Below are 54,024 nucleotides of genomic sequence, written 5' to 3'. Positions count from 1 at the left end.
TGCCGTCCTGCACCGACGTCGACGCGGCTCCGCCCGCCGACCTCCTGGAGGCCGTGCGGGCGGCGCACGCGCGGGGCGCGCGGATCGTGTCGCTGTGCACGGGGGCGTTCGTCCTGGCGGCCGCGGGCGTCCTGGACGGCCGCCGCGCCACCACCCACTGGGCGCACACCGACGACCTGGCGGCCCGTCACCCCCGGATCGAGGTCGACCCGGACATCCTCTACGTGGAGGACGGCAACGTCCTGACCTCGGCGGGCAAGGCCGCCGGGATGGACCTGTGCCTGCACCTGGTCGGCGCCGACCACGGCGCCGCCGTCGCCGCCGAACTGGCCCGGCGGCTCCTGGTCCCGGCCCGCCGCGCGGGCGGCCAGGCGCAGTACGTCGCCGCGCCGACGTCCGCCGACGCCGCCGACGCCTTCGCGGACCTCCTCGCCTGGGCGGGCGCCCGGCTCGACGCACCCCTGACGGTCCCCGACCTCGCCCGCCGGATGAACATGAGCACCCGGAACCTGACCCGCCGCTTCACCGCCACCACCGGCACCACCCCGCTGCGCTGGCTGCACACCCAGCGCATCCACCGGGCCCAGGTACTCCTGGAGACCACGGACGACAGCGTCGAACTGATCGCCACCCGCACGGGCATGGGCACGGCGACGACCCTGCGCCGCCACTTCCACAACGCGCTGGGGGTACCGCCGGACACGTACCGGCGCACGTTCCGGAGCCGCGCGTAGGGGCGCCGGCCTCCGGGCGGACGGGACCGCGCGGCGCCCTCCCGCCGTGCGCCCCGGGTCCCTAGGATCGCCGTATGACCTCTCGCCCGGCCTCCCGCTCGGGGGACTCGTCCCTCTCCCTCTGGTCCCGGAACTCGTTCCTCTCGATCGGGTCCGTGGACTCGATGCTCTCCATCGGCTCGGTGGGGTCGTTCCTCTCCATCGGCTCGGTCGGCTCCGCCCACTCGGTCGGCGCGATCGGGTCCTGGGCGAGCGTCGGCTCGGTCGGCTCGGCCCTGTCGGTCGGCTCGGTCGGCTCCTGGCTGAGCGTCGGCTCGGTCTTCTCGGCCCGGTCGAAGGGGGCCGTCCTGTCCTGGCGCTCGCGCGGCGGCGTACTGGCGGTGGGAGCGGCCGTGGGACTGGCGGCGGGCACGATCGCCCTGGCCTCGGGGGTGCGACGGGGGCGCTGACCGGACGGCGACGCCGGCTGCTGCCCGGGGCCTGACCGCGCCCGTCACGCGACGGCGGTGATCACGTCTCCCGGGGCGTCGGTCCGCTGCTGTCGGCGGTAGGCGGAGCCGTCCTTCGTACGGGAGAGGAAGCCGCCGGTCACGAGGTGGCGGCGGAGGGCCGGGAAGTCCTCGTGCACGCCCTTCAGGGCCTCGTTGACCTCGGGCTCGCCGTAGGCACGGCCGTCCTCGAAGAGGGTCGCGGCGAGGTGCGCGAGCAGCGCCTCGCGGCGGGCGGCGCGGCGCGGGACCGCCTTGAGGCGTCCGTCGGCGGAGAACAGGTCGGCGACGGTGGAGGAAGAAGGGTGACTGGTCATGGACGAGGAGCCTGGCGCCCGCGTCCCGCCCGCCGCAAAGGATTTTCGACGGGGCCGGAGCGGTGGGAGACTTTCCCGTAGGGGGCTCGGGAAGACACCGTGGGAGACCACGGCGAGGAGCGCGCCATGGCACCGGAACCGGAAGGCCTCGGGGGCGCCGCGCCCCCTCCCGCCGACCCGCGCCGGGGGCGCGACGAATCGGCCGAGGAGCGCGCGGACCGGATGTGGGCCGACCTGCTCCAAGAGCTGCGGGTGGCCCAGACCGGCGTGCAGATCCTCTTCGGCGTCCTGTTCATCGCCGTCTTCCAGCCCGCCTTCACCGACCTCGGCGACACCGACCGCGCCCTCTACGTCACCGCGGTCGTGCTGGGCGCGGCCAGTGCGGGGTCCCTCATCGGCCCGGTGTCCCTGCACCGGATGGTCGCGGGCCGCCGCATCAAGCCGCAGACGGTGGTGCTCGCCGCCCGGATGGCCAGGACGGGGCTGCTGCTGCTCGCGGTGACCACCGTCCTGACCCTGCTCATGCTGCTGCGGGTCGCCCTCGACGACACGCTCGCCGCCTGGCTGGCGGGGATCGTCGGCGTCTGGCTGTTCACCCTGTGGTTCGCGCTCCCGCTCTGGGCGAGACGGCACTACACCAGCCGCGAGTAGCCCGGGCGCGGCACTCGCGCGGTCGCTCGTCGTACCCCTTGGGGGGGGCAAACCGCAACGAGCCGGACCCGGGCGCCGCACAGCCTGCTCATGTCGTCGACGTCCGAGGTCAGCATGACCACGGGTCGCTGCTGGCGGAGAGCGGCCTCCGCAACCGCCGCGTCGATGGCGTACTTGTGACCGTGAAGGCCCGCCTCCATCAGCAAGGCCGAAGCCGCCCTGGCCTCCTCGTCGCCCACGGGGACCACCCTCAGACCGGACAGCACCCCGTTCAGCCTGGCCCTGTTCGTCCGGGCGTGGACGGCCTCGATGACGGTGAGGGCGCTGATCACGACCTCCATGCCACGGGTACGCGCCTCCATGACCAGCGCCACCACGGTCTCGTCGTCGTCGAGCAGCTTGGAGAGACCCTCACTGTCGAGGACGAGCGTTCCTTCGTGCGTCAGCTTGCGGCGGGCCACTGGTCCTCGTCCGCGAACACCTCGTCGAAGACCTGGCGCGCCCCTTGCCTCGCCTGATCGGAGACCGGTCCTTTGCAGCTCTCGTAGTCCGCCAGGTACTCGTCCAGCACCTGCCCCCGCAGCTCCCGCTCGACAGCCGCCGCGATGAACGCGGAGAACTCGCGTTTACCGACTCGGGACCGGATCGCCTTCGCCGTCCCCTCCGGCAGGGAAAGGCTGACGCGCGTCGCCGGACCTTCACCGATGTTGTAAGTCGTCTCGGACATGCATCCAGTGTGTCAAACGAGTGGGAAAAGCGAAACGGACGCTCCTCCGCACGAAGGGCCCCGCCGCGTGGCAAGGCCCTGGGGTGCCGGGAGTGGTCAGACCGCGTGCGTCCGCGCGAACGCGGTGAACGCGGACCAGGCGGCCGGGGTGGCGGTCAGTTCGCCCCGGGTGTGGTCCTTGGTGTCCCGGACGCGGACGAGGGGGAGGTTGTCGGCGACCTCGACGCAGGCGTCGTTGGTGTTGCCGCTGTACGTGCTCTTGTGCCAGTTGGGAGATGTCTCAGTCATCGTGTTCCTTCGCAATGGCACGCATCAGTTCAAGGGATGCCCGGACGCTCAGGGCATCCTGTTGCAGGAGATCATAGACCCGCTGGAATTGCAGGACTTCGGTACGGTCCTCCGTGTAACTACCCGTGCTGAAGCCCTCCGTGTACGCTCCGCGCTCCCCCTTCGGAAGGGTGAGCAGGGCGAAGGAGCCGGCCACCGGCACGCCGCTCATGGGAAACACCTGGACGTTCACGTTGGGGCGTTCGCACATGGCAAGCAGGTGCTCGATCTGCTCCCGCATCGCCTGTTTGCCCCCGGTCTCACGCCGTAGGCAGGCCTCGTCCAGGACGGTCACCATCCAGGGCGGGTCGGAGCGTTCGAGTACCGCCTGTCGTTCCAGGCGTCCTTGGACGTAGTCGCCGATCAGACTCGGCGCGCCCGCGAGGCCCGCTTCCATCGCCCCGCGCGCGTAACCGGCGGTCTGGAGCAGTCCCGGCACGACGATGGAGAACTCGTGGATGGCGGTGGCTTCGAGCTGACGGCGCAAGTAGGTCTTCGCGTAGTCGCGAACGCTCTGCTGGCTCACGATCTTCACGAGGTTCACCAGGGAGTCGGGCGGGAGCTGGAGCACCACCTCCAGTTTCTTCGCCAGGTCCCGGTCCGGGGGATCCTCGCCCCGCTCGATCTCGGAGATCCGGGTCGTACTGCTGAAGACCTTGGTCGCCAGATACGTCTGCGTCCACTCGCGTCCGAGCACCAGCCGGGCCTCGCGGACCATGTTCCCGAGGTACTGCTCGACGCTGTCGCCGGGGTCTAGATCTTGGGGTCCTGGCATATGCCCCGTTCCTCACCTGCGCAGTGGAACTCAACTCCTGGAAAGCGTAGGGCGGCACGCGCGATCGTGGAGGCGTCCCGGAGAAGATCCACCAGAAAGGGAACCCCCCATGAGCGCAATCCCACCCCCCTCCCGCCCCGTCGGCGAAGCCGAAGCCGCCCGGGTGTACCGGGAGCTCAAGGACGCCATGGACACCGCCGGCCTTCCCACGAGCGGGCTCTACCGGGACGTCACGCACGGACCCGGCGGGGACACGCACCGGTACGGGCTCGGGACCGTCGGCATCGGCGGGGCCAAGCGGCTGACCGTGCTCCTGCGCACCGCGCGGGCGGTCCGCGCGTGAGGTACCGGATCGGCGACGTCGTGACCGACGCGCAGCGGGCGCTCACCGGGCAAGTCCGTTCCGCGCACGGGAACATGCTGGTCCTGGCCCGCCCCAGCGGCTATCTGTGGGAGGCGGCGGCCGACCAGTGCTGGACGGCGAGTCCGGAGGAGCGCGCGAGCCTGACCCCGAGCGGAGCCGTACGGGTCATCAGCACCTCGGCCCGGGAGCCGTCTCCGCTATCCGAATGATGATGTGACTGCCCGTCACTCGAACGGGCGGTCTTCACTCTTCGTGTCCGTCCGGGCATATGCCGCTGCGGTACGTTCACGCAAAACGGCCCCCGCCGATGACCTGAGAACCATCGTCGAGGGCCTGAACCCCAGTGGAAGGCAACACTCCCACCGTGATCTACCGGCACCTTAACGCGCCCTCGCGCGGCTTCTCGCCGTTCTCGCACAACATCATCCGGCACCCCCGGCTGAACTCCCACGCCGTGCGGCTGCTGACCTGGCAGCTCTCCCTTCCCGAGGACGCCCGCGAAAACCTGTCCCGTACCGCTGAACGGGCCAGGATCGGGGGCGACTCGTTCACCAAGGCCAAGCGCGAGCTCATGGCGGAGGGGTTCGTCCACGAGCGTCGGACGCAGGTGGCCGGAGGGCTGTGGGTGACGCAACAGCTCATCTCCGCCGACCCGTTGACCCGTGAGCAGGCGGCCAAGATCTTCGCCCGGGAGCCGCGCCTCCTCCACCGGGAGCCCGCGTCCCCGCAGGTCGTACCGGGTGACGGGAATCCGGTCGCCGGTGTTCCGGTGCACCCGTCCACCGGCGGTCATCCAGAAGAAGACCTCCAGGAGAAGACCTCCCACCTTCCGGACGGGGGCGGGGGCGGGGACGGGGAGCCCGCACCCGAGGGCCCCCGGCCCCTCGGAGAGCCCCGGCCCCTCGAAGACGCCCGCGCCCTCGTCGGGGCCCTCCCCCTGCTCTCCCCCGCCCTGCGCCGCATCCCGCCCGGCATGCGCGACGAACTCGCCCGGCTCGCCGCCCGGTGGCTGGAGGCCGGACACACCTCCGCCGACGTGCACGAGCACGTCCTGTGCGGCCTCCCCGGTGCCGGGACGCCCGTACACCGGCCCGGTGGGCTCGTCCGGTACCTGCTGCGGGAGGTGCCGCCCCGCGAAGTGCCGCCCCCGGTGTCCGAGGGGCCTCGGCTGTCCGCGCGGCTGGCCGGGGCGCGGGAGTGCGCCGGGGAGCACGTGCAGCCGATGCTGTTCCGGCCCGTCGCGGACGAGGCGTACTGCCGGGGGTGCGCGGCCGGGGGCGGAACCGGAACGGGGACCGAACCGCCCGTCCGGTGGCGGTCGACCGACGGTCCCGACGGGCACAATGCCCCCATGACCGCAGACCAGGACCCCGCGCTCCTCCGGCGCTGGAACGCCACCCTGCTCGCCGCCCGCGCCGGACGCGAGGGCCCCGACCCCGCCCCGTACGGGCGGAACCTGCTCGCCCGCTGGGCCGAGCCGCAGCGCCGGTACCACACGGTCGACCACCTGCGGGCGGTCCTCGACCGCATCGACGAGCTGGCCGACCAGGGCGGCGAGGGCGGTGAGCTGGAACTCGTACGGCTCGCCGCCTGGTTCCACGACGCCGTCTACCGCCCCGACCGCTCGGAGAACGAGGAGCGCTCGGCGCTCCTGGCCGAGAAGGCCCTCGCCGAGGCGGGCCTCACCCCGCACGAGGTGACCGAGGTCGCCCGTCTGGTGCGCCTGACCGTCACCCACGACCCGGACGGCGGCGACCTCAACGGCGAGACGCTCTGCGACGCGGACCTCGCGGTCCTGGCGAGCGACCCCGCCGCGTACGCGGCGTACGCGGCGGCGGTCCGCGAGGAGTACGGCTTCGTCCCCGACGACGCCTTCCGCGAGGGCCGCGCCGCCGTCCTGCGCCACCTCCTCGACCTCCCCCGGCTCTTCCGCACCCCCTACGGGGCGGCGGTGTGGGAGGAGCGGGCGCGCGAGAACGTGGAGCGGGAGCTGAAGGAACTGACCGGACGGGCGGGCTGAGGCGCCCGCGACAAAACCACTACTCGCTCGTCAGCGGCCCTTGTTAGCCTCCGGCACGCGGTCCGTGATCACGGACCGCGACCGCTTTCAGGGGAGGGACGCTTGTCCAGTCGGAAGCCCGGTCGCGCGAGACGCGCCGGAAGAGGGTCGTACGCGGGGTGGGGCGCGGCGGCGACCGTGGCCGCGGTCGTCGCGTCGGTCGTGACGGCCGTGCCCGGCACCGCGCACGCGGCGGACAACCTGCCGCCGGAGCAGCCGCTCGTCCAGGACCTCCGGACGAACTCCGAGCCCTGCGCCACCGGCGACGCGCCCGCGTACGTCGCGACGGAGCCCTTCGTCACGGCCGTGCTGCGCGACCCGGTGGAGGACAACCAGCCCTCCGAGGCCAATATGGTCTCCGGCGAGTTCGAGGCCTGGTGGACGGACGCCTCCGGAGCCGAGCAGCGCCGCACCTACGCCTCCTCGTACCCGCTGCCCTCCGGGACCGCCCAGCGCTGGCAGCTCCCGCCGGACGTACCGGCCGACACCGTCGTCTCGTGGCACGTCCGCGCGAACGACGGCACCGCGGTCTCCGCGTGGAGCTCCGAAGGGGCGGGCGCGGCCTGCCGGTTCGTGATCGACCGCGTGAGCCCGAACGCCCCGGTCGTCACCTCCGAGGAGTACCCGGCGGACCAGTACCGGGACGGCGTCGGCGTGTACGGCTCCTTCACCGTGGACTCCCCGTCGCCCGACGTCGTCGCGTACGAGTACGGCTTCGTCGGCGGCCCCTACGGGACCGCCCGTCCCGCCGAGCCCGGCGGCGGCGCGACCGTCCGCTTCCTGCCGCAGAGGAACGGCCCGGACTACCTGACCGTCCGGGCGATCGACCGGGCGGGCCGGAGCAGCACGAGCGTCTACCACCACTTCTTCGTGAACGCCGGCCGCGTGCCGGTCGCCCACTGGAAGCTGGCCGACGCCGCCGGGTCCACGAGCGCCGCCGCCGAGAAGGGCACGGCCGCCCGGGCCGGCACCGGCGTGACCTTCGGCGGCGCGGCGCCCACCGGCACCTCCCTCACCTCCACGGCCGCGCTCGACGGCAGCCGCCAGGCCTTCCTCACCGCGCCCGCCCCGGCCGTCGACACCCGCGGGACCTTCGCCGTCAGCGCCTGGGTCCGCCCCGCGCGGACCGACCGCGCCATGACGGTCGCGAGCCAGGACGCGGCCGGCGGGTCCGCCTACGTCCTCGGTCTGCGCACGGAGGCCTCCGGCCCCGTCTGGTCCTTCGCCCTCGGCGACGCACGGGTGTCGGGCGGTGCTCCGGAGACCGGCGAGTGGGCGCACCTCCTGGGCCTCCGCGACGCCGAGACCGGTGACGTCCGGCTGTACGTCGACGGCCGCCCGGTGGGCACCGCCGTGCGGGCCGTCCCCGCCGCGGCGACCGGCGCGTTCCAGCTCGGCCGGGCCCGTCAGGGGACCGGCTACGACCGGCACTGGAAGGGCGACCTCGGGGACGTCCGGGTCCACGACCGCGTCGTCGTCGCCGACGAGGTGACCCGGCTCGCCCACCGGCAGCCGAAGCGGCTCGGCCACTGGGCCCTGGAGACCGCGACGGACGGCGCCAGCCCGGGGGCGGCCGGTGACGGACCGCTGCGGCTCCGCACCGGGGCGACGATCCACCGGGGCCCCGACGGGTCCTGCGTCCCGGACCTCGACCCCGACTGCCCGGACGTGCCGTACGCCCTGGTCGGCGACGGCCACCTGACCCTGGACGGCAAGGCCGGTCACGCCGTCGCCGACGGGCCGGTCGTGGACACCTCGGAGAGCTTCAGCGTCGGCGTGACCGTGCGGCTCGCGGACCCCGAACCGGCCCGCCCGATGACCGTGCTGTCCGTGCCCGGCACGTACGCGGACGCCTTCAAGGTGCGCTACAGCCCGTCGGCCCGCGCCTGGCAGCTCGTCGTGCCGAAGCGGGACAAGGCCGGCGCGCCCGAGCTGGTCCTCTCGCAGATCGTCCCGGCGGACGGCGGCCAGGGCCAGGGCCACCACCTGGCCGTCGTCCACGACGACGCGACCAACACGGTCAAGCTGTACCTCGACGGGTACACCAACGCGAGTGCGACCGCCGCCCTTCCGACGTCCTGGCGCGGCACCGGTCCGCTCCAGATCGGCCGCGGCCTCACCGCCCGCGGTCCCGGCGAGTACCTGCGCGGGGACGTGGACGAGGTCCAGGCGTACTCCGGCGCGCTGCGGGACAGGGACGTCATCGGGCTCGGCGGCGGCGGCGAGCCCTGCCTCTGCTGAGCGGCGCCCCCCGGTGAGGGGCCGCCCGGCCCCGGCCGGGAACGGGCGGCCCCTCCGTGCCCCCGGGGCGCGTGTCCCTGGGGCGCACGCCCCCGGGGCACGCGCCCCAGGGACGTATCCACATGCCAAGACGGTCCGGCAGGACGGAATGACAGGCATGAATCCACGGTTGACCCATGTCATGCCGCCTTCCTCAGCCGAGCCCGCCCCCACCGGGACCACCGCCCCCACGAGCACCCGCATGCCGACGGCCGTCTACATCCTCGGCCTCTCCGTCTTCGCGCTCGGGACGAGCGAGTTCATGCTCTCCGGGCTGCTCCCGGCCATCGCGGAGGACATGGACGTCTCCATCCCGCGCGCCGGGCTGCTCATCTCGGCCTTCGCGATCGGCATGGTGGTGGGCGCCCCGCTGCTCGCCGTGGCGACCCTGAGGCTCCCCCGCAAGACGACCCTGATCTCCCTGATCACCGTCTTCGGCCTGGGGCAGGTCGCGGGCGCCCTCGCGCCGAACTACGGGGTGCTCTTCGCCTCCCGGGTCGTGAGCGCGCTCGCCTGCGCCGGGTTCTGGGCGGTCGGCGCGGCCGTCGCCATCGCGATGGTGCCGGTGAACACGCGGGCCCGGGCCATGGCCGTCATGATCGGCGGGCTCTCCATAGCCAACGTCCTCGGCGTCCCCGCCGGCGCCTTCCTCGGCGACCACCTCGGCTGGCGCTCCGCCTTCTGGGCGGTCGGCCTCGCCTCCGCGATCGCCCTCGTCGGCGTCCTCACCCGCATCCCGCGCATCCCGGTCCCCGAGACCCGGCCCCGGCTCCGGCGGGAGCTGACGATCTACCGCGACCGCCAGGTCCTCCTCTCGGTCGTCGTCACCGCGCTCGCGGCAGGCGGCGTCTTCTGCGCCTTCTCGTACCTCGCCCCGCTCCTCACCGACGTCTCCGGCCTCGACAAGGGCTGGGTCTCGGTCGTCCTCGGGCTCTTCGGCATCGGCGCCCTGGTGGGCACGACGATCGGCGGCCGGGTCGCGGACGCGCACCTCTTCGGGGTGATGCTCAGCGGCATCGCCGCCTCGACCGTCTTCCTGGTCGCCCTGGCGCTCTTCGCGTCCAGCCCGGTCGTCACGGTCCTGCTGGCCTTCCTCCTCGGCGTCTCCGCCTTCTACACCGCCCCGGCCCTCAACGCCCGCATGTTCAACGTGGCCGGTGCCGCCCCCACCCTCGCCGGCGCCACCACCACCGCCGCCTTCAACCTCGGCAACACCGGCGGCCCCTGGCTCGGCGGCACGGTCATCGACGCGGGCCTCGGCTTCGCCTCCACGGCCTGGGCGGGCGCGGCGATGACGGCGGTGGGGCTGGGAACGGCCGCGGTGGCCCTGAGGCTCTCCCGGCGGACGCCGGGCGGCGGCCACGTCGTGACCGGGAGCGGGGCGGCCGCCCCCGCGAAGGACGGCCGGGAGCCGTCGTCCCTGTCGGGCTGAGGCAGGGATCCTCCGCGTACGCCCTCCGGTCCTGCGGAATCGCGTACGCCCTCCGGCCCGGCGGGGCCGCGTACGTCCTCCGGTCCTGCGGGGCCGCGTACGTCCTCCGGTCCTGCGGGGCGGGTCAGCCCGCCGACCGTCCCTTCGGCCGTCGCAGGCCCGCCGCGGTGAGGCGGCGGAGGAGTTCCTTCGAGCCGACCTCGACCGCGCCGCCGGTCACCGCGGCCGCGTAGTAGTGGGACGGGATGTCGTAGTGGTCCCGCTCGAAGGCGCGGCGCGGGGCGCCGATCGTGGCCGCGAAGGCGTGCAGCTCCTCGAAGGAGACGTCGCTGACCAGGTGCGACCACATGCGGCCGTGCCCCGGCCAGGTCGGCGGGTCGATGTAGAGCGTCATGCGCGGACCCCTCCCGCCGCCCCGGTCCCGCCGCTCACGTCAGGCCGCCCACCGGCGCCACCACCACGCCCTGCTCGCCGCAGACCCAGTGCGGGTCCGGGCCGAGTTCCGGCTCCACGTCGAGGGCGTGCGGGTCGCCCGAGGCGCAGACGGGGCAGATCGGCCAGCGCCCGTACCGTTCGAGCAGGGCGTCCTGCACGTCCTGGGCGACGAGCCCCGCCACGTACGACACCCCCTCCGGCCACTGCTCGACCCACCAGCGCCGGTGGGTCACCGCGTCCTCCACCATCGACACCATCTCGGCGGCGGCGACCTGCCGGGCCGCGAGATCGGCCAGTACCAGCGCGCGGGCGGTGTGCAGCGCCTGCTCCACCGCGTCGATCTCGTCCATGCCCTCATTGTCACCCGGCCCGGAAGCCGCCGGAAAGGGCGAAGGTCCCTTCCGGTTCCGGACACCGGAAGGGGCTTGTCGCACCACCTTTCCGAAAGTATCTTTCAGGCGTGACCAATGACGTGAAGGAAAGTTTCACCAGCGACGCGCCCCCCGCCCCCGCCGCCCTCGCGGCCAAGGTGCGGACCCTGGCGCCCTCCATGACCCGCTCCATGCAGCGCGTCGCCGAGGCCGTCGCCGGAGACCCGGCCGGCTGCGCCGCCCTCACGGTCACCGGCCTCGCCGAGCTCACCGGCACCAGCGAGGCGACCGTCGTCCGCACCGCCCGCCTCCTCGGCTACCCCGGCTACCGCGACCTGCGCCTCGCCCTCGCCGGACTCGCCGCCCAGCAGCAGTCCGGCCGCGCGCCCGCCGTCACCGCCGACATCGCCGTGGACGACCCCATCGCCGACGTCGTCGCCAAGCTGGCCTACGACGAGCAGCAGACCCTCGCCGACACCGCCGCCGGGCTCGACACCGTCCAGCTCGGCGCCGCCGTCGCCGCCCTCGCCACCGCCCGCCGCGTCGACATCTACGGCGTCGGCGCCTCCGGGCTCGTCGCGCAGGACCTCGGCCAGAAGCTGCTCCGGATCGGCCTGGTCGCCCACGCCCACAGCGACCCGCACCTCGCCGTCACCAACGCCGTGCAGCTCCGCTCCGGCGACGTCGCCCTCGCCATCACCCACTCCGGTTCGACCGGCGACGTCATAGAACCGCTCCGGGTCGCCTTCGACCACGGCGCCACCACCGTCGCGATCACCGGCCGCCCGGACGGCCCCGTCACCCAGTACGCCGACCACGTCCTCACCACCTCCACCGCCCGCGAGAGCGAACTGCGCCCCGCGGCCATGTCGTCCCGCACCAGCCAACTCCTGGTCGTGGACTGCCTGTTCACCTGCGTCACCCAGCGGACGTACGAGACGGCCGCCCCGGCCCTCGCCGCCTCCTACGAGGCCCTGGCCCACCGGCACTCGCCCCGCACCCGCTGAACCGCGACCCGCACCACCCGCACCCGTAGAGCCCCGGCGCCGACGACGCCGCCGTACCGAAAGAGCCGCACGTGTCCGCTTCCGCTTCCACGTACTCCGAACTCCGCGCCCAGCTCGCCACCCTCACCACCGAGGCCTTCCGCCCCGAGCTCGCGGAGATCGACCAGCTCCCGACCCTGGAGATCGCCCGCACCATGAACGGCGAGGACCAGACCGTCCCCGCCGCCGTGGCCCGGCAGCTCCCCGCCATCGCCGCCGCCATCGACGCCGCCGCCGCGCGGATGGCCCGCGGCGGCCGCCTGATCTACATGGGCGCGGGGACCGCCGGACGCCTCGGCGTCCTCGACGCCAGCGAGTGCCCGCCCACCTTCAACACCGACCCCGCCGAGGTCGTCGGGCTCATCGCGGGCGGCCCCTCCGCCATGGTCAAGGCCGTCGAGGGCGCCGAGGACTCCGGGGAGCTCGCCGTCGAGGACCTCACCGCGCTCGGCCTCACCCCGGACGACACCGTCGTCGGCATCTCCGCCTCCGGCCGCACCCCGTACGCCGTCGGCGCCGTCGAGCACGCCCGCGCCCTCGGCGCGCTCACCCTCGGCCTGTCCTGCAACGCCGACAGCGCGCTCGCCGCCGCCGCCGAGCACGGCATCGAGGTCGTCACCGGCCCCGAGCTGCTCACCGGCTCCACCCGGCTCAAGGCCGGCACCGCCCAGAAGCTCGTCCTCAACATGATCTCGACGATCACGATGATCCGGCTCGGCAAGACGTACGGGAACCTGATGGTCGACGTCCGCGCCTCCAACGAGAAGCTCCAGGCCCGCTCGCGGCGGATCGTCGCGCTGGCCACCGGCGCGCCCGACGAGCGGATCGAGTCCGCGCTCGCCGCCGCCGACGGCGAGGTGAAGAACGCGATCCTCATGATCCTCGCGGACGTCGACGCCCCGGCCGCCGCCGAGCTCCTCACGGACTCCCGGGGCCACCTGCGCGCCGCGCTGCACGCCCGGTAGACCCCGCACGGCCCCCTCCCCCACACAGCAAGGCACCACCGCACCATGAGCACAGACGACAAGAACCGCGCCGTCGCCGCCGCGATCCTCCCCCTCGTCGGCGGCGCCGGGAACATCACCTCCGTCGCCCACTGCATGACCCGCCTCCGCCTCGGCCTGCGGGACCGCTCGCTCGTCCGGGACGAGGAGCTCAAGGCCCTGCCGGCCGTGATGGGCGTCGTGGAGGACGACACGTACCAGATCGTCCTCGGGCCGGGCACGGTCGCCCGCGTGACCCCGGAGTTCGAGGCCCTGACGGCCGAGGCGCCGGCGGACGGCGCCCCGGCGGACCCGACGTCCTCCGCCGACGGCCTCGCGGCGCAGGGCGCGGCGATCAGGGCGGCCCGGAAGGCGCGGAACCAGACCCCGTTCAAGCTGTTCCTCCGCCGGATCGCGAACGTCTTCGTGCCGCTGATCCCCGCCCTCATCGGCTGCGGCATCATCGCCGGCCTCAACGGCCTCCTGGTCAACCTCGGGTGGCTCCCCGCCGTCACCCCCGCCCTCGCCGCCATGGCCAGCGGCTTCATGGCCCTCATCGCGGTCTTCGTCGGCTTCAACACGGCGAAGGAGTTCGGCGGCACCCCGATCCTCGGCGGCGCGGTCGCGGCGATCATCGTCTTCCCCGGCGTCGCCAAGGTCGACGCCTTCGGCCAGACGCTCTCCCCCGGCCAGGGCGGTGTGCTCGGCGCGCTGGGCGCGGCGGTCCTCGCGGTGTACGTGGAGAAGTGGTGCCGCCGGTGGGTGCCGGAGTCCCTGGACGTCCTGGTCACCCCGACGCTCACGGTCCTGGTCTCCGGCCTGGTCACGATCTTCGGCCTGATGTTCGTCGCGGGCGAGGTCTCCACCGCGATCGGCGACTTCGCCGACTGGCTCCTCGCGCACGCCGGAGCGGGCGCGGGCCTCGTCCTGGGCGGGCTCTTCCTGCCGCTGGTGATGCTGGGCCTGCACCAGGCGCTCATTCCGATCCACACCACGCTCATCGAACAGCAGGGCTACACCGTCCTGCTGCCCATCCTCGCGATGGCGGGCGCGGGCCAGGTCGGCGCGGCGATGGCGGTCTACCTCAAGCTCCCGCGCAACGGCTCCCTCCGCCGCACCATCAAGTCCGCCCTCCCGGCCGGCTTCCTGGGCGTCGGCGAGCCCCTGATCTACGGCGTCTCGCTCCCCCTGGGCCGCCCCTTCGTCACCGCCTGCGTGGGCGGCGCGTTCGGCGGCGGCTTCGTCGGCCTCTTCAGCATGCTGGGCGACAAGGTCGGTTCGACCGCGATCGGCCCGTCGGGCTGGGCCCTCTTCCCGCTCCTCGACGGCAACCACGGCCTGGGCCGGACGATCGCGATCTACGCGGGCGGCCTCCTCGTCGGCTACCTGGCCGGCTTCGCAGCGACGTACTTCTGGGGCTTCAGCGCCCGGCTCCTGGAGGAGTTCGACGTGGAGACGGAGGCGGGAACGGTCGAGGTGACCGCCTCGACGGGCGCGACGGGCCCGTCGGACCCCGAAGCGGAGCCGACCCCGGAACCGGCCAAGCTCTGACACCCCCGTACGGAAGGACCGGGCCGCTCCCTAGACTCCGCGCCCATGACCACCACGCAGCGCATCGCCGCCGACCTCGCCCCCACCGGAGTCCTCCGCGCCTCCGTCAACCTCGGGAACCCGGTGCTCGCCCGGGGCACCCCCGAGAACCCCTCCGGGATCACCGTCGACCTGGCCCGGGAGATCGGGGCGCGGCTCGGGGTCGGGGTCGAGCCGCTCTGCTTCGACGCGGCGCGGAAGTCGTTCGAGGCGATGGCGGACGGGCGGGCCGACCTCTGCTTCCTCGCCGTGGACCCGGCGCGCGAGGCGGAGGTCGCGTTCACCGCCCCGTACGTCGTCATCGAGGGCGTGTACGCCGTGCCGCGCGACTCCGCGCTCAGCACCGTGGAGGAGGTCGACGCCCCCGGCGTCCGGATCGGGGTCAAGAAGGGGTCCGCCTACGACCTGTTCCTGTCCCGCACCCTCGCCCACGCGACCGTCGTGCGCGGGGAGGAGGGCGTCGACGTCTTCCGCGCCGAGGGCCTGGAGGCGGGCGCGGGCATCCGGCAGCCCCTGACCGCGTACGTACGGGAGAACCCCGGCGTCCGGCTGATCGAGGGCCGCTTCATGGAGATCCGGCAGGCGGTCGGCACGACGCTCTCCCGCGCCCCGGAGACCCTCGCCTTCCTGCGCGACACGGTCGAGGAGCTGAAGGCGAACGGCTTCGTCACGGACGCGCTGCGCCGCGCGGGGCAGGACACGGGCCTGCTGGCCCCCTGACCTCCGTCGGGGACCGGTCGCGGGCCCGAACGACCTGCGGTGCCCCAACGCCCGAGGGCGGCACCCCCCGTGGGGGTGCCGCCCTCGTTCGCGTCCAGCGACGAACCGCCGATCCCGGGATCCGGAGATCCCCGAGGATCAGAAGTCCATGTCACCGCCCGGCATGCCGCCGCCGGCCGGCGCGGCGGCCTTCTCCGGCTTGTCGGCGATGACGGCCTCGGTGGTGAGGAACAGCGCGGCGATCGACGCGGCGTTCTGCAGCGCGGAGCGCGTCACCTTCGCCGGGTCGATGATGCCCTCGGCGATGAGGTCGACGTACTCGTTGGTCGCGGCGTTCAGGCCGTGGCCGACGGGCAGGTTGCGGACCTTCTCCGCCACGACGCCGCCCTCGAGGCCGGCGTTGACGGCGATCTGCTTCAGCGGGGCCTCCAGGGCCAGCTTCACGATCGCGGCACCGGTGGCCTCGTCGCCGGAGAGGTCGGCCTCCAGCTTCTCGAAGACGGTGGACGCCTGGAGCAGGGCCACGCCACCGCCGGCGACGATGCCCTCCTCGACGGCCGCCTTCGCGTTGCGAACGGCGTCCTCGATGCGGTGCTTGCGCTCCTTGAGCTCGACCTCGGTCGCGGCGCCGGCCTTGATGACGGCCACGCCGCCGGCCAGCTTCGCGAGGCGCTCCTGGAGCTTCTCGCGGTCGTAGTCCGAGTCGCTGTTCTCGATCTCGGCGCGGATCTGGTTCACGCGACCGGCGACCTGCTCGCTGTCACCGGCACCGTCGACGATGGTGGTCTCGTCCTTGGTGATGACGACCTTGCGGGCGCGGCCCAGCAGGTCGAGGCCCGCGTTCTCCAGCTTGAGGCCGACCTCCTCGGAGATGACCGTGCCGCCGGTGAGGATGGCGATGTCGTTCAGCATGGCCTTGCGGCGGTCGCCGAAGCCCGGGGCCTTGACCGCGACGGACTTGAAGGTGCCGCGGATCTTGTTGACGACCAGGGTCGACAGGGCCTCGCCCTCGACGTCCTCGGCGATGATCAGCAGCGGCTTGCCCGACTGCATGACCTTCTCCAGGAGCGGGAGGAGGTCCTTCACGGAGGAGATCTTGGAGTTGACGATCAGGAGGTAGGGGTCGTCGAGCGACGCCTCCATGCGCTCCATGTCAGTGGCGAAGTACGCCGAGATGTAGCCCTTGTCGAAGCGCATGCCCTCGGTGAGCTCCAGCTCCAGACCGAAGGTCTGGGACTCCTCGACGGTGATGACGCCTTCCTTGCCGACCTTGTCCATCGCCTCGGCGATGAGCTCGCCGATCTGGGTGTCGGCGGCGGAGATGGAGGCCGTGGAGGCGATCTGCTCCTTGGTCTCGACGTCCTTCGCCTGCTCGAGCAGGGCGCCGGAGACGGCCTCGACGGCCTTCTCGATGCCGCGCTTGAGGGCCATCGGGTTGGCACCGGCGGCGACGTTGCGGAGGCCCTCGCGGACGAGCGCCTGGGCGAGGACGGTGGCGGTGGTCGTGCCGTCGCCGGCGACGTCGTCCGTCTTCTTGGCGACTTCCTTGACCAGCTCGGCGCCGATCTTCTCGTACGGGTCCTCGAGCTCGATCTCCTTGGCGATGGAGACACCATCGTTGGTGATCGTGGGGGCGCCCCACTTCTTCTCGAGGACGACGTTGCGGCCCTTGGGGCCGAGGGTGACCTTGACGGCGTCAGCGAGCTGGTTCATGCCGCGCTCGAGACCGCGCCGGGCCTCCTCGTCGAACGCGATGATCTTGGCCATGTGAAGTGGTCCTCCCGGACATGGGGTGGATAACGCTCCAGGACCGCGCCGACGCCCGCGACGGACGGCCTCCGCAGCTCCGCGTGGTTCCTTGCCCCACCCGGCCGGCGACCTCGTCTGCCCGATCCTCGTAGCACTCTCACCTTCCGAGTGCTAACGCCAATGATTAGCACTCGCCCCATGAGAGTGCAAGCCGTTCCGGAGGAACGTCGATGGGGGGTGGCGGTCGGGCGACGGGAGGGCGCAAGCGACTCTCGGGTTTCGGGAAGGGAGCGGGAAGGGGCGGCCAGGGTCGGAGGGGGGTCCGGGAACGCGTGAGGGGCCCGCGTCCCCTGGGGGATGCGGGCCCCTCGACGGCGTTGCGTCGGTGGCCGATCGCGCCGCGCTCAGACGGCGAGCTTGACCATGTCCGCCTGCGGACCCTTCTGGCCCTGCGAGATCTCGAACTCGACTCGCTGTCCCTCTTCGAGGCTGCGGTAGCCATCCATCTGGATCGCGCTGTAGTGGACGAAAACATCCGCACCACCGTCGACCGCGATGAAGCCGTAGCCCTTCTCCGCGTTGAACCACTTGACGGTGCCCTGAGCCATGCCTAACTCCCCTATTACTGGCCCTTGCGCGGGGCCGCACTTCACGAACCCCGGGTCAGACCCTGCGCCGGAACGCGTCGACCGCCGCTGAATGTATCTGTCCAACTGCCCTCTGCAACAGGCCATTCGGGCGAGAATTCTGGGCAGCACGGAGAGGAGAATTGGGGAGGTTCCCCTGAATCGCGGGGCAAGTCGGGCCCGGCAAAGCGCGCAGAAGGTGCACAACGCGCACACAGTTTGACTGCTTCTTGTCAGGTCGAGGCGCGTTTTCATATGCACCCGGCATGAGCAGTGGAGGGGGCTTCCCCAACTCTACCGCGCTCAACCATGCAGAATTGCCCCTTCCGCTTATGGACGCGGAAGGGGCAATTCAAGAAAGACGGGACAACGGGTACCGCTCGGGAAACGCGGCTCAGCAGCCGCCGGCGACCGCCGGGATGATCGAGACGCCGGAGCCGGCCGGGGTGGCCGTCTCCAGGCCCTGCTCGAAGCGCACGTCGTCGTCGTTCACGTAGACGTTGACGAAGCGGCGCAGCTTGCCCTGGTCGTCCAGGACGCGGGCGGCGATGCCCGTGTGGTTCTTCTCCAGGTCCGCGATGACCTCGGCGAGGGTCGCGCCCTCGGCCCGGACCTCGGACTGCCCGCCGGTGTAGGTGCGGAGGATGGTGGGGATGCGGACGTTCACTGCCATGGCTTCTTGACCTTTCGGGGGACCGGAGGAGTTCAGTGGGCCAGGCCGGCGTCGCGGAACGCGTCCAGGCTCGGGCGGATGGTGACGGTCTCCCGAGAGGTGTCGGCCACCGCGTCCAGGGTCTTGAGCCCGTCGCCGGTGTTGATGACGACGGTGGTGAGCTCCGGGTCGATCAGGCCGTTCTCCACGAGCTTGCGCGCGACGCCGACGGTCACGCCGCCCGCGGTCTCGGCGAAGATGCCCTCGGTCCGCGCGAGCAGCTTGATCGCGTCGACGACCTGCTCGTCGTTCACGTCCTCCACGGCGCCGCCGGTGCGGCGGGCGATGTCGAGGACGTACGGGCCGTCGGCCGGGTTGCCGATCGCGAGCGACTTGGCGATCGTGTTCGGCTTCTGGGGCCGCACGACGTCGTGGCCCTCCTTGAAGGCCACCGACACCGGGGAGCAGCCCTCGGCCTGGGCGCCGAAGATCTTGTACGGCTTGTCCTCGACGAGGCCCAGCTTGATGAGCTCCTGGATGCCCTTGTCGATCTTGGTGAGCTGGGAGCCGGACGCGATCGGGATGACGATCTGGTCGGGGACGACCCAGCCGAGCTGCTCGCAGATCTCGTACGCGAGCGTCTTGGAGCCCTCGCCGTAGTACGGGCGCAGGTTGACGTTCACGAAGCCCCAGCCCTCGCCGAGCGGGTCGCCGATGAGCTCCGAGCAGAAGCGGTTGACGTCGTCGTAGTTGCCCTCGATGGCGACGAGGTCACCGCCGTAGACGCCGGCCATGACGACCTTGCCCTCCTCCAGGTCGTGCGGGATGAACACGCAGGAGCGGAAGCCGGCGCGGGCGGCGGCGGCGCCGACGGCGCCGGCCAGGTTGCCGGTGGAGGAGCAGGAGAGGGTGGTGAAGCCGAAGGCGCGGGCGGCCTCGATGGCCTGGGCGACGACCCGGTCCTTGAAGGAGTGGGTCGGGTTCCCGGAGTCGTCCTTGACGAAGAGCCTGCCGGGGGCGACGCCGATCTCGCGGGCCAGGTTGTCGGCCTTGACGAGCGGGGTCCAGCCGGGGTTCAGGTTCGGCTTCTCGGCGACGTCGGCTGGGACGGGCAGGAGGGGGGCGTAGCGCCAGATGCTGGCGGGGCCGGCCTCGATGCGCTTCCGCAGCTCCTCGGGGTCGCCGACCGGCAGGTCGTACGCGACTTCGAGCGGTCCGAAACAGAGCTCGCAGGCGAAGATCGGGCCGAGGGCGAAGACTTCACCGCATTCGCGACAGGAGAGCCCGGACGCGGAACCGAGGTCGACGGTGGTGGCGGGTGCGACGGTCTGTACAGCCATGGAGGGGAGGCCCTTTCTCCTCATCTTTCTCAATGGCGAATTTTTCGCCATGAGACGGATTTGGCACCTTCCCTAGCCGGGGGCCTCGGTGGATCACGAGACGAACCGACTGGAGGGTTGCCGGGGCTTCAACGGGCCGTTTCCCTCTGCCCCTCTGGATGAGCGGTATTCGATTGTGGAAGCACCGGGACTTTCGTTCCCGTGCTCCGACGCGGTCGCCACCCCGACGTGCGCGGGGTCGCTGCGTTGTTCAAGACTGTAACCGAAGGCCCGGGCGCTTGGACGGCCCGTCCGAACCGCGAGATGGAGATCACGTGCTGGAAGAGGTGGAGCGCTGGCTGTCCCGGCGGTCCTGGTCCGTGGCGGACCGGCCGCTGGAGCGGATCCTCGCCGCCAAGCGCTCGACGACGGTCAGCGTGGTGCTGCCGGCGCTGAACGAGGAGGCGACCGTCGGGGACATCGTGGGCGTGATCCGCCGCGAGCTGATGTCGGAGGCGGTGCCGCTCGTCGACGAGCTGGTGGTGCTCGACTCGGGCTCCACGGACCGCACGGCGGAGGTCGCGGCGGCGGCCGGGGCGCGGGTGGTGGCGCGCGACGGCATACTCCCCCGGATACCGGCCGTGCCCGGCAAGGGCGAGGTCCTGTGGCGGTCACTGATGGTGACGGGCGGGGACGTGGTCTGCTTCGTGGACGCGGACCTGCGGGACTTCTCGGCGGACTTCGTGACGGGGATCGTGGGCCCGCTCCTGACCGACCCCGAGGTGCACCTCGTGAAGGCGATGTACGACCGCCCGCTGGGCGACGCGCCCGGCCAGGGCGGCCGGGTGACGGAGCTGATGGCGCGCCCGGTGCTCAACCTGCACTGGCCGCAACTGGCCGGCTTCGTGCAGCCGCTCGGCGGCGAGTACGCGGCCCGCCGCTCGCTCCTGGAGCGGCTGCCCTTCCCGGTCGGTTACGGAGTGGAGCTGGGACTCCTCGTGGACGCGCTGCACACGGTGGGCCTGGACGGGCTCGCGCAGGTGGACGTGGGGGTCCGCAAGCACCGGCACCAGGACGGGCACGCGCTCGGCCGGATGGCGGCGACGATCTACCGGACGGCGCAGCTCCGGCTGTCGCGGGGGCACCTGGTGCGGCCGTGGCTGACCCAGTTCGAGCGGGGGGAGGCGGGCTTCGAGCCGCGGACGTACCCGGTGGACACGGAGGAGCGGCCGCCGATGACGGAGATCGCGGAGTACGCGCGCCGCCGCGTGGCGTAACGCGTTCTCATGACCCGTTTTACATACATTCATCTGCCATGGGTTCCATGGGCTTCGGGCGAGGTGCGGGCAGGGTACTGACGACGGCGGGCGTGGCGGCGGCCGCACTCCTGGCGACGGCGACGGGCGCGGCTCCCGCGCCCGCGCCGGAGTCCGTCTCCGCGCCCCCGGCATCCGTGCCCCCGGCCTCCGTCTCCGCGCTCCCGGCCTCCGTCCCGGCCTCCCCGGCGCCGGGCGCGCACGGCGGCCGGTCCGTCACCCCGGCGCGGGCGCGGGGCGGCGAGGAACGGCTCTGGCTGTTCGGCGGCCTGGTGACGGCGCTGGCGGCGACGGGCCTGGTGGCGAGGGCGGCCCTGCGCGACCGCACCGACCTCTGAGGTCCCGCGAAGCCCCTCCCGGGCTCCCGCTGACGCTCCGTGGCCGAGATCCCCCCGTCTTGTATACGTACGTTTGAGCGTTTACGGGACGGGCTAGGTTCGCCACATGGCTACTGTGCTCGTCGCATCCAACCGCGGTCCCGTCTCGTACGTGCTCGGCGAGGACGGCTCGCTCGACACCCGCAGGGGCGGCGGCGGTCTGGTCTCCGGCCTGAGCGCCGTCTCCTCGCAGGACAGCGTGTGGGTGTGCGCGGCGCTCGGCGAGGGCGACCGGGAGGCGGTCCGGCGCGGGGTCGGGGAGCCCGGCGTGCGGATGCTGGACATCGACCCGGACGTGTACGCGGACGCGTACAACGGCATCGCGAACTCGGTGCTGTGGTTCCTCCACCACCACCTGTACGACGTCCCGCGCGAGCCCGTGTACGACGCGGAGTTCCGGCGCCGGTGGGAGTCCTACCGCGCCTACAACCGCGCCTTCGCGGAGGCGCTGGCCGGGGCGGCGGACGAGGGGGCGGCGGTCCTGGTGCAGGACTACCACCTGGCCCTGGTCCCCGGGCAGCTCCGCGAGCTGCGCCCGGACCTGCGGATCGCGCACTTCACCCACACCCCGTGGGCGTCCCCGGAGTACCTGCGGATGCTGCCGGACGACATCCGCGAGGAGCTGCTGTGGGGCATGCTCGGCGCGGACGAGCTGGGCTTCCACACGACGGCCTGGGCCGAGGCCTTCGCGGCGGGCGCGGACGTGACGGGCACCGGGACGCGCGTCGCGGTGCACCCGCTCGGCGTCGACGCGGAGGAGCTGCGGGCGCTGGCGTACCGGCCGGCGGTGGACGAGCGGCTCGCGGAGCTGCGGGCGGAGGTCGGCGACCGGAAGACCATCGTCCGCGTGGACCGCACCGAGCTGTCGAAGAACATCCTGCGCGGCCTGCTGGCATACCGCGAGCTCCTGACCGCCCACCCGGAGTGGCGCGGCCGGGTGGTGCACCTGGCGTCGGCCTACCCCTCGCGCCAGGACCTGGAGGTCTACCGCTCGTACACGACCGCCGTGGCGGCCCTGGCGGAGGAGATCAACGCCGAGTTCGGCACGGAGGACTGGACGCCGGTCCTGGTCTCGGTGAAGGACGACTTCACCCGCTCCCTGGCGGCCTACCGCCTGGCGGACGTGGCCCTGGTGAACCCGGTCCGCGACGGCATGAACCTCGTGGCCAAGGAGATACCGGTGGTCTCGGAGGAGGGCTGCGCCCTCGTCCTGTCCCGGGAGGCGGGCGCGTACGAGGAACTGGGCGAGGACGCCCTCACGGTGAACCCCTTCGACGTCTCGGCGACCGCCGAGGCCCTCCACGCGGCCCTCACGATGCCCCCCTCCGAGCGCGCCGACCGCACCAAGCGCCTGGCGACGGCGTCCACGGCCCTGCCGCCGCAGCGCTGGTTCCTGAACCAACTGGAGGCGCTGAGGAACCCCGCGTAGGGCGTCCTCGCCCGGTTCCTCCGCGAGGCGCCTCCTGCGCGGGGCGGCCCGGTCAGGCCCGGAGGGCGTAGAACAGCAGGCTCCGCATCTCCTCCCAGCGCTGGAGGATGTCGCTCCGGCGGCTGAGCGCGTCCGAGATGTGCTGCATGCCGAAGAAGGCCGAGAGCAGCACCCGCGCGGCGGCCTCCGGCTCCACGCCCGGGCGCAGCTCCCCGTCCTCGCGGGCCTGCTCCATCAGATCGGTGAGCAGGCCCGCCCAGCTCACGTACGGCTGCGGCAAGTCGGCCTCGATCAGCGGCCGTTCCAACTGCAGCCGGGCGCCGGCCTGCATGACCGGGTCCGTGTGGAAGGCCTGTGCCGCCCGGTCGAGGACCTCCCGGAGGGTGTCCATCGGCCCCAGGCCCGTGGCCCGCACCTCCTCGATCACCGCCGGCCAGCGGCCGTAGTGGTTCTCGACCACGGCCAGCGCCAGCGCCTCCTTGCTGCGGAAGTGGAAGTACACCGCCCCCTTGGTCATGCCGACGCGGTCGGCCACGTTCAGCATCGAGGTGGTGCGGTAGCCCTTCTCCGCGAAGAGCTCCGCTGCGGCGCTCAGGATCTGAGCACGCGTCAGGAAGGCTCTCTCCTGCTTGAGTTCGGGACCGTCGGGGACGGACTCGGTGGCCGGGTCTCTCGGTGTCGACGTCACGCGTCCAACCTCTCATCGAGCGGTCCGGTGGAGCTCGGCACCACCCTTAAAGTCATTGCAATATACCTTCCGGCAGGTATATTTTCGATCCGGTCAAGGGCTCGTCGAGCCCTTCCGAGCGCCTCACGCTCCTTTCCCGTTCAGCTCGCACGCGCGTTTTCCCTGGGGGGATTCTTCATGCCTGTGCTCGAAACGACGGCGATACCGCAGCAGCTTCCGAGCCCCGTCCCGACCGTCGGCCGCGGCCCGTCCCACGCCCTGCCGACGGCACGCGAACTGGTCCACAAGACCCAGCCCTCCGAGGTGCTGGTCACCGACGCGGCCCGCCTGGGCGAGGACCGGTTCGCGGTGGCCGCCCTCTGGCCGCACGACCACCTCCTCTACCAGCCCGTCGCCGGCGGGGCCGCCGACCCCACCCTGCTGGTGGAGACCGCCCGCCAGGCGGCCGCCCACATCAGCCACCGCTTCTACGACGTGCCGCTGCGGGGCATGCCCTTCGTCCTGACCACGTTCGAGGCCGACATCGACGCGCCCGGCCTGCCCCACGCCCACGCGGGCGCCCTCCCCGTCCTGCTGGACGCGGTCTGCACCCGCACGACCGTCTCGCCCGGACGCCTCGGGCTGGCGATGGAGGTCACCTTCCACATCGGGGGCCTCCGCCGGGGCCGCGCCCGCTTACGGTGGGAGGTCATGGGCGAGCGCCGCTACGCGATCCTGCGCGGCCGCAGGTGCCCCACCCCTCCGCCCACTCCGCTCCCGCCCTCCGCGCCGGCCCTGCCGCTGCCGCCCCACGTCGTGGGCCGCCGCCGTGCCGCCGACGTCCTGCTGGCCCCGCCTCCCGGCGCGGAACCCGACGCCTGGCGTCTGGTCCTGGACCGCGGCCACCCGGTCTACTTCGACCACGAGAGCGACCACATTCCCGGCATGGTCCTCCTGGAGGCCATGCGCCAGGCGGCGCACGCCGCCACCTTCGCCGCCTCGGGCCCGGCCGGGAGCTGGTCACCGCTGTCGCTGGCGGTGTCCTTCGAGCTGTTCGGCGCGCTCGACGCGCCCGTGACCGTCCACGCCCACCGGTCGCCGGACCCGGAGGCCTCCGGCCACGCCGACTTCCACCTCACCGCCACCCAGTTCGACCGCACCCTGGTCCGGGCGCGGCTTCGCGGTGCGGCGCCCTCCCGCAGACACGCGGCCGAGGAGGCGCCGGCATGCTGACCGCCCACGCCCTCGGCTCCGTGCCCGCGCAACGTACCGCCGCCTCCGCCGAGGGGGTCTCCGACGCCGCGCGCACCGCCTCCGCCGAGGGGGTCTCCGACGCCGCGCGCGCCGCCGCCGCCGACTCCCGCGCGATGGAGGAAGGACGCACCCTCACCCCCCGTGTGGCCGCCGCCCTGACCGCCGCCGGGTTCCCCCGCCACTTCGTGCCGCGCCGCTTCGGGGGCGAGGCCGGATCCTTCTCGGCCCTGCTGGCCTCCGGGACCCGCCTGGCGCAGGCCAGCGCGTCCGCCGCGTGGTGCGCCACCCTGTACGCGGCCCACGGCCGCCTCGCCGCCTACCTCCCCGAGGACGGGCAGCGGGACCTCTGGGCGGACTCCCCCGACGTGCGCATCGCCGCCGCGGTCGTCCCCCCGCAGGGACGGGCCCGCATCGAGGGGGACCACTGGCGCCTGACCGGCCGCTGGGCGTACGCCAGCGGGGTCGACCACGCCGACTGGGTCCTGCTGGCCGCCTGGACCGGGGACACGGAGCCCCGGGAGCACCGCGTCTTCGCCGTGCCGCGCGGCGCCGTCGTCGTCGACGACACCTGGCGCTCCCTCGGCCTGCGCGGCACCGGCAGCAACACGGTGACGGCCCGGGACGTCCTGGTTCCCGTCCACCGCACGTTCACCGTGGCGGACCTGGCCCACGGCCGCCCCGACGGTGCCCGGTGCCACAACGTCCCCCCGTCCATGGTCGCGTCCCTGCTCTTCGCCGTGCCGGCGCTCGGCGCGGCCCTCGGCGCCCTCGACGACTGGCAGGCGGCCACGGCCGCCAAGCGGCGCGCCGACGGGACCCGGGCCCACCGGACGCCCCGCGCCCAGGAGGCGGCGGCCCGTTCGTCGGCCGAGGTCGCGGCCGCCCGGCACCTGCTGGAGGCGGCGGCCCGCCGCGCCGACCACGCACCGGTCACCGCGCTGGCGGCCGCGGAGAACCAGCGCGACACGTGTGCCGCGGTGACCCTCTGCGCGGATGCGGTCGACCGCCTCTTCAAGACGACGGGCGCCGGCGGCCTGGCCGAGCACGACCCCGTGCAGCAGCGCTGGCGCGACGTCACGGCCGTCGCCGCGCACGCCGCGCTGGACTTCGACAGGGCCGCCTCGGCCTACGCCGAGGCGTCGTGCGCCGCGTCCGGCGAAGACCTCCGATGAGCCGGTCCGTGCCCACGGCGTTCTTCGACGTGGACGAGACGCTCATGAGCGCCAAGACGATGCTCTCCTTCCGCACCTGGTGGGACACCCGCTCCGGCGGGGACACCACCTGGCTCCAGGAGCTGCTGCACAGCCCGTCGGACCGGATGGAGAAGAACCGCGCGTACTACAGGCGGTTCGCCGGCGTTCCCCACGGGCTCTTCCTCGCCGCGGGCCACGAGTGGTACGAGGACCACCGGCGCGGGCCCGCCCCGTTCGTCGTCGCCGGTCTGCGGGCCCTCCGGAGGCACCGGGCCGCCGACCACCGCATCGTCCTGGTCTCGGGATCCCATCGGGCCTGCCTGGATCCGATCGCCCGGGACCTGGGCGTGGACGACGTCCTCTGCACCGAGTTGGACGTCGACGAGGAGGGCGTGCTGACGGGGGAAATAATCCGGCCAATGATCGGCGAGGCCAAGGCCACCGCCGTCACCGCCGTGCTGGCGGAGTCCGGCACTCCGCCGGAGCTGTGCTTCGCCTACGGGGACCACTCCAGCGACCTGCCCCTGCTGTCGATGGTCGGCACGCCCATGGTCGTGGGAGAGGATCCGGTGCTGCTGTCGCACGCCCGCGACCGGGGCTGGCCGGTGCTTCCGGCGACCGCGGGTCCTCCGCAGGGGAGTTGGAGCCTGCTGCGGACGGGCTGACCTTCCGCCCGCCCGGCCCTCCACCGGCCCGTACGGACGGGACGGCCGCGGCGCGGCGGCGAACCGCACACGAGTGAGGAACCCCTGCCCGGGGCGGCCCCGATGCCGTCCCGGGCTTCTTCACGAGCGCCCCGGACCCCGCCGCGCGCCCCGGAGGAAGGGGGAGCAACTCAGCCAGGTGCCCCTTCACCCCCGGGTGCCCCCGTAGGAAACTGGCCGTGCGGAACGATCCCCCCTGAAAAACATTCCTTCCGGAGGGTATCTTTCTGGTACGAGCGCGAAAGAGGGGAGAGGACTGGTGCAAGAGCGGTCCCGACACACGCGGGAACAGGTGCTGGACGCCGCGGCCACGGAATTCGCCCGGCACGGGTACACCGAAACGACCATGAACGCCGTCGCGATCCGCATCGGCATGACCAAGGGGGCGCTGTACGGCCACTTCGCGTCCAAGGAGTGCATAGCCATGGCCCTCGTGGAGCAGTGCGTCTCCGCCTGGTCGGCCTGTCTGCACCCCTCCCGCCGGGCGCCCGGGACCCCCGCGGCGGAGACCCTCCAGGAGCTGACCTGGGCGCTGGCCCTCAAGATGCGGCGGGACGCGCGAACCCGCGCGGCGATCCGTCTGATCGCCGACTGCCCCACCGCCTCCGGCGCCGTCGCGCCCGCGCTCGCCGCCATCCACCGGCGCCTGAGCGACCTCGTCCGGCAGGGCCAGGAGGAGGGCGCGATCACGGCCGCCCACTCCCCCGAGTCCCTCACCCGGCTCTTCCTGACCTACACCTGGGGCGTCTCCCGGGCGCCGTCGGCGCTGGGGGACGTCCGGTCGGTGGTCCAGGAGGCCGACTGGGAGACGCTGCTCGGCCTCCTCCGCCGGCCCCGTCCCGTCGCCGGCGGACAGCCGCGCTGAGGACCGGGCGGGGTCCGTACGGACGGCGTCGCGGGAACGCGCACCGCCGCCCGTACGGACCCCGCCCGGTGCGGCCTTCAGCCGCCCACGGCCTGCGCGACCCGGTCGTGGCCCATGCGGTAGCCGATCCCGCGGACCGTGATGATCCAGCCCGGGGAGCCCAGCTTCGCCCTGAGCGTGCTGACGTGCGTGTCGAGGGTGCGGCTGGTCTGCGCCCAGTTGTCGTGCCACACCTTGGCCATGAGCTCCTTGCGGGACAGCACCGCCTCGGAGTTGGCGGCCAGCGCGTAGAGCAGCTCGAACTCCTTGGACGTGACGTCCACGATCCGGTCGTGCAGCCGCACCTCGCGCACCCTGCCGTCGATGTGCAGCGAGGGCAGCGAGATCACCTGCGGGGCGGGCTCGTAGCCCTGCGTCCGGCGCATGACGGCCTCGATGCGGGCCATGACCTCCCGCTCCCCGCAGGACCGGGCGACGCAGTCGTCCGCGCCCGACTTCAGGGCGAGGACCCGGTCGATGGCGCTGTCCTGGTCGGCGAGGCAGATGATGGGCGTCACCCCGGCGGTCCTGATCGACCGGCAGACCTCCAGCCCGTCGATGTCGGGCAGGTCCAGGTTCAGCAGGACGAGGTCCGCGTCGCGGTACCCGCGCAGGGCCTCCTGCCCCCGCTGCGCGGTCCGGACGGTGTAACGCTGCCGGCGCGCGGCGCCGGAGAGCCGTTCGGCGGTGGTGGAGCACGGTTCGACCACGAGTAACTGCATTGTCTTCCCCATCGAATTCGCTTCGGATACGAGATCGATACGGGTCGCCGCATGCCGCAGGTCCGTCACGTACCGGGCCGGTTCCGTGCGGTTGCGGCTCCTCCCCTTTGTCCGGACCGATCCTCTCACAAAAAGATTCCCACCGGAAGGAATCTTTTCGTCCCCGATCCCCTCCCGGAACGCGGAAGACCCCGGTCCGGCGCGACGGGGGAAGGACGCGCCGGCCCGGGGGCCTTGGGGAGTGATCGGCAGGATTCATCCGATCGGGGTGACACCGCGTCACCGAGGTGACGTCAGGTCCGCACGGACGTGCGGGCCCGCGGGCGTACGGCTCAGGACATGCCCGGCCGCTTCGCGGGGAACGCGTGCGCACGGCCGGCGACCACCACGAGCAGCACCGGGACCAGCAGCAGGAGCACGCTCCACGGGAAGGACGTGGGCCCGAGGGAGTCGAGCAGGAGGCCGCCGGCCGCCCCGCCTCCCGCCATGAAGGAGTTCCAGGTGGTGACGAGCAGGGCCTGGCCCCGGTCGCCGCCCGCGTCGGTGACGGCGGTCTGCAGCAGGGTGGTCACGCCGCCCCAGCCCAGACCCCACAGCACCATCGCCCCGTAGACCACCACGGGGCTCTCGGCCAGCAGGGCCAGCAGCACGGCCGCCACGATGAACAGCGAGGTGCTGCCGATGGTCAGGGCCCGCAGCTTGCGGTCGACCAGGGCGCCGGTGATGAAGATGCTCACCACGGAGGCGAGGCCGAAGACCAGCAGCACGATGTCGCGCGAGGCCCCCATGTCGTACTCGTCGAGGAACGTGGCGATGTACGTGTAGAGGATGTTGTGGGCCAGCACGTAGGCCGCGACCACGAACAGCACCGCCGCCACACCCGGCAGGCGCAGGGCCTTGAAGATCGGCTCGCGCTGCCCGGCCTGCTGGCCCGGCGCGTCCGGCACCGACACGAGGAGCCACACCACCAGCAGGACGGAGATCACGGCCACCAGGCCGAAGGTCAGCCGCCAGCCGAACAGCCCGCCGAGGAAGGTGCCGACGGGGATGCCCAGGGAGAGCGCCAGCGGGACGCCCGCCATGGTGATGGCGATCGCCCTTCCCTGGAGGTGGGGCGGCGCCAGGCGGCGCGCGTAGCCGACCAGTTCGGCCCACACCACGGCCGCGGCGATGCCGGCGAACAGGCGGAAGGCCATGGTCAGGGGGTAGCTGGAGGAGAGGGCCGTGACCAGGTTCGCCACGGCGAACACCACCACGGACAGCAGCAGCAGCGGCTTGCGCCGCCACTTCGCCGTGGCCACGGACACGGGGATGGCCGAGAGGCCGGTGGCGATCGCGTAGATGGTCAGGGACTGGCCCGCCGCGGACTCGCTGACCGAGAGGTCGCGGGCCATCTCCGGCAGCACGCCGGCGGGCAGCGCCTCGGTCAGGATGCCCATGAACGCGGCCGTGCCGAGCGCCAGCAGCGGCGACATCGGAAGTCTGCGCTCGTCGGGTTCGGCCGCGGAGGGGGACGGTGATTCCGTCTGGGAAGTCGTCATGGCCTTATGCTCAAACCTTTACATTGATGTGATGGTCAAGGTGGACCGATGTGAGGTGGGTCACATGCGTATCGGACAGTTGTCGGAACAGACCGGTGTCTCCTGCCGGTTGCTGCGCTACTACGAGGAGCAGGGGCTGATCCGCTCCAGCCGCCGCCCGAACGGCTACCGCGAGTACGACGAGGACAGCGTCGACCGGGTCCTCCAGGTCAGGGGGCTGCTCGACGCGGGCCTGCCGACCCGGGTGATCAAGCAGGTCCTGCCCTGCATGGACTCGCCCCGTTCCATCCAGGTCTCCGACGCCACCGCGGAGACCATCGCCGCGCTCGAACTCGAACGCGACCGGATGACCGCCCGCATCCGCTGCCTGGAGCGCAACCGCGACGCCATCTCCGGGTACGTCGAGGCCGTGCGCCGCGCCCGGCGGCCGGACGGCCGGGAGGCGGTCGGCGCCGCGGGGGCGGTCACGACGGTCTGACCGGCCCCGCGGCCCGGCGGCCGGGGCTCCGCCCGGTCAGGCGGCCCCGGCCCGGCCGGCGTACTCGACGACGTTGGACAGCACCACGCCGTGGCTGGCGAAGTCCAGGGTGATCCGGTCGCCGTCGGCGATCCGGAAGCCGTCGTGGTAGCTGGCCTTGTCCGCCCCGGTCAGCACGTAGATGACCAGTCCGGGCCGGCGCATCACCGGGTACGAGAACAGGTGGTCCACCATGTCCTCCACCCGGTGGTACAGGGCGTCCCCGCCGCACGAGAACGGTCCCTTCCAGGCCGCCTCGCCCGAACGCTCGACGGTGATCTCGCCGGTCACCGTCCGGGGCGGCTCGCCCAGGAACAGCCAGGGCGTCATGGACGTCTCGCACAGCTTGGAGTACGGCGTCCAGCCCCACGGGTTCCGGAGGTGGTAGCCGATGTCGTTCAGGTCGTTGGCGAAGGTGTAGCCGACGTACCGGGGCGTGCCGTCCGCGTCGTTGACGTACACCAGGGCGACCTCGGGCTCCTCCAGGAGCGCGACCGTCGACGCGGCCGCGGCCAGCGGTTCGCCGGGCATCCGCACCCACGAACCGAAGCCCTTGATCAGCCAGTTCGGCGGCCGGAACTCCTTGGCCGGGTCGGGCTCGTCGTCGTACTTGGAGCGGTGCGTGCCCATGAAGCCGGTCAGCAGCGCCTCCGCACCGGTGTCGTCGGGCAGCAGCGGAGGGAGCAGGCGCAGCTCCGGGTCGCCGACGGTCACCGTGACCGTCCCGGCCCCCTCGGTGGCGGCGGCGACGAGGGCCTCGCGGCCGCCCGCGAGGAACGCGGAGCGCAGCCGGCCCGCGTCCACCGGGTGCAGGGTCACGGACTCGCCGGTGGCCGGCACGCCGAAGCCCGCGTACCGCCGGCCCCGGTAGTCGCCTTCGAAGAGGACGGGGATGTCGGAGAGGTCGGTCATGACTGTGGATACCTCCTGGGAAGGGAAGAGGGGGACGTGGTGCGGACGAGGTCGGCCAGGACCTCGCCGACGCGGTCGAGGCGGGACCGGATCCACGGCAGTCGCAGCGGGTCCGGCGCGGTCAGGGCGGCGGTGCGTTCGGCGTCGGTCTCGCCGTAGAGCCGGCCGGTCGCCGCCCGGATCCGCAGCGAGTGCCCGGGTTCGCCGAAGGCGCTCCCCGGCAGCAGCCCCACTCCGTACCGCCGGGCGAGCAGGGCCGTGAGGTCGGCGCCGCCGCGCACGCCGTGCGCCCCGGCGAGGTGCTCGCGCAGCGGCTCGAAGTCCGGGTAGAGGTAGCAGGTCGCCCGTACGGGAGCCGTCTCGGCTCCCGCGGCCGCGAAGTGCTCCGCCACCGCCCGCACCACCCGCTCGTGCAGCCGCCGGGCCGCCGCGACGTGCGCGACCACCTCGGGCGGCTCGCCGAACGCGTAGGCCGCCGCGGCCTGCACGGGCGCCGCGGTGCTCGACCAGATCTGGCTGACGACGGCGGCCAGCCGGGTGTGCAGCTCCCGCCCGAGCGGCCCCCGGGGAAGCAGGGCCGCTCCCGTCCGCCAGCCGCCGAGCGCCAGGTTCTTGGTGAGTCCGGTGGTGACCACCGTCCGCTCCGGTGCGAACGCCGCGGGGGACGCGGTCCGGTCCGCCGGGTCGAAGACCAGGTCGCAGTAGATCTCGTCGGAGACGACGACCAGGTCCAGGTCCCTGGCGGCCCGGGCCAGGTCGCGCAGCGTGTCCGGCGACGCGAAGGTGCCCGTGGGGTTGTCGGGCAGCGTCACCACCACGCACCGGGGGTCGCGCCCCGCGGCCCGCTCCCGCGCCACCGCCTCGCGCAGCGCCGCGGGATCGGGAACCCCGCCCTCGCCGGGCGGGGTGCGGACGGGGATCGGCCGGGCACCGGCCAGCGTCGCCTGGGCCGTGTAGCTGACCCAGCTCGGCACCGGCACCACCACGTCGCCGCCGACGGCCAGCATGAGGGCGAACAGCAGCGGCTTGCTCCCCGGCCCGGCGACCACGAGCTCCGGATCGGCGTCCAGCCCGCGCCGCCCCCAGTAGCCGGCGACCGCCTCGCGCAGCGCCACGTCCCCGGTGACGGGGCCGTACGCGTTGCGGTCCGCGGCACCGGCCAGCCTCTCCCGGAGCTCCGGGAGCACGGAAAGCCCTATCTCGCCACTGGCCATGAAGAGGACCTGCTCACCGGCGCGGTGACGCCGGGTGAGCTCCTCGTCGGCGGCGAGGGTCGCCGACATCGTGACCGGCGGGGGCGCGGACGCGGCGACCGGCGGGGGTGCGGACATGGTGCCTCCCTGGGGGCGGACGGGGCGGAGGGGGCGGACGGGGCGGACGGGGACGGGGTGGGGCACGGGGGGGGTCACCCCCCGGAGTACTGCCGCCTGAGCTCGACCTTGCGGACCTTGCCGGTCAGCGTCTTGGGCAGGGCGTCGACCACCTCCAGGCGCTCCGGGAGGAACCTCGGGTCCTGCCCGGCCTCGCGCAGGTGCTCGCGCAGCTCCGCCAGCGACGGGTGGTCCGGGCCGCGCGGGACGACCACGGCCAGGATCGGATCGTCGACCGTGCCGTTGGGGCCGACCAGGGCCGCATCGGCCACCTTCGGGTGCCGGGAGATGATCGCCTCCAGCTCCGCCATCGGCACGACGATCCCGTCGCGCAGGATGGTGTCCTTGGAGCGGCCCAGGATGCGGATGCCGCCCCGGCCGTCCTCGCGCGCCACGTCACCGGTGTCGAACCAGTCGTCGACGGTGAGCTCGGCGTCGAAGGCGTCCTGCTGCTTGTAGTAGCCGAGCGCCCGCGACGCGCCCCGCACCCGCAGCCGGCCCACCGGGGCCCGCTTGCTGGGGTCGTGGCACAGGTCGATGCGGATCTCCATCGAGTCGATCGGCCGCCCGTGGCTGTGCGCCGCCCAGTCCTGGTTGTAGTCGAGCCGGCTGATGGTGACCGGCCCGAACTCCGACATGCCCCAGACCGAGTACGTACGGGCGCCGAAGGTGTTCCGCAACTCGTCCACCAGCGGCTGGAGCACGGGCGCCGCCCCGGTGACCGTGTGGCGCAGGCTGGACACGTCGTGCGGATCGATCCGCTGGATCCGCGCGACGCCGGAGAGCGTCGGCGGCGGCCCGTACAGCAGCGTGACGCCGTACCGCTCGACCAGGTCCAGCAGGCCGGCGTGGTCCGGGCCGTCCTGGAAGACGATCGTCCCGCCGAGCATCACGCCGGCGAGCACGCCCTGACCGAAGCCGGAGTAGTGCACCAGCGGGGTGGTGACGGCGGCCACGAGGTCGTCCCGGAGCAGGAAGGTGTCCACGTAACCGCGCACGCCCGAGTGGACGGTGTTCTGGCTGTGCACCACGCCCTTGGAGAAGCCGGTCGTGCCGGAGGTGAACAGCACCACGAACGGCTCGTCCGGTCGTAGCTGGAGCCCCTCCAGGTCACCGCCGTGCACCCTCTCCCAGTGCTCGGAGACGAAGTGGTCGTGGAAGTCGACCGTGCCCTCGGGGGCGTGGCCGCCGACCACCACCACGTGCTCCAGGGGGAGTTCGGAGCGCAGGGCGTGCACGGCGGTGGCGGTCGGGTAGCCCTCCCACTCCGGCACCGTGACGCACACCTTCGCCTCGGTGAGGGCCAGGCGGTGCCGCAGCTCCTCCTCCCGGCACACCGGGGCGACGGGGCAGATGACCGCGCCGATCGCCATGCAGGCGAACATCAGCGGCACCATCTCCCACCGGTTGGGCAACTGCACGGCGACCACGTCGCCCCGCCGCACGTCCAGCTCCAGCAGGGCCCCGGCGAACCGGTCGGTCAGGCGCGCCAGTTCGGCGTAGTCGAGGGTGTCCGTGCGGGCCTCGTCCAGGCGCCGCCCGGCGATGGCCAGCTTGCGCGGCCGCTCCCGGGCCTGGCGGCGCAGGTCGTCGAGGAAGGTCCCGTCGCGCCACCAGCCGCGCCGCCGGTACTCGGCCATCCGGTCCACGGTGGAGGCGGCGTCCTGAACGGCGGTGCCCGCGGTCATCGCAGCAGCTCCTCTCGGCGGGTGGCCAGCAGCTCCGGCAGCGGGTTGCCCGCGCGGGCGGCCGCGATCTCCAGCAGGTCCCGGGTGTTCTGCCGCACCCGGTCGCCGACCCAGTCGAAGACCCACGCCTTGCGGGCCTCGGCGGCGAGGTCGAAGGGCACGACCCGGGTGACGGCGAGGGCCGCCGACGCGGCTCCGCCGATGTTGGCGATCACCCCGGGGACCAGGACGGCGCCCGCGGCGGCGGCCTTGTCCTTGGCCTCGGAGGTGGAGGCGATGTTGCCGCCCTCGACCACCAGACCGGCCCGCAGGCGGTGGACGTTCTCCGCCGTCAGCGCGTGCTTCTGGGCGGCCAGGATCAGCAGGTCCGCGTCGACGTCCAGCCACGCGTCCGGCTCGGAGGAGGCCGTGACGCCCTCGGGCAGCCGGGAGCGGTCGATCCGTCCGAAGCCGTCGGTGGCGGCGATCAGGTCCGCCACCGGCAGCCGGTCGGCGCTGATGGTCCCCTGCACGTCGGCCACGCCCACGACGACGTGTCCACGGTCCTCCAGGAAGCGCGCCACCGCGCGCCCCACCGCGCCGAAGCCCTGCACCACGACCCGGGCCGGCTCCGTGTGGCCGCTCGCCTCCAGGGCGGTGACCGCGGCCACCCCGACGCCGTGTCCGGTGCAGTCGATCAGCGGCTCGTAGTACGTGCGCCAGTCGATCGGCATGTCCGGCGCGCCGAGACGGAAGCGCGGGTCGTAGCCGGCCTCCTCGAAGAACACGGCCCGGTCGGCGGGGGTGACGCCCATGTCGATGCCGAGGTGGATGCCGCCGTGCAGCAGCGGCTTGACCGTGCGGCCGAACGTGCGGAACACCTCCTCGCGGCGGGCCCCGTCGGCGTCGGTCCCGTCGGAGACGATGCCGGCCTTGGCGCCGCCGATGCGCAGCCCCGCCAGGGTGAACTTCTCGGTCATGTCGCGGGCCAGGCCCGCGACCTCCTCCTCGGTGACGCCGGCGGTCATCCGGGTGCCGCCCATGGCGAGCCCGTCGACGAGCGAGTCGACGACCACCCAGCCCTTGATCGCACCGCCGCTTCCGTTGAGGTGCGTGGTGAACGCGGGCTTCCGCGGGTCTTCCAAAGCAGTCATGGTCAGGTTCCTTCGGTACGTCGGTGGTCCGGTCGGTGCGTGTGCTGCCCGGCCGGGGGCCGGGCGGTCCGTCACTGGTAGAGCCGCGCGAAGCCCCGCAGGATCTCCATGCCGTCGCTGCGGAACTCCAGATGGGCCTGGGCGCCGTAGATCCGTCCGTCGTCGGAGCGCAGGAACTCCACGGGCGCGTGCTCGGAGCGGCCGATGGAGCGGAACCCCTCGGGGGCCTCCTGGACGTAGAGGGTGTGCCGGTGGAAGAGCGTCACGGTCGGCTTGACGTACGCGAAGAGGGGATCCGCGGTGTCGACCTCCGCCTCGTGACCGCCGACCCGCTGGGGGCCGTCGGCCAGTCGGGCGCCGTGGGCGACCGCGAGGATCTGCATGCCCCCGCAGATCCCGAGGACCGGCACGTCCGCGCCCATGACCAGGTCGATCAGCGGCCTGTAGTAATCGGTGTCGTAGGCCCGCACCTTGGTGCCGCTCATGACGACGGCCTGGTAGCGGCCGTCGAGCCGGGCCGGTACGGACGCCGCGTCGACCGCGTCGGTCTGCGAGCCCAGCTCTTCGAAGCGCCCGCGGAGCTGCTTCAGGGACAGCGTTCCGTTGTTGACGACGAGTACACGGGATTGCGCCACGATGGGTGTGCTCCTCAGGTTCGCGTGATGACGGTGCCGGTGCGGGCGGCGAGCAGGTCCGTGACGGGTGCGGCTCCGATGACCACGCGCGGCACGCCCCGCTCCAGGGCCTCGCCCGCGGCCCGCAGCTTCTTGCGCATGCCGCCGGTGGCGCCCTTGTCGCGGAACCTGGCCGCGGCCTCCGCCGTGATCTCGCGGACCGGCTCGCCGTCGATCAGCAGGTGTGCGACGTCGGTGACCAGGACCAGTTCCTCGGCGCCGGTGCTCCCGGCGATCGCGGCCGCGGCCCGGTCGGCGTCGGTGTTGACCTCCTGGCCCGCCGCGTTGCGCGCGAGGGGGGTGACCAGGTAGGCGTGGCCGGGCTGGAGGTTCTTCAGCGCGGCCGGGTCCACACCGGTGATCGGGCCGACCAGGTTGTCCAGTTCGACCAGTTGTCTGTCCCGCCACCACCAGCGCTCGCCCTCGCCGGCACTGACCAGGCCGTCGCTGCCGAGGAGGCGCTCGGCGGTGACGCCGCGCCGCTCCAGGCGGCCCAGGACGTCCTCGGCCATCGCGGCGCTGACGGTCTTGATGTCCTCGATGACCTCCGGCGTGGTCCACCGGCTCTGGTTGCCGTAGCGGTCCCGCAGGATCGCGGACGGCTCGCTGTAGTGGGGCCTGAGCCTCTTGAGCGGTTTGGACCAGCCGTGGACCAGGATCAGCGGCCGGGTCCGCGCGTGCCGGGCCAGGTCGTCCCACCACCCGCCGTCCAGGTCGTCGAGGCAACTGCCGCCGAGCTTGACGACGGTGGGGGCCGGGACGCCCGGCGTCGTGTCCGTGTTCACGCGGGCATCACCGGCTGCATCGTCAGGCCCGTCTCCCCGGGCAGTCCGAACCGCAGGTTCGCGGCCTGCACGGCCTGCCCCGCGGCGCCCTTGACGAGGTTGTCGAGGGCGGCGAGGACGACGATCCGGCCGCCCTCCTCGTCGTGCAGGACCGACACGTCGCAGAAGTTCGACCCCAGTACGGCCTGGGGGTCGGGCACCGGGATCAGCGTCTCGGCGTGCCGGCGCACCCGCACGAAGCGGTGCTCCTTGTAGAAGCGGGTGTACGCCCGCTGGAGCCCGCGCTGGTCGACCGCCTCGTCCGTGAACACGTACGAGCTGGTCATCAGGCCGCGCACGTGCGAGACGCCGTACGCGGACATGCTCAGCGAGCCGATCGTGCCCGGCTTGCTCCGCTCCAGGAAGTCGCGGACCTCGCCCGCGTGCCGGTGCCCCGTGGGCGAGTAGGGGGCGATGGCCCCGTTGCGCAGGGGGTGGAGGTCGGAGGTGCGCAGCGACAGCCCGCCGCCGCTGGAGCCGCTCTTGCCGTCCACGACCACGGTCTTCAGGTCCAGGCCGAGCCCCAGGGTGAGCGGGGCCAGGCCCAGGGTCATCGCGGTGGCGAAGCAGCCCGGCAGCGAGATCAGCGGGGCGCCCGCCATCTGGTCGCCGACCAGCTCGGGCACGCCGTACACGAACCGGTCCACCAGGTCCGCGCGCCGCTGGACCTTCGGGTACCAGCGGGCGTGCAGCTCGGGCGTGCGGATCCGGAAGGCGCCGCTGAGGTCGACGAGGGCCGGCACCCGGTCCGCGAGCAGTGCGGCCAGGTCGGCCGAGACCGGTGCGGGGGTGGCCAGGAAGAGGACGTCGACCCGGTCGGCGACCTCCTCGGTGACCGTTTCGACGGTCAGGCCCAGGTCCAGGCGCAGGCCCGGGTGCAGCTCGGCCGGGCGCCGGCCGACGTGGGAGGAGCCGCCGAGGAAGGTCAGCTCCAGGTCGGGGTGCTGGGTGATCAGTCTGATGAGCTCGCCGCCGGCGAGCCCGGAGGCGCCGACGATTCCCGCGCGGATCATGCGATCAGCTCCTGGATGTAGCGGAGAACGGCCGCCGGTACGTCCGCCCCGGTCGCCGAGGCGACCGCCCGGAAGCCGGGGGCGTGGTTCACCTCGTTGACGACGTATCCGTCGTCGGTGCGGAAGAGGTCGATGCCGTAGACGCCGGGGCCCAGCACGTCCACCACGCCGTCGACGATCTTCAGGACGTCGGGGTCGTGGGCGACGGCGCGGCTGTTGTTGCCCAGGGCCGCGTTGTTGCGCCAGTCGGTGCCGCCGCTGACGAACTCCGCGGCGCCGACCAGTTCGCGCCCCACCACCAGGCAGCGCACCGAGGAGCCGCCGGCCAGGAACGGTTCGACGAGACAGGCCTGTTCGAAGGCGTGGCCCAGGTCTTCCACGTAGTCGTACACCGACTGCGCGACGTCGGCGTCCCGGATCAGCGTGACGCGCTTGCCCATGCCGCCGTAGACCGGCTTGAGCACCAGCGGCAGCGGCAGTTCGCCCAGGGCCGCTTCGAAGTCCTTGCGGGAGAGCGCCAGTCGGAAGTCCGGCACGGGGACGCCCGCGGTGCGCAGCACCGTACGCAGGACGGCCTTGTTCTCGCAGGCGTTGATCGCGCGGGCGGTGTTGAGCACCGTCGCCCCGGCCGCCTCGGCCAGCGTGGCGATCAGGCCGCCGCGGGTGTAGCTGCGGCTGCGCAGCAGCACCGCGTCGAAGCCGGCCAGGGAGGGGGCCGTCGGGCCACCCAGGCAGAGTGACTCGTCGTTGACCCAGACGGCGTTCAGGCCGTGGTCGGGGGCGGCCCGGATCAGCAGGCGTTCCTCCCAACTGATCCGGTCCGCGACGATCGCGATGTTCTCGGGCATCTCACTGACCCCAGTCGCGGAGCTGCACCTCGACCATCGTCAGGCCGAGACGGCCGTCCTCGACGCTCTCGACGCGGAGGGTGAGCATGCACTCGGGGCAGGAGAAGGTCTCCCCCTCGACGACCGGCGGCACGGTGAGGTCGGTCTCGCACTCGGGGCAGACGCCGGACAGGGTGGCGGTGGTCATGGAAGGACTCCGTCTGTTTCGTGGGACGTGTGGGACTGCTGTGACATGGGGACTGCTGTGACGTGTGGGGGGCGGTGCGGGCGCGGCCCCCGATGAGGGGAAGGGGGGAGGACGCCGGCGGGTGCGTACGGGTGGGGCGGGCCTTCGTGGAACGTGCGGGTTCCCGTGGGGACGTACGGGTTCTCGCGGAGGCGTACGGCGCCGAACGGTGAGGCGTGCGGCGACGGACGGTGAGGCGTGCGGCGTCGAACGGTGAGGCGCAGGGCGACGGACGCGAGGCGCAGGGCGTCGCGTACGGCGTCAGACGGCCTGGAAGTCGACGGCGGCCTTGCGGATGGCGTCGCGGTCGAGCAGCGGGCTCCCCTGCCGCGACTGGAGCTCGGTGAGCCAGGGCGTGAAGGCGTCGACGTCGACGGACACGCCCGAGTCGGCGAGCGCCCACTTCACCAGGGCGGTGGTCAGGCGGGTGCGCACGCGCAGTTCCCGGGCGTTGCCGACCAGCTCCGCCGGGAGCGTCTCGTAGGCCTCCGGGTGGTTGAGCTGGCCCGGCAGTTCGTAGGCGAAGGCGTGCGGCGTGGTCGGGCCGGACTGGAAGGCCTCGCCCAGTCCGGCGCCCCGGAGCGCGACGCGGGAGAGTTCGGTCAGGTGCGTCAGGTCGAACCGGGTGTCGCCGTGCACGACCCGCAGGGCGGTCAGCAGCTCGGCCAGCGGGGCGTTGCCGCCGCGTTCGCCGATGCCCCCCACCGTCGCGGAGATCCACCGGGCGCCCGCCCGCACGGCCGCAAGGGAGTTGGCGACCGCCATGCCCAGCATGTTGTGCGAGTGGATCTCGATCTCGGAGCCGTCGATCGCCGTGAGGTCGCCGATCACCTCCTCCATCTGCCAGGGCGAGAGGTAGGCGACCGTCTCCGCGAGCCGGAACCGGTCGGCGCCGGCCTCGAAGCCCGCCTCGACGTAGGGGACGAGGCGCTCCTTGGGGGTGCGGGCCCCGTCCTCACCGCTGAAGGTGACGTGGAAGCCGCGGTCCTTGGCCTGCGAGATCGCCGCCCGGGCGACCGCCTGGAGGAACTTGGCGCTGGGGGTGCCGAGCTTGAGGCGGGCGTGCTGCTCGGAGGTGGGGATGGAGTACATGACGTGGCGTACGCCCAGGCGTTCGGCCTCGTCGAGGGCGGTCGCGACCTGGTGGCGGTCGCGCACCACCACGAGCGACATGCTCCGCTCGGGGCCGACGGCCTCGTGGGTGGCGAGGATCAGATCGGCGTCCTTCGAGCCGGGTCCGGCGATCATGCCCACCTCGACCAGGTCGACGCCGGTCCTCACCAGCAGGTCCGCGACGACCGCGGCGTCCTGGGGGCCGAATTCGACGCCCGCCATGTGGGCGGAGTCCCGCAGGGTCGCGTCGGACAGGTGCGGCGGGTGCCAGGCGGTCCCGTCTTCTCTCTCTGCTTCTTCCATTGCGTTCCCTCCCTTTTCGGAGCCGGATTCCTCTTTCCTCGGCACTCCGGCCCCGTACTGGATTCTCGTCGTCCGGTGCGGATCGGCGGATCACGCCGGAAGGCGGTCCGATCCGTGGCGGGACGATCTGGAGTGCGCTGGTGAACATGGTGCGGCGACCCGTCGTCAAGGGACAACGGGGCTCATGTCAAGCGACTGTCAAGGAGTGTGAGCCCCTGTCAGGAGGGGTGAGGTTTTCGAATTCTTGGCCGGTACGTCGAAAAATCGGGAGGCAGCCCTTCGGCGCGGCGCGGATCACCCGTTACGTTGTGCCGGTCCATTTCGAAAGGCAGCGCTGCGGAAACCTTTTCGCAGCGCACTTCCACCCTTTCCGGGGGAAAGAAGGAATCCCATGGAGTTTCCGCATTCCCCCGTCGACGCCGATCGCGGCGTCGACGGTGCCGACCAGGAGCCGGCCGCACGGGCCCGGGACTTCGCCCGCCGGGTGGTCCGCCCCTCCGTCGCCGACCGCGACCGCGACGGCCGGTGGGACCCGGACCTCTTCGCCGAACTCGCCGCCGCCCGGACCGGGCCCGGCTTCGCCGGCCCCCTCGTGCCCCACGGCCTCGGCGGCGGCGGACTCACCGCCACCGAGACCTGCGCCCTCCTGGAGGGGCTGGGCGAGGGGGCCCGCGACCCGGGCCTGGCCCTCACCGTCGGCGTCCACGCCGTCCTCGCCACCGTCCCGCTGCACCGCTTCGGCAGCGCCCGCCAGCGCGAGCACTACCTCCCCCGGATGGCCTCGGGCGCGTGGACGGCCGCCCTGTCCCTGCGCCAGACCCAGGGCTCCGCCCTCACCCCCACCGTCACGGCCCGCCCCTCCGCCTCCGACCCCGGCGGCTGGATCCTCAGCGGCGAACTGGACCTGGTCGTCGGCGCCCCCGTCGCCCACCACTTCCTCGTCCTGGCCGAGCACTACGGCGGCAGCCGCACCGCCTTCCTCGTCGACCGCTCCACCCCCGGCCTGCGCGTCGTCGACGCGGGCCCGGCCGCGATGCGCACCTGCCCCTGGGGCCGGCTGGTCCTCGACGGCAGCCCGGTCCCCCGGGAAGCGGTCCTGGGCGGCCTCGGCGCCGCCGCCACCGAGGTCGAACCGCTGCTGGCCACCCTCGACTGGGTCTTCACCAGCGCCCCCTGGCTGGGCCTCATGCGCGCGCTGACCCGTGACGCCGTCGACGGCGCCACCCGGACCGGTCTCTTCGGCCGCCCCACCGGACACTCCCAGACCGCGCGCTTCACCCTGGCGGACCTGGCCGCGCGCTGCGAGCTCGCCGCCGGGATCGTCCACCGCGCCGCCGGGCAGTTCGACTCCGGCGGCCGCCCCTCGCACCAGGACGCCGCCACCGCCCGGCTCTTCGTGGCGGACGCCGTCCGGACCGTCGTCGAGGGCGCCGCCCGGCTGACCGGGACGCACGCCCTCACCGGAGACCACCTCGTCGAGCGCGCCCACCGCGACGCGCTGTTCTTCGCCTCGACCGGCGGCGGCACCGAAGTGCTGCGCCCCGTCATCGCGGCGTCCCTGCTGGGCCTGGGCTGAAAGGGAGGACGACAGTCATGAGCGCATTCACCTTTCCGGGCGTGGCCGCCCGGGCCGCCGAGACCGACGCCGCCGGCGGGATCTCCGCCCAGAACTGGAAGGAGGTCGTCGACAGCGGATACCTGCGCCTGTTCCACCCGCGCGACATCGGCGGCTCCGGGGCCGACGCCCTCACCCAGGCCGAGGCCATGGAGAGCTTCGCCCGCGCCTGCCCCGCCACCTACTGGGCCGCCACCGTCTCGGCCCTGCTGTGCGGCAAGCTGATCTCCACGTACGGCGACCTCACCAAGCACGACAAGCTCCTGACCTCCCTGCTCTCCGGCGAGAAGCTCGCCGCCTTCGGCGTGGCCGAGAGGACGGCGGGCAGCGACTCCTCCACCTACCGCACCACGGTCCGCCGCACCGACGGCGGTTTCGTCATCAGCGGGGAGAAGTCCCGGATCACCAACGCTCCCGAGGCGGACGTGGCCGTCACCCTCGCCCGTCGCGAGAAGACCGCCGGTGACGACGGCCCCGACTGGTGCCTGGCCTTCGTCGACCTCCACCAGCCCGGCATCCGGCGCTACGAACTCCCCCGCATGGGCCTGCGCGGCATGCCCTGGGGCGGCATCGTCTTCGACGACGTCCCCGTCCCCGAGGACGACGTGATCCCCGTGCCCCTGACGGAACTCTCCGAGGGCATGTCCTGGGGCTGGCTGAAGATCTCCTTCGCGGCCGTCGCCATCGCCGAGTCCGCCCTGGTGGCCTCCGTGCGGCACGCCCGCGAACGCGTCTCCTTCGGCCGTCCCCTGGCCCACATGGAGGGGGTCCAGGCCCAGCTCGCCGACTCCCGCGCCCAGATCGACGCGGCCCGTCTCCTGGCCCGTCGCGCCCTGACCGAGCGGGCCGCCGGCCGCCCCGCCCGCGACCTGATCGCCATGCTCAAGGTCTACGCCACCGAGATGGCCGTCCAGGTCACCGGCCGCGCCATCCAGATCCACGGCTCCGCCGGACTCACCACGGGGCACGAGGTCGAACGCCTCGCCCGGGACGCCCAGATGAACGTGATCGGCGGCTTCACCTCCAACCGCCTGCGGGAGCAGGTGGCCGAGTCCCTCGGCGTCCCCCCGGCGTACCACCCCTTCGACTGGCTCTCCCCCACGGGCCTCGCCACCCCGTGACCCCCGGTGGCGCGCCCCTCCCGGCGCGCCACCGGCCCCTCCCCACGCGTACGGCCGGGCCGGGGGGCGCCGTCGGAGCGGAGCTTCTCCTCCGCGCAAGACCGCGGGGGGCGGGGCGCCGATCGCTCCTCCCGCTCCGGTTCGACGAGACCTGGAGAAAACCCGCACGACCATCCGGCTCCGTCCTTGCACGAGCACCCCCGAGGGCACCGAAGAGGTCATCGCTCCCTTGGTCGCGGTGTACGCGAAGGTGCGCGAGCCTCTGCTTCACCCGCCGAACCACGCGGTGCCGACCTCCACCGAACGCCTGGCGCGGCACGGCGGAGAACCGGGCTTCGCGCCAGGTCGCACTCGCGCGCCCACGTCGGGCGGTGGCGCGGGCGGTCAGCCGGCCGCCCCGTGTGCGCCGGGGTGGGAGCGGTGCCGGTCCACGATTCCCCCGACGATTCTCATCAGGCGGTCTCCCGTCTGATCGATGCTTCCGTTCTGCGTGCTGACCTGGGCCCCTTCGAGTACGAAGGTGATCTCGGCGGCGGCCTGTACGGGGTCGGGCATCTGGGCTTCGGCGCACATGCCGATCAGCCTGCGGGCCTGGTGGGCCTTGTGGTCCTCGATCACTTGCCGTGCCGGATGAAGGCGGTCGGGAAGCTCGGCGAGGGAGTTGATGAACGGGCAGCCCCTGTACGAGATCGCCGGCAGCCCCTCGGCGATGAAGCGGGCCAGGCCCAGGATCTGCTCCTCGGGCCGGTCGGGATGTTCGGTCTCCACCCGGTCGAAGGCCGCCCGATAGTCCGCGGCGACGATCCGCAGCCACTCCGCGACCAGCGCGTCCTTGGTCTCGAAGTGCCGGTAGATCGCCATTTTGGTGGTCTCGGCCCTGTCGGCGATCGCCTGGACCCCCACCTGCCGGATCCCCTCTCTCTGGAAGAGCTCTTCGGCGGCGTCGAGAACGCGCTCACGAGGCGGCAGCTTCGCCACTCTGCCCGGCCTGCTGAGGGTCGATGCCATGCCTCCTCACGCCGCCCCTGCCGGATCCTCCCGTGCCTCTGGGCACTCGTACGGAAGGTGCGGAGACACTGGACGGCCTCGGCTGGATCGAGCGCATCAATGACCTGTCGCCGTTCACCGTGCCGTTCAACGTGGCAGGCACGCCCGCCACGTCCGTACCCGTGGCGGCCGACGCCGGGACGGCGCTCCCGGTCGGCATGCGGTTCGCCGCCGGATACGGCCTCGAAGGCCGGCTCTTCCGCCTCGCCGGACAACTCGAACAGGCAAGTCCGTGGTCAGGCCGCATCCCCACGGTATGGGCAGGGAACCATCCGGCCCGCTGAAGAATGTCCCGGCACGCCACGGCGGGACATCGACGGGTCCTTGCCGGTCGCGGGACCGAACCGATCCGCAGGACGCCACCCATGGATCCGGGTCACGGGCGCGGGAAGCGGGCGCGCGGGGCGTCGATGCAGGTGTCCCGGGACGTGGGTCCGCCGAACCGAAGACGGTCGTAGGCCGTGAACGCCGGTTCCAGCGTGTCGAGTTCGTCGACCAGTGCGTGCAGCCGCTCGGACCACCGTGCTGAACCGGCATCCGGCTCGTTCGCTGCGGCGCTGATCGCGGTCGTCAGGTGATCTTTGCGCTGAATGGCGGCCGGGGTCACCGAGTGCAGGCACACGTACTGTCCGCTGAGATACGCATTCCACTCCGCCTTCCCGGTGATCGGGTCGGCCCAGTGAGCGGTGAACCACGCTTCGAGCAGCTCTACGCCGCCGGCTTCGTCGGCGAGAGCGAACAGGTCGGCCGGCACCATCTCGGCACCGTCGGAGCGCAGATATCCCGGAAGCGGCAGATGCTGCCCCAGCATCAGCCGGCGGACCGCATCGGCATCGCGGCCATGCATTGCGCACAGTTCCTCCAGGGCAACGAACTGCGCGCTGACGTATGTGTCATCGGCATCGGTCATCGGATGGTCGCCGTTGACTTCGCGGAATCGCTCGGCGAGCTGCTGCCTCGGATCTGTCTCCGACATCGGGTCGCCTCCGGCGTTCACCAGCGCGGGCACCTCCCGCACAGGACTCGGCACGCTACCGGCCGGACGGTTCGGCACTCACCGAACCATCGATGGAACCACGACAGCACGAGGGCACCTCGCCCTCGCTCCGCCCACCGATCCACCGCTCTCGCCCCTTACTCCCGACACGAGCCCCGGCTCCCGGCGGCCTACCCACAGAACGGGGCGGCCGACTTCCACCTGCGCCGGGCGCCGTACCACGTGGACCAGGAGGACGGAACGGGGCCGGCCGGATTCGAACCGGCGTCCTCCTACATGCGGTGAAGGCGCGACGACCACTGCGCTACGAGCCCCGTCCCGCCCGTGATCCTACGGGCCGCCGGCCCCTGGGGCCCGCCCGCTCAGTCCCCCCGCACCGCCCCCGCCAGCGCCGTCAGGAAGTCCACCACGCCCGTCGGGCCCGGGACCGCGAGGTCGCCGCGGTCGGAGAGTTCCGGGACCTCGACGGAGCCGCTGCAGACCAGGAGGCCGGGGGTGCCGTCGGAGCGGAGCTTCTCGACGGCGGCGAAGGCGGGCAGGTCGCCCAGGTCGTCGCCCGCGTAGAGCACGGCGCCGGCGCCCGTCTCCCGTACGTACGCGGTGAGCGCCACGCCCTTGTCCATGCCCGGGGGCCGGAGCTCCAGGACCATCCGGCCGGGCTCCAGGACGAGCCCGTGCCCGGCGGCCAGGTCGGCGAGGGGGCCCTTGAGCGCCTCGAAGGCGGCTTCGGGGTCGGTGGCCCTGCGGGTGTGCACCGCGACCGCGCGGCCCTTCTCCTCGATCCAGACGCCCGGCCAGGCCCCGGCCCGGTGCAGGAAGCCGGGCAGCTCGGCGCGGACGGCGGCCACGCCCGGGGGCACCGGAGCGGCCTGCACGGTGCCGGTGGCGGCGTCCCAGCGCTCGGCGCCGTAGTGGCCGAGGACGACGAGGTGTTCCAGGCCGGGGACGCCGGCGAAGCCGCCGTAGCGGACGGCGACCCCGGCGGGCCGGCCGGTCACGACGGCGACGGAGGCGACCCGGGGGGCGAGGGCCGCCAGGGCGGCCACCGCGCCGGGGTGGGCGCGGGCCGATTCGGGGTCGGGCACGATGTCGGCGAGCGTGCCGTCGAAGTCGAGGGCGACGACGGTCTCCTCCGGCCGCGCGAGGATCGCGGCCAGACCGTCACGGCCGGCGGACGTGGTCGGGGACGGAAGGCTGTTGACCATGCTTCCGACCCTACCCACGCGGGGCATCCCCTACCGCCTGCGCTGGCGCTCCTCGCGGACCCGGCGCAGCCGGTTGACGGTCACCGGGTCGTGGGCCAGGGCCCGCGGGTCGTCGAGGAGCGCGTTCAGGAGCTGGTAGTAGCGGGTCGGCGAGAGGCCGAGCCGCTCGCGGACGGCCCGCTCCTTGGCCCCGGGGCCGGGCCAGGAGCGCCGCTCGACGGCGAGGAGGGCCTGCTCCTGCTCGGTGAGCCCGGCAGGTCCCCCGCTGCCCCCCTCGTGCGTCGCTTCCGGCTCTTCGGTCATACGACCAACCTATTACTCGGCCGCCTCCGCCGCCGTCGCCGTTCGGCCGATCGAGCCCAGGACCTCGGCGGGGCGGCCGTTCGGGGTGACGGCCTTGCCGATGTTCTGCTTGATGTTCTCGCTGACCTTGGCCCACGAGGTCTTGCCGACCGGCGGGAGCTGCGCGTCGGGGAGGACCTTGAGGAAGACCCGCAGGTTGGCGTGCTCGGGGTCGGTCTCCATGCGGGTGGAGGCGCTGACGGTGACCGGCAGCAGGTCGTTGTCCCCGGCGAACTTCAGGACGTTCTCGTCGGAGAAGGCGAAGTTGAGGAAGTCGCCGATCTCCTTGCGGTGGCCGTTCTGCTTGAAGCCCATGATCCAGTCGGCGACGCCCATGGAGGCCCTGGAGGGGCCCTCGATGCCGGGGAGGGGAACCTGCCCGACCTCGACGCCCTTCTTCGCGGCCTCCTTGAGGAGCGAGGGGTGGCCGTTGAGCATACCGACCTCGCCGTTGGCGAAGGCGGCGAAGGCGGCCTTGCGGTTGAGCTTGCCGGGGGCGACGGGACCGGTGAGGTCCTTGCCGACGAGGTTCTTGCGCAGCCAGTCGAAGGTGCGCACGTTGGCCTCGGAGTCGACCGCGTAGTGGTCGGTGGCGTCGGTCCAGCCGCCCTCGCCCGCGAGCAGCCACATCATGGCCTCGGCCTGGGCCTCCTCGGGGCCGAGCGGCAGCGCGAAGGGGGTGCGGACGCCCTGCTTCTTGAGCTTCTCGGCGGCCTCGGCCAGCCCGTTCCAGGTGGTAGGCGGCTCGGCGCCGGCCTTCTCGAAGAGGGCCTTGTTGTAGAAGAGGGAGCGCGTGGAGGCGACGAAGGGCAGGCCGTACTGGGTCCGCTTGTGCTCGCCGGCGGTGGCGAGCGGGGCGAGGAAGTTGGCCTGCACGGGTATGGAGAGCAGCTCGTCGGCGGCGTAGAGCTGGTCGGCGGCGGCGTAGTCGGCGTAGGCGCCGATCTGCGCGATGTCGGGGGCGTCGCCGGCCTTGACCATCTCGGCGACCTTGCGGTCGACGTCGTCCCAGGACTCGACCTGGACCTTGACCTTGATCCCGGGGTGCTTCGCCTCGAAGGCGGCGGCGAGGTCGGTCCAGTACTTCTTGGAGGAGTCACCGCCGGTCAGGTCGTACTCGGCGGCGACCAGCTTCAGGGTCACGTCGCCGGAGTCGCCGCCCAGCGAGCCGCAGCCGGAGACCGTGGCGGTCAGTCCGAGGGCCGCGACGGCCGCGGTCAGTCCAAGAAATCGTCGCCGCTCCACGGCTTCATCCACCCTTTGCTCTTCGTTGAGCTGCACTGAGCTGCACGTTTGCTCTCGTCAGGGCCGCAAGTCTGCCTCGCGCCCCGGTATGAGGTCTACACCACTCGGGTATCACTTCCGCAACACCCTTTCCGAAATGCCGCGGATCGGACGCGATGCGGACACGGCGCGGACGCGGTACGGACGCGCGGCGCACCCGGGGGCCGAGGGGGACGCGGCGGTAATCGAATTTGTATCCGTACGCAACAATCCTCGGCAGTGGACTAGACCTTTTGCCCTGCGGCGGCCAGACTATGCCCCGTGAGACACGTCATCGCCCTGGATGTGGGCGGCACCGGCATGAAGGCCGCCCTCGTCGGGGCGGACGGCACCCTGCTGCACGAGGCCCGCCGCGCCACCGGGCGCGACCGGGGCCCCGAGGCCGTGGTCGAGACGATCCTCGGCTTCGCGGAGGACCTCCGCCTCCTCGGCCAGGAGCGGTACGGAGAGCCCGCCGCGGCCGCCGGAGTCGCCGTCCCCGGAATCGTCGACGCCGAGAACGGCATCGCCGTCTACGCCGCCAACCTCGGCTGGCGCGACGTTCCCATGCGCGAACTCCTCAGCCGCCGCCTCGACGGCATCCCCGTCGCCCTCGGCCACGACGTGCGCACCGGCGGCCTCGCCGAGGGCCGCATCGGCGCGGGCAACGGCGCCGACCGCTTCCTCTTCGTGCCCCTCGGCACCGGCATCGCCGGCGCCATCGGCATCGGCGACCGCATCGAGGCCGGCGCCCACGGCTACGCCGGCGAGATCGGCCACATCGTCGTCCGCCCCGGCGGCACCGCCTGCGGCTGCGGCCAGCGCGGCTGCCTGGAGCGGTACGCCTCCGCCTCCGCCGTCTCCCTCGCCTGGGCCGAGGCCGGCGGCGACCCGGAGGCCGACGCCGCCGACTGCGCCAAGGCCGTCGAGTCCGGCGACCCCACCGCCGTACGGATCTGGCAGGACGCCGTCGACGCCCTCGCCGACGGCCTGGTCACCGCGCTCACCCTCCTGGACCCCCGCACGCTCATCATCGGTGGCGGTCTCGCCGAGGCCGGGGAAACCTTGTTCACACCACTCAGGGCCGCGGTGGAGGAGCGAGTCACGTTCCAGAAGCTGCCCGCCATCGTCCCGGCGGCCCTCGGGGACACCGCCGGTTGCCTGGGCGCGGGCCTCCTCGCCTGGGACCTGCTCGCCGCCCAGCGCCCCACCGACTCGGAGGTTTCCGCCTGATGGCCGATCACAAGGTTCTCACCGGCGCACACGTCGTGCTGCCCACCGGGATCGTCGAGAACGGACGCGTGATCGTCGACGGCGGCCGCATCGTGGGCAGCGCCCCGGAGGACGCCGAGCGCATCGACCTGACGGGCCACTGGCTCGTCCCCGGCTTCGTCGACACGCACAACCACGGCGGCGGCGGCGCGTCCTTCACCTCCGGCACCGCCGAGGAGGTCCTCAAGGGAGTCCACACCCACCGCCTGCACGGCACCACCACCACCGCCGCCTCGCTCGTCACCGGCGACATGGACTTCCTCTCCGAGCGGGCCGGGCTCCTCTCCGAGCTGGCCGAGCAGGGCGAGATCGCCGGCATCCACTTCGAGGGCCCGTTCATCTCCCCCTGCCGCAAGGGCGCCCACGACGAGACGCTCCTGCGCTACCCGGACCCGGCCGAGGTCCGCAAACTGGTCGACGCCGCGCGCGGCCGGGCCACGATGGTCACCCTCGCCACCGAGCTGCCCGGCGGCCTCGACTCCGTGCGCCTCCTCGCCGACCACGGCGTGATCGCCGCCATCGGCCACACCGACGCCACGTACGAGCAGACCGTCGCGGCCATCGACGCGGGCGCCACCGTCGCCACCCACCTCTACAACGCGATGCCCGCCCTCGGCCACCGCGCGCCCGGCCCGATCGCGGCCCTCCTGGAGGACGAGCGGATCACCGTCGAGCTCATCAACGACGGCACCCACCTGCACCCCGCCGCCCTGGAGCTGGCCTTCCACCACGCCGGGGCCGAGCGCGTCGCCCTCATCACCGACGCCATGGACGCCGCCGGCTTCGGCGACGGCCGCTACATGCTCGGCACCCTGGAGGTCGAGGTGAAGGACAGCGTCGCCCGGCTCGTCGAGGGCGGCTCCATCGCCGGCTCCACCCTCACCCTGGACCGCGCCTTCAAGCGCTCCGTCACCGTCGACGGCCTGCCCGTCGAGTCGGTCGTCCAGGCCGTCTCCGCCAACCCGGCCCGCCTCCTCGGCGTGTACGACCGGGTCGGCTCCCTGGAGCCCGGCAAGGACGCCGACCTCGTCGTCCTCGACGCCGACTTCACCCTGCGGGGCGTCATGCGCAAGGGCGCCTGGGTCGTCGAACCGGCGGTCGCCGCGGCCGTCTGATCAGGGGTCATGGGCAAGGGCGGCGGGCCGGGGTCTGGGCCTGCCGCCTTTCCTTTGGCATGATCAGGGGCCGTCGGAACGTACGTTCCAAGGTCTTCACAGGAAGTACGGGGGTGGGCAGGTGATCGTGACGGTCACCCTCAACACGGCGCTGGACCTGACCTACCGGGTCCCCGCCCTCACCCCGCACGCCTCCCACCGGGTCACACAGGTGATCGAGCGCCCCGGCGGCAAGGGGCTCAACGTGGCCCGGGTCCTCGCCGCCCTCGGGTACGAGACGGTCGCCACCGGCTTCGCGGGCGGCGCCACCGGGGCCGTCCTGCGGGACCGGCTCGCGGCGACCCCGGTCCGGGACGAGCTGGTCGAGACGGCCGGCGCCACCCGGCGCACCGTCGCGGTCGTCGACGCCGCCACCGGCGACACCACCCAGCTCAACGAGCCGGGCCCGACCGTCGCGCCCGCCGAGTGGGAGGCCTTCCGCGCCCGCTTCACGGCGCTCCTCGACGGCGCCGGGGCCGTCGCCCTCTGCGGCAGCCTGCCGCCGGGCGTCCACGTCGGCGCGTACGCGGAACTCGTCCGGCTGGCCCGCGCCGCCGCCGTGCCCGTCCTGCTCGACACCAGCGGCGAACCGCTGCGGCGGGGCATCGCCGCCCGCCCCGACCTGGTCAAGCCCAACGCGGACGAGCTCGCCCAGCTCACCGGCGCCCGCGAACCCCGCCGGGCCACCCTCGACGCGCGCCGCCGGGGCGCCCACGCGGTGGTCTCGTCCCTCGGCCCCGAGGGCCTGCTCGCCGCCACCCCCGAGGGCCTCTGGCGCGCGACCCCGCCGGCCCCCGTCCGGGGCAACCCCACGGGCGCGGGCGACTCGGCCGTCGCCGGCCTGCTCTCCGGCCTGGTCGACGGGACCCCCTGGCCGGACCGCCTCACCCGCGCGGTCGCCCTCTCTGCGGCGACGGTCCTCTCGCCGGTGGCGGGAGAGTTCGACGCGGGGGCGTACGAGGAGCTGCTGGGGCGGGTGAAAGTGACCGAGGAGGCCCCTTAGGGCCTCCTCGGACGGGTCCTCGCCGGTTCGGGTCAGCCCTTGCCGGTCTTCCCGGCCTCCAGGTAGACCTGGTCCAGGATCGCGTCGCAGGAGTTGCCCGGCTCGCAGGAGATCTTGAGCGAGTTGCTCGATCCCTTGTTGAGCTTCACGTAGGCGTAGGTGTAGGTCCAGCCCTTCTCCCAGTCGCCCTCGGGAGCCTTCGCCCAGTTGGCCATGTTGATCTCGCGGGGCTTCTCGCCGTTGACCGTCAGCGAGGTCTTCGCGTCCTTGCCGGGCACGCTGTAGACGATCCGGAGGGTGTAGTCCCCGGTGTCCGGCACGTCCACGGTCCAGCTCGCGGAGCCGCCCTCGCCGTTGAAGACCACGTAGGCGCCGCCCGGGCCCTTCGCGCCCTTCACGGCCGTGTCGAGCTTGGCCGGGCCGCCGAGCTGGAGCGTGGCCGCGTCCTGCCTGGGCAGGTCCGCGGGGGTCGGCGAGGCCGAACTCGGCTCGCCGCTCGGCGTCTCCGACGGCCGGGAGGACGCCGTCGGGGCGGGCGTGGTGCCGCCGGCCTTGTCGTCCCCGGTGCCCTTGTCCTTGTTCGTGAGCACCGCCGCCGCGATGCCGACCACCACGACCGCGACGACCGCGACCGCGCCGATCAGCAGGCCCTTGGTGTTGGGGCCCCGGCCGGAGCCGCCGCGCTGCGGGGCCGGCGGCGGGGTCTGGCGGGGCGGCTGGGCGCCGTAGGTCTCGGGCGCGGCGTACTGCGCGTGCGGCTGCCCGTACGGCGCCTGCTGCTGCGGCGGCACGTACGGCTGCGCGTGCTGCTGGCCGCCGTACTGGCGGCGGTCGCCGACCGTTCTGACCTGGTTGTACGAGGTCCGGGGCACACCCGGCTGAGCGGGACCGGGACCGGGGTAGCCGTAGCCGCCGCCCTGCGGGGGCTGCGCGCCCGCCGCCTGTCCGTCCTCGTACAGGTAGCCGAACGGATCGTCGTCCTCGGGCTTGTTCGAGCCGTCGTTACCGGCAGCCATCCGGGTCATCCTCTCCATGCTCGCCAGCCGTCGCCGACCGGCCGAGCCTACCCCGAACGGGCCATTCCCCGACTCGGACCCTTGACCCGGTGAGAGGGGACCCACACGTCAGCCGGCCCGGCGCTGGACCTTGGCACGGGAGCGTTTCTCCACGTACATGCGCTGGTCGGCGGAGTTCAGGACCTCTTCCACGGACATCCCGCACTCGGCCCAGCCGATGCCGAAACTGGCCCCGACGCGGACCGCCCGGCCGTCCACCCGGATGGGCGGGATGATCGCGTTGCGGAGGCGTACGGCCAGGTCGGCGGCGTCGGCCGCGCCGAGGCCGTCGGCGAGGACGACGAACTCGTCGCCGCCGAGCCGGGCGACGGTGTCCCCGTCCCGCACGCCGGTGGTGAGCCGCCGGGCCACCTCGATGAGGACGGCGTCGCCGGTGTGGTGCCCGAAGCGGTCGTTGATCGACTTGAAGCCGTCGAGGTCGCAGAAGAGGACCGCGAGCCCCTTGGTGCCGTCGTCGGTCTCGCCGCCCGGGGGCGCCACCATGTGGACGTGGTGGTCGTACGGCCCCGCGCCGCCCGCCGGCTCGAAGCCGAAGCCGTGCTCGTGTTCGTGCTCGTACGGCTCGTAGCCGGCACCGGCGCCGGGCGGCCCGTACCCGTAGCCGTCGCCGTACGCGCCCGGGGCGTCCGCCGGGCGCTCGCAGAGGCGCGCGGAGAGCCGGGAGCGCAGCTCGGCGCTGTTGGGCAGGCCGGTGAGGGCGTCGTGCGAGGCGCGGTGGGCGAGCTGGAGCTCGTGGCGCTTGCGCTCCTCGATGTCCTCGACGTGGGTGAGGAGGAAGCGGGGGCCGTCGGCGGTGTCGGCGACCACCGAGTTCCGCAGGGAGACCCAGACGTAGGTGCCGTCGCGGCGGGCGAGCCGCAGCTCGGCCCGGCCACCCTCGGCGGAGGTCCGCAGCAGGGTGCCGATGTCCTCGGGGTGGACGAGGTCGGCGAAGGAGTAGCGGCGCATCACGGAGGCGGGCCGGCCGAGGAGCCGGCACAGGGCGTCGTTGGTGCGCAGGAGCCGGCCGTGCTGGTCGCCGCCCATCTCGGCGATGGCCATGCCGGAGGGGGCGTACTCGAAGGCCTGCCGGAAGGACTCCTCGCTGGCGCGCAGGGCCTGCTGCTCCCGTTCGAGCCGGACCAGGGCCCGCTGCATGTTGGAGCGGAGGCGGGCGTTGCTGATGGCGATGGCCGACTGCGAGGCGTACATCTGGAGCGCCTCCTGGCCCCAGGGGCCGGGGTGCCGGCCGTTGCGCGGGCGGTCGACGGATATGACCCCGAGGAGCTCGCGGCGGGAGCCCGGTGGGGGTCCTCCCGCGCGGGCGGAGCCGAGCGCGGGGGAGTACATCGGGGCGTAGAGCCGGTCGTGCGGGTGCCACTCGTCCTCGAAGCGGGGCGCCGGGCCGTCGGTGTGCCACTGGGGGACGTCGTCCTCCATGAGGACCCATCCCTCCGTGTGCGGTATGAACCGCAGGTCGCCCCAGGCCTGTCCCATGGAGAGGCGGCGATCCCAGGAGGCGCGGGAGCCGACCCGGCCGGTGATCAGGGCCTCGGCGGCGGAGCTTCCGGCGAAGG

55 protein-coding genes, 1 tRNA gene, 2 pseudogenes and 1 riboswitch (2 of these 59 cut by a window edge) are annotated in these 54,024 nt (G+C 73.0%); of the genes and pseudogenes, 26 read left to right on the top strand and 32 right to left on the bottom strand.

The genetic code is table 11. The annotated features are described in order from the left end of the window. Together ACFYNX_RS15295 and ACFYNX_RS15290 are read left to right on the top strand one after the other, a co-directional pair. Positions 1-734, top strand: the 3' portion of a protein-coding gene (locus ACFYNX_RS15295) for a helix-turn-helix domain-containing protein (protein WP_388661771.1). 217 nt of this gene lie to the left of the window's left edge; 734 of the gene's 951 nt are visible here — the last part of the coding sequence; its start codon lies off the left edge, out of view; the stop codon is at positions 732-734. A 74-nt stretch (positions 735-808) separates the two neighbouring features. After that, a complete protein-coding gene (locus tag ACFYNX_RS15290; RefSeq protein ID WP_365542832.1) occupies positions 809-1,183 on the top strand; it encodes a hypothetical protein in 375 nt (124 codons plus the stop codon). A 44-nt stretch (positions 1,184-1,227) separates the two neighbouring features. Here the strand turns inward: ACFYNX_RS15290 and ACFYNX_RS15285 are convergent, their stop codons facing one another. Continuing rightward, a complete protein-coding gene (locus ACFYNX_RS15285) occupies positions 1,228-1,539 on the bottom strand; it encodes a DUF2087 domain-containing protein (protein WP_388661769.1) in 312 nt (103 codons plus the stop codon). Positions 1,540-1,665: 126 nt separating this feature from the next. On the opposite strand from ACFYNX_RS15285, the gene ACFYNX_RS15280 reads away from it, so the two are divergent. After that, entirely contained in the window at positions 1,666-2,190 is a 525-nt protein-coding gene (locus tag ACFYNX_RS15280; RefSeq protein ID WP_125667452.1) for a DUF6328 family protein, read from the top strand. Positions 2,191-2,240: 50 nt separating this feature from the next. On the opposite strand, the pseudogene ACFYNX_RS15275 reads toward ACFYNX_RS15280, so the two are convergent. The 4 genes and pseudogenes from ACFYNX_RS15275 to ACFYNX_RS15260 all read right to left on the bottom strand — a co-directional run. Then, positions 2,241-2,651 (bottom strand): annotated as a pseudogene (locus ACFYNX_RS15275) (PIN domain-containing protein); the annotation flags it as partial. Beyond that, positions 2,633-2,917, bottom strand: a complete 285-nt coding sequence (locus ACFYNX_RS15270; protein WP_388661767.1) for a hypothetical protein — start codon at positions 2,915-2,917, stop codon at positions 2,633-2,635. The pseudogene ACFYNX_RS15275 and the gene ACFYNX_RS15270, both read right to left, overlap by 19 nt. A 96-nt stretch (positions 2,918-3,013) precedes the next feature. Next, positions 3,014-3,205, bottom strand: a complete 192-nt coding sequence (locus ACFYNX_RS15265; protein WP_388661766.1) for a DUF397 domain-containing protein — start codon at positions 3,203-3,205, stop codon at positions 3,014-3,016. Beyond that, the gene (locus tag ACFYNX_RS15260) at positions 3,198-4,019 is read right to left on the bottom strand and encodes a helix-turn-helix transcriptional regulator (RefSeq protein ID WP_125667449.1); all 822 of its coding nucleotides are present in this window, start codon (positions 4,017-4,019) and stop codon (positions 3,198-3,200) included. The genes ACFYNX_RS15265 and ACFYNX_RS15260 overlap by 8 nt, the downstream gene beginning before the upstream one ends. Before the next feature lie 109 nt (positions 4,020-4,128). Between ACFYNX_RS15260 and ACFYNX_RS15255 the strand changes: the two genes are divergently transcribed. The 5 genes from ACFYNX_RS15255 (at position 4,129) to ACFYNX_RS15235 (ending at position 10,154) form a co-directional block, all read left to right on the top strand. Further along, a complete protein-coding gene (locus ACFYNX_RS15255; RefSeq protein ID WP_388661764.1) occupies positions 4,129-4,362 on the top strand; it encodes a hypothetical protein in 234 nt (77 codons plus the stop codon). Further along, positions 4,359-4,592 (top strand): hypothetical protein, encoded by a 234-nt coding sequence (locus ACFYNX_RS15250; RefSeq protein ID WP_388661762.1) that lies wholly within the window; start codon positions 4,359-4,361, stop codon positions 4,590-4,592. Before ACFYNX_RS15255 ends, ACFYNX_RS15250 begins: the two co-directional genes overlap by 4 nt. Before the next feature lie 1,142 nt (positions 4,593-5,734). Continuing rightward, on the top strand, positions 5,735-6,403 hold the full coding sequence (locus ACFYNX_RS15245) for a hypothetical protein (RefSeq protein ID WP_365543179.1): 669 nt from the start codon (positions 5,735-5,737) through the stop codon (positions 6,401-6,403). Between the two features lie 177 nt (positions 6,404-6,580). After that, positions 6,581-8,683, top strand: coding sequence for a LamG-like jellyroll fold domain-containing protein (locus tag ACFYNX_RS15240; protein ID WP_388661760.1), 2,103 nt, complete (start codon positions 6,581-6,583; stop codon positions 8,681-8,683). 241 nt (positions 8,684-8,924) lie between these two features. After that, positions 8,925-10,154, top strand: a complete 1,230-nt coding sequence (locus ACFYNX_RS15235) for a Cmx/CmrA family chloramphenicol efflux MFS transporter (protein WP_388662550.1) — start codon at positions 8,925-8,927, stop codon at positions 10,152-10,154. Positions 10,155-10,278: 124 nt separating this feature from the next. Here the strand turns inward: ACFYNX_RS15235 and ACFYNX_RS15230 are convergent, their stop codons facing one another. Next, positions 10,279-10,548 (bottom strand): DUF4031 domain-containing protein, encoded by a 270-nt coding sequence (locus ACFYNX_RS15230; protein ID WP_365542816.1) that lies wholly within the window; start codon positions 10,546-10,548, stop codon positions 10,279-10,281. Between the two features lie 34 nt (positions 10,549-10,582). Then, the gene (locus ACFYNX_RS15225) at positions 10,583-10,939 is read right to left on the bottom strand and encodes a hypothetical protein (RefSeq protein ID WP_365542814.1); all 357 of its coding nucleotides are present in this window, start codon (positions 10,937-10,939) and stop codon (positions 10,583-10,585) included. Positions 10,940-11,049: 110 nt separating this feature from the next. Here ACFYNX_RS15225 and ACFYNX_RS15220 point away from each other — a divergent pair, with 110 nt between their 5' ends. The 4 genes from ACFYNX_RS15220 (at position 11,050) to ACFYNX_RS15205 (ending at position 15,299) form a co-directional block, all read left to right on the top strand. Continuing rightward, the gene (locus ACFYNX_RS15220) at positions 11,050-11,967 is read left to right on the top strand and encodes a MurR/RpiR family transcriptional regulator (RefSeq protein WP_125658047.1); all 918 of its coding nucleotides are present in this window, start codon (positions 11,050-11,052) and stop codon (positions 11,965-11,967) included. Positions 11,968-12,038: 71 nt separating this feature from the next. Continuing rightward, the gene (murQ, locus tag ACFYNX_RS15215) at positions 12,039-12,971 is read left to right on the top strand and encodes an N-acetylmuramic acid 6-phosphate etherase (protein WP_365542812.1); all 933 of its coding nucleotides are present in this window, start codon (positions 12,039-12,041) and stop codon (positions 12,969-12,971) included. A 45-nt stretch (positions 12,972-13,016) separates the two neighbouring features. Continuing rightward, positions 13,017-14,540, top strand: a complete 1,524-nt coding sequence (locus ACFYNX_RS15210; protein ID WP_388661757.1) for a PTS transporter subunit EIIC — start codon at positions 13,017-13,019, stop codon at positions 14,538-14,540. A gap of 45 nt (positions 14,541-14,585) precedes the next feature. Then, positions 14,586-15,299 carry a transporter substrate-binding domain-containing protein gene (locus tag ACFYNX_RS15205; RefSeq protein WP_388661755.1) on the top strand — a complete coding sequence of 238 codons (714 nt, stop codon included), beginning with the start codon at positions 14,586-14,588 and terminating at the stop codon, positions 15,297-15,299. A 138-nt stretch (positions 15,300-15,437) separates the two neighbouring features. Here the strand turns inward: ACFYNX_RS15205 and groL are convergent, their stop codons facing one another. The 4 genes from groL to thrC form a co-directional block, all read right to left on the bottom strand. Then, positions 15,438-17,066, bottom strand: a complete 1,629-nt coding sequence (gene groL / locus ACFYNX_RS15200; protein WP_062753193.1) for a chaperonin GroEL — start codon at positions 17,064-17,066, stop codon at positions 15,438-15,440. A 386-nt stretch (positions 17,067-17,452) separates the two neighbouring features. Beyond that, positions 17,453-17,656, bottom strand: coding sequence for a cold-shock protein (locus ACFYNX_RS15195; RefSeq protein ID WP_015035246.1), 204 nt, complete (start codon positions 17,654-17,656; stop codon positions 17,453-17,455). Between the two features lie 412 nt (positions 17,657-18,068). Next, complete coding sequence (locus tag ACFYNX_RS15190) at positions 18,069-18,347, bottom strand: MoaD/ThiS family protein (RefSeq protein WP_356543131.1); 279 nt, start codon at positions 18,345-18,347, stop codon at positions 18,069-18,071. A gap of 32 nt (positions 18,348-18,379) precedes the next feature. Continuing rightward, entirely contained in the window at positions 18,380-19,690 is a 1,311-nt protein-coding gene (gene thrC / locus ACFYNX_RS15185; protein WP_365542805.1) for a threonine synthase, read from the bottom strand. Beyond that, positions 19,684-19,831: riboswitch (SAM riboswitch) on the bottom strand. Its footprint overlaps the gene before it by 7 nt. A 149-nt stretch (positions 19,832-19,980) precedes the next feature. On the opposite strand from thrC, the gene ACFYNX_RS15180 reads away from it, so the two are divergent. The 3 genes from ACFYNX_RS15180 to ACFYNX_RS15170 all read left to right on the top strand — a co-directional run bounded on the left by ACFYNX_RS15180 (position 19,981) and on the right by ACFYNX_RS15170 (position 22,767). Continuing rightward, positions 19,981-20,922, top strand: coding sequence for a glucosyl-3-phosphoglycerate synthase (locus ACFYNX_RS15180; RefSeq protein ID WP_388661752.1), 942 nt, complete (start codon positions 19,981-19,983; stop codon positions 20,920-20,922). A 38-nt stretch (positions 20,923-20,960) separates the two neighbouring features. Continuing rightward, on the top strand, positions 20,961-21,299 hold the full coding sequence (locus tag ACFYNX_RS15175; protein ID WP_388661751.1) for a hypothetical protein: 339 nt from the start codon (positions 20,961-20,963) through the stop codon (positions 21,297-21,299). A 106-nt stretch (positions 21,300-21,405) separates the two neighbouring features. Continuing rightward, positions 21,406-22,767 carry a trehalose-6-phosphate synthase gene (locus ACFYNX_RS15170; protein WP_365542800.1) on the top strand — a complete coding sequence of 454 codons (1,362 nt, stop codon included), beginning with the start codon at positions 21,406-21,408 and terminating at the stop codon, positions 22,765-22,767. A 52-nt stretch (positions 22,768-22,819) separates the two neighbouring features. Here ACFYNX_RS15170 and ACFYNX_RS15165 read toward each other — a convergent pair whose 3' ends face one another. Then, positions 22,820-23,455: a ScbR family autoregulator-binding transcription factor gene (locus tag ACFYNX_RS15165; RefSeq protein ID WP_365542798.1), complete on the bottom strand. Its 636-nt coding sequence runs from the start codon at positions 23,453-23,455 to the stop codon at positions 22,820-22,822. A gap of 177 nt (positions 23,456-23,632) precedes the next feature. Here ACFYNX_RS15165 and ACFYNX_RS15160 point away from each other — a divergent pair, with 177 nt between their 5' ends. From ACFYNX_RS15160 to ACFYNX_RS15145, 4 genes are all read left to right on the top strand, one after another. Further along, positions 23,633-24,667, top strand: a complete 1,035-nt coding sequence (locus tag ACFYNX_RS15160) for a ScbA/BarX family gamma-butyrolactone biosynthesis protein (protein WP_388661748.1) — start codon at positions 23,633-23,635, stop codon at positions 24,665-24,667. Next, positions 24,661-25,860: an acyl-CoA dehydrogenase family protein gene (locus ACFYNX_RS15155; protein WP_388661746.1), complete on the top strand. Its 1,200-nt coding sequence runs from the start codon at positions 24,661-24,663 to the stop codon at positions 25,858-25,860. Before ACFYNX_RS15160 ends, ACFYNX_RS15155 begins: the two co-directional genes overlap by 7 nt. Continuing rightward, positions 25,857-26,546, top strand: a complete 690-nt coding sequence (locus ACFYNX_RS15150) for an HAD family hydrolase (RefSeq protein WP_388661744.1) — start codon at positions 25,857-25,859, stop codon at positions 26,544-26,546. Before ACFYNX_RS15155 ends, ACFYNX_RS15150 begins: the two co-directional genes overlap by 4 nt. Before the next feature lie 298 nt (positions 26,547-26,844). Beyond that, a complete protein-coding gene (locus tag ACFYNX_RS15145) occupies positions 26,845-27,450 on the top strand; it encodes a TetR family transcriptional regulator (protein ID WP_388661743.1) in 606 nt (201 codons plus the stop codon). A gap of 77 nt (positions 27,451-27,527) precedes the next feature. Here ACFYNX_RS15145 and ACFYNX_RS15140 read toward each other — a convergent pair whose 3' ends face one another. Beyond that, on the bottom strand, positions 27,528-28,211 hold the full coding sequence (locus tag ACFYNX_RS15140) for a response regulator transcription factor (protein ID WP_388661741.1): 684 nt from the start codon (positions 28,209-28,211) through the stop codon (positions 27,528-27,530). Between the two features lie 332 nt (positions 28,212-28,543). Beyond that, entirely contained in the window at positions 28,544-29,752 is a 1,209-nt protein-coding gene (locus ACFYNX_RS15135) for an MFS transporter (protein ID WP_388661739.1), read from the bottom strand. A gap of 64 nt (positions 29,753-29,816) precedes the next feature. On the opposite strand from ACFYNX_RS15135, the gene ACFYNX_RS15130 reads away from it, so the two are divergent. Then, positions 29,817-30,230 (top strand): MerR family transcriptional regulator, encoded by a 414-nt coding sequence (locus ACFYNX_RS15130; protein ID WP_365542784.1) that lies wholly within the window; start codon positions 29,817-29,819, stop codon positions 30,228-30,230. A 36-nt stretch (positions 30,231-30,266) separates the two neighbouring features. Here ACFYNX_RS15130 and ACFYNX_RS15125 read toward each other — a convergent pair whose 3' ends face one another. The 10 genes from ACFYNX_RS15125 to ACFYNX_RS15080 form a co-directional block, all read right to left on the bottom strand. Further along, positions 30,267-31,181, bottom strand: a complete 915-nt coding sequence (locus ACFYNX_RS15125; protein ID WP_388661737.1) for a fumarylacetoacetate (FAA) hydrolase — start codon at positions 31,179-31,181, stop codon at positions 30,267-30,269. Next, positions 31,178-32,512, bottom strand: coding sequence for a pyridoxal phosphate-dependent aminotransferase (locus ACFYNX_RS15120; RefSeq protein WP_388661735.1), 1,335 nt, complete (start codon positions 32,510-32,512; stop codon positions 31,178-31,180). Before ACFYNX_RS15120 ends, ACFYNX_RS15125 begins: the two co-directional genes overlap by 4 nt. 74 nt (positions 32,513-32,586) lie before the next feature. Continuing rightward, positions 32,587-34,239, bottom strand: a complete 1,653-nt coding sequence (locus tag ACFYNX_RS15115) for an AMP-binding protein (RefSeq protein ID WP_388661733.1) — start codon at positions 34,237-34,239, stop codon at positions 32,587-32,589. Beyond that, entirely contained in the window at positions 34,236-35,372 is a 1,137-nt protein-coding gene (locus ACFYNX_RS15110) for a Glu/Leu/Phe/Val dehydrogenase dimerization domain-containing protein (protein ID WP_365542777.1), read from the bottom strand. The genes ACFYNX_RS15115 and ACFYNX_RS15110 overlap by 4 nt, the downstream gene beginning before the upstream one ends. Positions 35,373-35,443: 71 nt before the next feature. Then, positions 35,444-36,007: a gamma-glutamyl-gamma-aminobutyrate hydrolase family protein gene (locus ACFYNX_RS15105; RefSeq protein ID WP_365542776.1), complete on the bottom strand. Its 564-nt coding sequence runs from the start codon at positions 36,005-36,007 to the stop codon at positions 35,444-35,446. Between the two features lie 14 nt (positions 36,008-36,021). Then, the gene (locus ACFYNX_RS15100) at positions 36,022-36,831 is read right to left on the bottom strand and encodes an acetylglutamate kinase (protein WP_388661731.1); all 810 of its coding nucleotides are present in this window, start codon (positions 36,829-36,831) and stop codon (positions 36,022-36,024) included. Then, positions 36,828-37,883 (bottom strand): N-acetyl-gamma-glutamyl-phosphate reductase, encoded by a 1,056-nt coding sequence (argC, locus tag ACFYNX_RS15095; protein WP_388661729.1) that lies wholly within the window; start codon positions 37,881-37,883, stop codon positions 36,828-36,830. The genes ACFYNX_RS15100 and argC overlap by 4 nt, the downstream gene beginning before the upstream one ends. After that, the gene (locus tag ACFYNX_RS15090; RefSeq protein WP_365542771.1) at positions 37,880-38,731 is read right to left on the bottom strand and encodes a RimK family alpha-L-glutamate ligase; all 852 of its coding nucleotides are present in this window, start codon (positions 38,729-38,731) and stop codon (positions 37,880-37,882) included. The genes argC and ACFYNX_RS15090 overlap by 4 nt, the downstream gene beginning before the upstream one ends. A 1-nt stretch (position 38,732) precedes the next feature. Next, positions 38,733-38,918, bottom strand: a complete 186-nt coding sequence (locus ACFYNX_RS15085; protein ID WP_365542769.1) for a lysine biosynthesis protein LysW — start codon at positions 38,916-38,918, stop codon at positions 38,733-38,735. 300 nt (positions 38,919-39,218) lie between these two features. Beyond that, positions 39,219-40,373: an isopropylmalate synthase gene (locus tag ACFYNX_RS15080; protein ID WP_365542767.1), complete on the bottom strand. Its 1,155-nt coding sequence runs from the start codon at positions 40,371-40,373 to the stop codon at positions 39,219-39,221. A gap of 391 nt (positions 40,374-40,764) precedes the next feature. On the opposite strand from ACFYNX_RS15080, the gene ACFYNX_RS15075 reads away from it, so the two are divergent. Together ACFYNX_RS15075 and ACFYNX_RS15070 are read left to right on the top strand one after the other, a co-directional pair. Continuing rightward, positions 40,765-41,949, top strand: coding sequence for an acyl-CoA dehydrogenase family protein (locus tag ACFYNX_RS15075; RefSeq protein ID WP_388661726.1), 1,185 nt, complete (start codon positions 40,765-40,767; stop codon positions 41,947-41,949). A 17-nt stretch (positions 41,950-41,966) separates the two neighbouring features. Then, entirely contained in the window at positions 41,967-43,109 is a 1,143-nt protein-coding gene (locus ACFYNX_RS15070) for an acyl-CoA dehydrogenase family protein (protein ID WP_365542763.1), read from the top strand. A gap of 384 nt (positions 43,110-43,493) precedes the next feature. Here ACFYNX_RS15070 and ACFYNX_RS15065 read toward each other — a convergent pair whose 3' ends face one another. Then, positions 43,494-44,117, bottom strand: a complete 624-nt coding sequence (locus ACFYNX_RS15065; protein ID WP_388661724.1) for a TetR/AcrR family transcriptional regulator — start codon at positions 44,115-44,117, stop codon at positions 43,494-43,496. Positions 44,118-44,119: 2 nt separating this feature from the next. On the opposite strand from ACFYNX_RS15065, the pseudogene ACFYNX_RS15060 reads away from it, so the two are divergent. After that, positions 44,120-44,440 (top strand): annotated as a pseudogene (locus ACFYNX_RS15060) (amidase family protein); the annotation flags it as partial. A 92-nt stretch (positions 44,441-44,532) separates the two neighbouring features. Here the strand turns inward: ACFYNX_RS15060 and ACFYNX_RS15055 are convergent. From ACFYNX_RS15055 to ACFYNX_RS15035, 5 genes are all read right to left on the bottom strand, one after another. Then, complete coding sequence (locus ACFYNX_RS15055) at positions 44,533-45,132, bottom strand: DUF6058 family natural product biosynthesis protein (protein ID WP_388662548.1); 600 nt, start codon at positions 45,130-45,132, stop codon at positions 44,533-44,535. Between the two features lie 262 nt (positions 45,133-45,394). Then, positions 45,395-45,468, bottom strand: a tRNA-Ala gene (locus tag ACFYNX_RS15050). A 47-nt stretch (positions 45,469-45,515) separates the two neighbouring features. Continuing rightward, positions 45,516-46,358: a trehalose-phosphatase gene (gene otsB / locus ACFYNX_RS15045; protein WP_388661722.1), complete on the bottom strand. Its 843-nt coding sequence runs from the start codon at positions 46,356-46,358 to the stop codon at positions 45,516-45,518. 30 nt (positions 46,359-46,388) lie between these two features. After that, positions 46,389-46,661, bottom strand: a complete 273-nt coding sequence (locus ACFYNX_RS15040; protein ID WP_388661720.1) for a DUF3263 domain-containing protein — start codon at positions 46,659-46,661, stop codon at positions 46,389-46,391. A gap of 12 nt (positions 46,662-46,673) precedes the next feature. After that, entirely contained in the window at positions 46,674-47,957 is a 1,284-nt protein-coding gene (locus ACFYNX_RS15035; RefSeq protein ID WP_365542755.1) for an extracellular solute-binding protein, read from the bottom strand. Positions 47,958-48,245: 288 nt separating this feature from the next. Here ACFYNX_RS15035 and ACFYNX_RS15030 point away from each other — a divergent pair, with 288 nt between their 5' ends. From ACFYNX_RS15030 to ACFYNX_RS15020, 3 genes are all read left to right on the top strand, one after another. Beyond that, a complete protein-coding gene (locus tag ACFYNX_RS15030; protein WP_125658088.1) occupies positions 48,246-49,196 on the top strand; it encodes an ROK family protein in 951 nt (316 codons plus the stop codon). Further along, positions 49,196-50,350: an N-acetylglucosamine-6-phosphate deacetylase gene (nagA, locus tag ACFYNX_RS15025; RefSeq protein ID WP_388661718.1), complete on the top strand. Its 1,155-nt coding sequence runs from the start codon at positions 49,196-49,198 to the stop codon at positions 50,348-50,350. Before ACFYNX_RS15030 ends, nagA begins: the two co-directional genes overlap by 1 nt. Before the next feature lie 121 nt (positions 50,351-50,471). Then, complete coding sequence (locus tag ACFYNX_RS15020; RefSeq protein ID WP_388661716.1) at positions 50,472-51,392, top strand: 1-phosphofructokinase family hexose kinase; 921 nt, start codon at positions 50,472-50,474, stop codon at positions 51,390-51,392. Positions 51,393-51,424: 32 nt separating this feature from the next. On the opposite strand, the gene ACFYNX_RS15015 is transcribed toward ACFYNX_RS15020, so the two are convergent. Continuing rightward, positions 51,425-52,408 (bottom strand): carbohydrate-binding protein, encoded by a 984-nt coding sequence (locus tag ACFYNX_RS15015; protein WP_388661714.1) that lies wholly within the window; start codon positions 52,406-52,408, stop codon positions 51,425-51,427. Between the two features lie 108 nt (positions 52,409-52,516). After that, positions 52,517-54,024, bottom strand: the 3' portion of a protein-coding gene (gene cdgB, locus ACFYNX_RS15010) for a diguanylate cyclase CdgB (protein ID WP_365542747.1). It continues 193 nt past the right edge of the window; the window shows 1,508 of its 1,701 coding nt (coding positions 194-1,701); its start codon lies off the right edge, out of view; its stop codon occupies positions 52,517-52,519.

Source organism: Streptomyces sp. NPDC007872 (assembly GCF_042868165.1).
Taxonomy (GTDB): domain Bacteria; phylum Actinomycetota; class Actinomycetes; order Streptomycetales; family Streptomycetaceae; genus Streptomyces.
This window is presented reverse-complemented; position numbering and strand designations above follow the sequence as displayed.

What these genes read in the sequence shown, in the direction of transcription:
- ACFYNX_RS15280 (WP_125667452.1), top strand. Translation starts at nt 1,666, where the DNA reads ATGGCACCGGAACCGGAAGGCCTCGGGGGCGCCGCGCCCCCTCCCGCC.
- ACFYNX_RS15175 (WP_388661751.1), top strand. Translation starts at nt 20,961, where the DNA reads ATGGGTTCCATGGGCTTCGGGCGAGGTGCGGGCAGGGTACTGACGACG.
- ACFYNX_RS15070 (WP_365542763.1), top strand. Translation starts at nt 41,967, where the DNA reads ATGAGCGCATTCACCTTTCCGGGCGTGGCCGCCCGGGCCGCCGAGACC.
- ACFYNX_RS15090 (WP_365542771.1), bottom strand. Translation starts at nt 38,731, where the DNA reads ATGCCCGAGAACATCGCGATCGTCGCGGACCGGATCAGTTGGGAGGAA.
- ACFYNX_RS15160 (WP_388661748.1), top strand. Translation starts at nt 23,633, where the DNA reads ATGCCTGTGCTCGAAACGACGGCGATACCGCAGCAGCTTCCGAGCCCC.
- ACFYNX_RS15055 (WP_388662548.1), bottom strand. Translation starts at nt 45,132, where the DNA reads ATGTCGGAGACAGATCCGAGGCAGCAGCTCGCCGAGCGATTCCGCGAA.
- argC (WP_388661729.1), bottom strand. Translation starts at nt 37,883, where the DNA reads ATGATCCGCGCGGGAATCGTCGGCGCCTCCGGGCTCGCCGGCGGCGAG.
- ACFYNX_RS15290 (WP_365542832.1), top strand. Translation starts at nt 809, where the DNA reads ATGACCTCTCGCCCGGCCTCCCGCTCGGGGGACTCGTCCCTCTCCCTC.
- ACFYNX_RS15210 (WP_388661757.1), top strand. Translation starts at nt 13,017, where the DNA reads ATGAGCACAGACGACAAGAACCGCGCCGTCGCCGCCGCGATCCTCCCC.
- ACFYNX_RS15155 (WP_388661746.1), top strand. Translation starts at nt 24,661, where the DNA reads ATGCTGACCGCCCACGCCCTCGGCTCCGTGCCCGCGCAACGTACCGCC.
- ACFYNX_RS15080 (WP_365542767.1), bottom strand. Translation starts at nt 40,373, where the DNA reads ATGGAAGAAGCAGAGAGAGAAGACGGGACCGCCTGGCACCCGCCGCAC.
- ACFYNX_RS15120 (WP_388661735.1), bottom strand. Translation starts at nt 32,512, where the DNA reads ATGTCCGCACCCCCGCCGGTCGCCGCGTCCGCGCCCCCGCCGGTCACG.
- ACFYNX_RS15150 (WP_388661744.1), top strand. Translation starts at nt 25,857, where the DNA reads ATGAGCCGGTCCGTGCCCACGGCGTTCTTCGACGTGGACGAGACGCTC.
- ACFYNX_RS15195 (WP_015035246.1), bottom strand. Translation starts at nt 17,656, where the DNA reads ATGGCTCAGGGCACCGTCAAGTGGTTCAACGCGGAGAAGGGCTACGGC.
- otsB (WP_388661722.1), bottom strand. Translation starts at nt 46,358, where the DNA reads ATGGTCAACAGCCTTCCGTCCCCGACCACGTCCGCCGGCCGTGACGGT.
- ACFYNX_RS15235 (WP_388662550.1), top strand. Translation starts at nt 8,925, where the DNA reads ATGCCGACGGCCGTCTACATCCTCGGCCTCTCCGTCTTCGCGCTCGGG.
- ACFYNX_RS15170 (WP_365542800.1), top strand. Translation starts at nt 21,406, where the DNA reads ATGGCTACTGTGCTCGTCGCATCCAACCGCGGTCCCGTCTCGTACGTG.
- ACFYNX_RS15190 (WP_356543131.1), bottom strand. Translation starts at nt 18,347, where the DNA reads ATGGCAGTGAACGTCCGCATCCCCACCATCCTCCGCACCTACACCGGC.
- ACFYNX_RS15230 (WP_365542816.1), bottom strand. Translation starts at nt 10,548, where the DNA reads ATGACGCTCTACATCGACCCGCCGACCTGGCCGGGGCACGGCCGCATG.
- ACFYNX_RS15135 (WP_388661739.1), bottom strand. Translation starts at nt 29,752, where the DNA reads ATGACGACTTCCCAGACGGAATCACCGTCCCCCTCCGCGGCCGAACCC.
- ACFYNX_RS15255 (WP_388661764.1), top strand. Translation starts at nt 4,129, where the DNA reads ATGAGCGCAATCCCACCCCCCTCCCGCCCCGTCGGCGAAGCCGAAGCC.
- ACFYNX_RS15040 (WP_388661720.1), bottom strand. Translation starts at nt 46,661, where the DNA reads ATGACCGAAGAGCCGGAAGCGACGCACGAGGGGGGCAGCGGGGGACCT.
- ACFYNX_RS15285 (WP_388661769.1), bottom strand. Translation starts at nt 1,539, where the DNA reads ATGACCAGTCACCCTTCTTCCTCCACCGTCGCCGACCTGTTCTCCGCC.
- thrC (WP_365542805.1), bottom strand. Translation starts at nt 19,690, where the DNA reads ATGAGGAGAAAGGGCCTCCCCTCCATGGCTGTACAGACCGTCGCACCC.
- ACFYNX_RS15245 (WP_365543179.1), top strand. Translation starts at nt 5,735, where the DNA reads ATGACCGCAGACCAGGACCCCGCGCTCCTCCGGCGCTGGAACGCCACC.
- ACFYNX_RS15205 (WP_388661755.1), top strand. Translation starts at nt 14,586, where the DNA reads ATGACCACCACGCAGCGCATCGCCGCCGACCTCGCCCCCACCGGAGTC.
- ACFYNX_RS15270 (WP_388661767.1), bottom strand. Translation starts at nt 2,917, where the DNA reads ATGTCCGAGACGACTTACAACATCGGTGAAGGTCCGGCGACGCGCGTC.
- ACFYNX_RS15125 (WP_388661737.1), bottom strand. Translation starts at nt 31,181, where the DNA reads ATGACCGACCTCTCCGACATCCCCGTCCTCTTCGAAGGCGACTACCGG.
- groL (WP_062753193.1), bottom strand. Translation starts at nt 17,066, where the DNA reads ATGGCCAAGATCATCGCGTTCGACGAGGAGGCCCGGCGCGGTCTCGAG.
- ACFYNX_RS15115 (WP_388661733.1), bottom strand. Translation starts at nt 34,239, where the DNA reads ATGACCGCGGGCACCGCCGTTCAGGACGCCGCCTCCACCGTGGACCGG.
- ACFYNX_RS15225 (WP_365542814.1), bottom strand. Translation starts at nt 10,939, where the DNA reads ATGGACGAGATCGACGCGGTGGAGCAGGCGCTGCACACCGCCCGCGCG.
- ACFYNX_RS15130 (WP_365542784.1), top strand. Translation starts at nt 29,817, where the DNA reads ATGCGTATCGGACAGTTGTCGGAACAGACCGGTGTCTCCTGCCGGTTG.
- ACFYNX_RS15110 (WP_365542777.1), bottom strand. Translation starts at nt 35,372, where the DNA reads ATGACTGCTTTGGAAGACCCGCGGAAGCCCGCGTTCACCACGCACCTC.
- ACFYNX_RS15075 (WP_388661726.1), top strand. Translation starts at nt 40,765, where the DNA reads ATGGAGTTTCCGCATTCCCCCGTCGACGCCGATCGCGGCGTCGACGGT.
- ACFYNX_RS15265 (WP_388661766.1), bottom strand. Translation starts at nt 3,205, where the DNA reads ATGACTGAGACATCTCCCAACTGGCACAAGAGCACGTACAGCGGCAAC.
- ACFYNX_RS15015 (WP_388661714.1), bottom strand. Translation starts at nt 52,408, where the DNA reads ATGGCTGCCGGTAACGACGGCTCGAACAAGCCCGAGGACGACGATCCG.
- ACFYNX_RS15085 (WP_365542769.1), bottom strand. Translation starts at nt 38,918, where the DNA reads ATGACCACCGCCACCCTGTCCGGCGTCTGCCCCGAGTGCGAGACCGAC.
- ACFYNX_RS15065 (WP_388661724.1), bottom strand. Translation starts at nt 44,117, where the DNA reads ATGGCATCGACCCTCAGCAGGCCGGGCAGAGTGGCGAAGCTGCCGCCT.
- ACFYNX_RS15260 (WP_125667449.1), bottom strand. Translation starts at nt 4,019, where the DNA reads ATGCCAGGACCCCAAGATCTAGACCCCGGCGACAGCGTCGAGCAGTAC.
- nagA (WP_388661718.1), top strand. Translation starts at nt 49,196, where the DNA reads ATGGCCGATCACAAGGTTCTCACCGGCGCACACGTCGTGCTGCCCACC.
- ACFYNX_RS15140 (WP_388661741.1), bottom strand. Translation starts at nt 28,211, where the DNA reads ATGCAGTTACTCGTGGTCGAACCGTGCTCCACCACCGCCGAACGGCTC.